This is a genomic window from Alteromonas alvinellae (assembly GCF_902705805.1).
On record NZ_CACSIH010000065.1, the window covers coordinates 1 to 43,586 of the forward strand.

Genomic DNA, 43,586 nt, shown 5'->3' on the forward strand with positions numbered 1-43,586 from the left:
ACCGCCGTCAACGCCTTGCTCGATGATCACGCTGCGTTATTTCATGTTCAAGCAATAAACTTAGCCGCTCTTCGAAGCTTTGTTCAACGTATAAATTGGGTTGCTCGTATTGCTGCAATAGCGCATCACGTATGCCGCTTAGCTTTAAATTACTTAACTGATTATTAACTTGTTGATTGATATTTTGCATAAGTCTTCCTATGGTTTGTTAATTTTTATTAATGGTAATAGTGGTTGCCACGGATATTTTTATGATCAATATCTTGTAGTAAATCACCTTGAGCTTGTGGCAAGGGTTGTTTATCCAAGCCTTTTTCTAAGATAGTCTTTACTTGTTTAACGCGAGTAACACCTGTGGTTAATGCGCGATGACAGGCGGCTTCAAGACGTTGATCACTAAACTTTTTACCTAGGCTTAATAACCCCATACAAGCACGGTAGCTTTGCTCTGGATGTTTTTTAGCTTGCATCAATTGCATAACAAACTGCTCAGTTGATGTGCCAAATTTACTCGCCCAGCGTTCGAACCGCTGTGGTGTCCATTGTTGCTGCTTTTGATGAGCGATAGGCATATGCAGATCAAGCGTGGTGTGCGCACCTTCTCGGTATGATCTGGGGTGAACAGCGACTTGTATGCCTTGATGGTAGAGTGTCACCAACTTCCCGGAGGCATGGGCTTCAAGCTTTTGTTTAATTAAGGTATGTGGCACTGAGTAGTAGTGCTTTTCAATTTCCACATGATAATCAATATGCACGCTCACCTGTTTTACTAAGGTATAGCTGTAAGGCTGTGTAGGCAGTGGTTTGAGTGCAGGTCTGTCGATAGCATCAAACTGACTGAGCCGTGAGCCAGGATGCTTTTTCATTTTACGTTGATTTAAATCGACCAGTAATGCTTGTATTTTCAGGTTCAATTGACGCAAGCTAAAGAAGGTTTCATTGCGAAGGCGCGCCATTATCCAACGTTCAACAATTTGCACACCCACTTCAGCCTTAGCCTTATCCTTTGGTTTATAGGGTCTAGCGGGCACAATGACCGTATCGTAATGTGTCGCTAGTTGTTGGTAGGTTGGATTTAAGTCAGGCTCATATCGACACGGTTTGGTGACGGCACTTTTAAGGTTGTCAGGAATTATTAGCTCAGGAACACCGCCAAGAAACTCAAAACAACGGGCGTGACTCATCACCCAATCTTCGAGTTTCTGGCTGTAAGTCGCTTCGGCATAGGTATAATTTGATGCACCCATGACCGCAACGAACACTTGTGCAGTACGACATTCGCCTGTACTTGTATCAACAATACTCATGGTTGGGCCACAGTAATCCACAAACAGTTTTTCACCTGCTTTATGATTTTGTCGCATGGAGGGTTTTTGGCATTTAAGCCATGCCTTGTACTGACGGCAGAAGTGAGTGTAACTGTAAAAACCTTCCGCGTGCCGCTCTTTGTATTCTTCCCAAAGCAGCAACAACGTCATGGTTTTAGGCCGAAGCTCTTGCTGAACTAACGACCAGTCAGGAATGGTAAAGCCCTTTAATCGAGGCTTTGTTTTGAAGAACGCTTGTTGCAGAGCGTGATCATCCCACTTCTCATCAAGCGGCCAGTAAGTAATATCTAACTCTGCTGATTTACAGGCATATTTAGACACGATTGAGGGTGAAACAGATAAGCTTGTTGCTATCTGACGATGACTGAGTTTACAGCTGTATTTTAGTCTTAAAATCTCTTTAAGTTTACGCATTGAAATAGGTGCCGTTGGCATGGTCATTCTCATCATCAAAAATGAAAAGAATAACGGTTAAAAACACCTACTGGCTAGACAAAAACGTGTACAAATTGAACGATACCATTCAAGCCGATCACTCAATACCATTTTGACCGAAAAGTGATCGGCTTAGATAGTATTAGGTGATCGCGATGCATGAGAATACGCAGACGGGAATGACTACACCGCTACCAATAATGGTAACGGTACCTGGACATTAGCTGACAATATTGTCGCATTACTCGCTGAAGGTAATTATACGGCAACGGTTACCGCTACGGACGCTGTGGGTAATTCTGACTCAGCTACAGGTTCGATTGTTATCGATACCAGTATTGATGAAAACAATAATGGCCAAACGGTGACGTTCGATAGTATTTCAAACGACTCTGGCGTGGCTGGAGACTTTATAACTAGCGATAGCACGCTTATCTTTAATGGAACGGTGGACCTTGGTGACAATACTACCCTAACTGTTACCGTTGATGGAACGTCCTATACCTTTGGCACTGACCCTGAACTTACTATTGATGGCAGCGGCAACTGGAGCCTGGATTTAACTGGCACACCGCTACCAGCAGGCACCTATGCCGTAGTGGCGACAGTGACAGATGAGGTCGGTAATTCGGCGAGCACGGCAAGTCAAAATGTCGTCGTTCAGGCCCTCGATGCTATAAACGACGGTAACGCCGTTGATATGGGTGAGCCTGTGGTGACGGTGAACCCGCCAGAGACCACCAGCAACGACTGTGGATATTGGCGACCCTGTTTCAACAACGCCTGAAACTACAGCGCCTGAGCCTGTTACTTCAGGAACAATACCGGAAGACACAATCACCCTTCCTGAAGAAGGTGATATTGTTTCGGGAGGTCCTGTCACTGAAGTTACGGTTGATGTAGTCGATATCGATCTTCCACCTGAAGATTTAATTCTACCTGCTACCGAGCCAACGTCTGCTGACGCAACTGGCGATAGCACTTCTTTAAGTGGGACTGAGACCGTTGCTGGTGATACGTCTAAAGAAAGTGGCAGCGATATTGGAACGGCTTCACCTACGGAGTCAGACGTGCTCAAGACAGCCATTGATAAACTACCGCCTACCGACATTTAACGTAGCCTAGTTTAAACCTTAAAGCCCTGATGTCATTGCATCAGGGCTTTTTTTGCTTGTGAAATGATAAACCGATAACGTCTGTCTTCTCTGTACAACCACCGAATTTAAAAGGTATAAAAGATTTCCCTCGAAGCAGCTGCACATCATTGATTAATATAAGGGTTTCGTATTTTATCGAACTACGTATAATGTAGGTGTCACGCATTAGGTCCCCATAGTTTAATGGATAAAACAAGGCCCTCCTAAGGCTTAGATGTTGGTTCGATTCCAGCTGGGGACGCCACTTTTAATGTTCTCTTTGGCAATAAAGTAAAGATGTCTATACATTTTCCCTACTAAAAATCAGTTGCCCCTCACTACTTTGGTTGTATTTTGTCTAATTTAGGTAATACTTTCCGAAACAGGAGAGCATTATGACTTTCAACTACCCTAAACAAAATGACGCTGAAGGCAATGCGCAGCCAGAAGAAGATAGCCCGTTTACTGAACAAGAATGGGACGCGATTGAAGCGCTATCTGAACCAGGCGCTATCTATTAAACGTGATTTTTTAAAACCCATCCCCACCTAACACCCCTAATGGGTGACCACATTTAATGTCACCGCTAAGCAAAACAATGTGGATCAACTCACGTTGAATAACGTATAAGTAACCTATATCACCAGTGTTGGTAAGCCGCAGTACAATTAACTTAAACAAAACATGCCACAATTAGGTAAGGACGGTTACGGATAATGTATCCACGCCAACGCTAACCAACGCATAAAATGAAGTAACCTGTATGGGGATAAAAATGAGCCAATTTAAAAACGACGATATCGATTCATTTTTTGCAGAAATGCAGGATGTTAAACCTATCGCATCAGACGATAAGGCTTTACTGCACGACCCTGAAAAGGCGCTCGCCGAAAAACAAAAGCGAGCAGCCTTGAAGTTAAGCGTTCGCGACAAACTCGCTAATCCACTGAGCATGGATGGTGTAAAGCCAGTACCGCCTGATGACTTTATACATTTCCAGCAGCCAGGCATACAAGATGGTGTGTTTAAAAAACTGCGTCTTGGTAAATATCCGTTGGAAACCAACCTAACGCTATCAGGAAAGACACTGGAGCAAAGCCGCGACCTAATTTATAGCACCATTAAATCAAGTCACGAACGTGGGGTTCGTGCCCTGCTCATAAAACATGGAACCGGTGAAAATAGTAAGCCATTTCCAGCACTCAAGAAAAGCTATGTTAATCACTGGCTAAGAGAGCTAGATGAAGTGATTGCATTTCATACCGCACAGCCTATGCATGGCGGATTTGGTGCTACTTATGTGTTGCTGAAAAAGCACCCTCAGCAAAAACTGATTAACCGAGAAAAAAATAAGAAAGGATAAAGTGAGAGACAAGTTTTGCAGGCTTCGGCTGTGCATTTCGTTCGTCTCGTTTTAAGCTTTTTTATAAAACGCAACAAGCCAAAAGTTTTTTCATAGCCCCAATGATTAACGCCCGTATCAAGTAACTTGATACGGGCGTTAGAATTTTTCTTTCAGACTACTTAACTGAAGACAGCACACTTAGCGTTGTTGGAGCTTCGGCAGACTTCGCAGATGTGCTAAAAACAGCAGTTACGAACATCAGCACTACAGCTACAGCCACTCCGGTTAAGCCAAACCCTTTTGAAGAACGATTCATTGGTCGTCTCTTATTATTAAAACCAGTAAGCAAATGCCAAATACTGGTACAACCCTAACTCAACTCCTGTAACCTAGATGCAATCCTTGCTTGCACTACAATAGATCAGTGACAAACTGATGACAAGGGCAAAAATCAGATTTTTGACACTTTGCCAAAGCTTTGACGCCTATTTATAGTATGTATATTTATTAAACAGTATTTTTCTACTGACTAAAACAGGGGTTTCCCCTGTTTTAGTCAAAATAAGCGTGTTTTATTACCCAACAAATTTACGGGCATTTCTGAAGATACGCATCCACGCACCGTCTTCTTGCCAATCGTCTGGACGCCATGAGTTTGCAACGGCTCTAAATACACGTTCAGGGTGAGGCATCATAATAGTGCTTCGCCCGTCTAGTGAAGTTAAGCCCGTAATCCCTTGTGGTGAACCGTTCGGGTTAGCCGGGTATTGCATGGTTGGCTTGCCGTAGTTGTCTACGTAACGCATCGCCACCTGCGCGCCTACTTGCGATAGCGCGTTGTCATTGGCAAATTCAGCCTGACCTTCACCGTGCGACACAGCAATAGGCATACGCGAACCTGCCATGCCATCAAGCAGCACAGACTTAGATTCCATCACTTCGACCATTGCAACACGGGCTTCAAATCGCGCCGACTGGTTGGTCACGAAATGTGGCCAGTGCTCAGTGCCAGGAATCAATGATTTAAGGTTCGATAGCATCTGACAGCCGTTACACACACCTAAGCTGAACGTGTCGTTCCGGTTAAAGAAGCTTTCAAACTGATCGCGAGCTATGCTGTTAAACAATATAGATTTTGCCCAGCCTTCACCTGCACCTAACACATCGCCGTAAGAGAAACCGCCACAAGCCGCAAGGCCCGCAAACTGTTCAAGGGTAATGCGGCCAGCCAACACGTCACTCATGTGCACATCGATAGCATCGAAGCCAGCACGAGTAAACGCCGCTGCCATTTCAAGATGCGAGTTAACGCCCTGCTCTCTTAAAATCGCCACTTTTGGCTTAACACCTTTGGCAATATAGGGAGCTGCTACGTCTTCGTTTACATCATAAGACAACGCAGCATGCAAACCTGGGTCGGCAGCATCTTGCTTTGCCGCGTGTTCTTGTTCAGCACACTCAGGGTTATCACGCAGTTTCTGCATTTCAAACGTGGTTTGTGCCCACGTCGTACGCATAGATACGCGGCTATCTGCAAGTACAGCAACGCCACCGCGACTAAACTCAATCATGTCAGTGCTATTAAGCGTACCGATATCGTGAGTCAATTCAGTTAAACCGAATTCAGTCAGTACTGCGTTAACGGCATCCATATCGCTTTCAAGCACTTGGATTACGCCACCTAGTTCTTCATTGAACAATACGGCAATGTCGTTTCCAACTAGGCTATCAAGGTTAATGCTTACACCTGTTTTACCAGCAAAGGCCATTTCAGCAACGGTGGTAAACAGGCCACCGTCTGAACGGTCGTGATAAGCACACACCAAGCCTTTTTCAATTAACGTCTGCATTGCGTCAAAGAAGGCTTTAAGGCGAGTTGCAGAGACCACATCTGCTGGGCTATCACCAAGCTGAGTATAGACTTGTGCCAGGCAGCTCGCGCCCAAGCGATTTTTACCTTCGCCCAAATCGAGTAGCAGCAAGCGGCTTGCGCCTTTGTCTGTACGTAGCTGAGGCGTTAGGGTCTTGCGAATATCTTTTACTGCGCCAAAGGCAGAGATAACGAGTGATAGCGGAGAAGTCACCGCTTTATCTTCACCGTTTTCATTCCATGCCGTTTTCATCGACATAGAGTCTTTACCCACAGGAATGGTTAGGCCTAGCTCTGGGCAAAGCTCCTCACCCACGGCTTTAACCGCTTCATATAGACCTGCATCTTCACCGGGGTGTCCGGCTGCTGCCATCCAGTTTGCAGACAGTTTAATGCGCTTAATATCGCCGATGTTTGCTGCGGCAATATTGGTTAACGCTTCACCCACAGCAAGACGCGCAGACGCGCCGTGCGATAGTAACGCAACGGGCGTACGCTCACCCATCGACATCGCTTCACCGTGGTAGGTGTCAAACGCTGTTGCAGTAACCGCCACATCTGCCACTGGCACCTGCCATGGGCCTACCATTTGATCGCGACTTACAAGGCCGGTAACCGAGCGGTCGCCAATGGTGATAAGGAAGGTTTTCTCTGCCACGGTAGGCAAAGATAAAATGCGATTTGCTGCATCACTTAAGGTAATGCCTGCCTCGTTTAGCGCTGGCGAGCTAACCTTGGTCGAGCTTACGTCGCGGTGCATTTTAGGCGGCTTGCCTAAAAGTACATCAAGAGGCATATCGATTGGTTTGTTGTCAAACTGGCTGTCGTTCAGGTTTAGGTGCTGCTCGGCAGTGGCTTCACCAACCACAGCAAACGGCGCGCGTTCGCGGGCACAAATTGCTTCGAACACTGGCAAATTTTCAGGCGCGACAGATAAAACATAGCGCTCTTGAGATTCGTTACACCATAGCTTCAGAGGTGTCATACCTGGCTCATCTGACAATACTTTTCTAAGTTCAAAGTTACCGCCGCGGCCACCGTCATTAACCAGCTCAGGCAGTGCATTTGAAAGACCACCTGCGCCCACATCGTGGATAAACTGAATAGGGTTGTTATCCCCTAGCTGCCAACATGCATCAATCACTTCCTGACAGCGACGCTCCATTTCAGGGTTGTCTCGCTGTACTGAAGCGAAGTCTAAATCTTCGTTTGACTGGCCAGATGCCATTGATGAGGCTGCACCGCCGCCAAGACCAATGTTCATTGCAGGGCCGCCAAGCACAATAAGCTTAGCGCCTACCGTAATTTCGCCTTTTTCAATATGCTCGCGACGAATATTACCTAAACCACCAGCTAACATAATAGGTTTGTGATAGCCGCGCACTTCAACACCGTTGAAGCTATTGACTTCTTGCTCAAAGGTACGGAAATAACCCAGTAGCGCAGGACGACCAAACTCGTTGTTAAACGCAGCGCCACCTAGTGGACCTTCAAGCATAATATCAAGGGCGCTTACAATACGCTGTGGCTTGCCGTATTCAAATTCCCACGGCTGCTCAGCACCAGGAATACGTAAGTTAGATACGGTAAAACCAACCAAACCCGCTTTAGGTTTTGAACCACGACCAGTAGCACCTTCATCACGGATTTCACCACCAGAGCCTGTTGCCGCACCTGGGAAAGGTGAAATTGCCGTTGGGTGGTTATGGGTTTCTACCTTCATCAAAATATCAATATTTTCATGATGGTATTCGTATTGGTGTGACTGAGGGTTCGGGAAGAAACGACCAGCTTGCCACCCTTCCATTACCGCTGCGTTGTCTTTGTAAGCTGAATACACGTGATCAGGTAACAACTCGTAGGTGTTTTTGATCATTTTAAACAGCGACTTTTCTTGGTCCTCGCCGTCAATGGTCCAGCTAGCGTTAAAAATTTTGTGACGACAGTGTTCAGAGTTTGCTTGCGCAAACATATAAAGTTCAACGTCAGTCGGGTTCCTGCCTAGCTTAGTAAAGCTGTCAAACAGGTAGTCAATCTCATCATCAGCCAATGCAAGGCCTAACGACACATTTGCATTAACTAGCGCGTCTTTGCCTTCGCCTAATACATCTACACTGGTAAAAGTATTAGCTTCGGTGTGAGCAAATAATACCGCCGCCTCTTCAGTGTTCGTAAACACTGACTCAGTCATTCTGTCGTGTAAGAAGCTAGCGATAAGTGCAAAATCATCTTCACTCACAGCATGTTCTGTTTCGATATAAAACGCGCATCCACGCTCTATGCGATTAATACTTTTTAAACTACAGTTGTGAGCGATGTCGGTGGCTTTAGAAGACCAGGGAGAGATAGTGCCGGGGCGAGGAGTAATGAGGAAGAAGGTTCCAGAAGGGGTTTGTGCTTGCCTCGCGGGGCCGTAAGTTAGCAGCTTCTCGAGTATCTCTATTTGCTGCTTAGACAAGTCACCTTGGGAATCGACTAGGTGAACATATTCGCTATATAGGTTTTTAACCCTAACGCCGGATTGACCCAGCTTTGCAATCAGTTTAGTTTGGTTAAACTCTGATAGTGCAGGAGCGCCTCGAAGGACCAACATATTGATTTACCTGGTTTGTTAGAAACAACGACCACCAATGCGACGCGTTGCCTCTTGGATTGATGAGTATTTCGGCGCGGATTATAGAGTAATTATGCGCAGTAAGTAACCTCATAACGCGCTTACATGAACTTTTTTTTAAACTTAGATGGTTTAATGACAACAAGTAAAGGTCTATGCAGTCACAAGACTATAAAAAACGATTAAAACTACAATTAATAATCATATTATCTATTGCTGTTATAAGTTGTGGTGTTCCTTCCGTACCCACTGCCCTTTCTTCATTATTGGAACGAGAATCTATTCGGGTGGGAACCGTTTATGGTGCAGGGACATTTTATAACGGCGCAGGAGGCCCACAAGGTTTTGAATATGAATTACTGGCGGGTTTTGCCGATTACCTTGGCGTAACGCTCGACCTGTATCCGTTCTACAGCTACGAAGTCATGCTGGAACAATTAGAAGAAGGTAACCTAGACATTGTCGCAACTGGCGATGCAGTGACGCCATCGCTTAAAAGCCGCTTCGCTTACGGGCCGGCCTATCAACACGTGAAACAAGAGCTGGTTTTTCAGGCAGGCACATCAAAACCAAGAGATCTGTTAGCACTCGACTCCCCTATTATTGCAGTTGCAGGAAGCAGCCAAGCACACCTACTTTCAGATTTACTTAACGGTTTTAGCGATAAAGAAACAGATAGCCAGAAAGTCTCATTAAGAACCGAAGTCGTCACTACTGAAGATTCTGACTCTGAAGAACTATTGCAGCAGGTTGCTAATGGCGACATCGCATACACAGTTGCCGATAGCAACCGCTTGGCCTTACAGCGCAGACGCTACCCTAACCTCGCCGTAGCCAAAACGCTTAATGAAGATATGCCGATGGCGTGGGCGCTCCCATTAAATCAAGACGACTCGGTGAAAGCAGCACTGATAGAATACTTTGGTACCGTACATCAGTCAGGCTGGTTTACGGTGTTAGAAGACAAATACTTTGGTCATATTCGCCAGTTTGATTACGTCGACAGTCGCGCCTTTAATTATGCCGCCGAGACAGCTCTAGCCCAATACAAACCCTTATTTCAACAGTACGCTGGTGACTTAGACTGGCGATTACTTGCGGCCATGAGCTATCAAGAAAGTCATTGGGACAGTGACGCCATTTCAAGAACTGGGGTCCGCGGACTAATGATGTTAACACTGGATACAGCAAGTGACTGGGATGTGGATGACAGAACCGACCCCGAACAAAGCATTCGCGGAGGGTCGCGTTATTTTGCCAGTTTACTCAATCGCATACCCGCGCGAATAAGCGAGCCTGATAGAACTTGGATGGCCATGGCGTCGTATAATATCGGTATGGGTCATTTAGAAGATGCGCGGGTACTTACCGAGCAACAGGGCGGTAACCCTGACTTGTGGGTAGATGTGAAACGCCGCTTGCCACAATTGAGGCAAAAGAAATATTACCGCACTACACGCTATGGCTATGCCAGAGGCGATGAAGCGTTGCAATACGTCGAAAACATTCGTCGCTATTACGACAGCTTAGTTTGGCTAGACGAACAGGGAAAAATTTAATGCTGTTCGTTTTCTCATTCTATTGAAAATTGTCATTTCGATGTCATCTTTATGCCGTACTCTTAAAGGAAGTTAGTCAGACGCTGACTTACTTTCTCTAAACAACGGTTTTTCTTAACGATAATTAGCATCCAAAGAGCTTAGGCACTTTAAGAGCGCACGCTCTCTTAGGCTTCCCCTGGATAAACGCGGGGCTCGAGCCAAAAAACAAAGCGCTTTGTATGACGGAAGAAAGTGGCCTCGGCAAGCAAGGAGTGCCCACAATATGAGAAAGGAAAGTAAATGAAAAAAAATCGATTTATGAAAAAAGGAATAAAATTGAAAAACAACAATAGACGCAGACTTATGCTTAAGCGTTGTCACCAAAAAGTACTTCAACGCCGCAAGCTATTTGTTACGAGTGATATGTTCACCCAGTTAACCCGCACACCTAGCTAAGCTAACTTTATGCTGTTTGGTTCTTTATGATTTAACCTGTAAATCATACTAACCCAAAAGGCGAACACGCTAATAAGCACGTCTTCATACAAAGCTATAAAATCAGCTTGAAGCATCACCCTCTAGCAATCGTTTCGCCTTTTTGGCTGCCTTGATCTCTTTCCTGCGCTTGCGAAAAAAACCTGACAACTTGTCAGCGCACTCATCAGCTAGTACGCCAGATACGATCTCAAGATGATGATTAAGCGCAGGATGTTGTAAGAGGTTCATTACTGAACCTGCAGCGCCAGTCTTCGCATCCTTAGCACCAAACACCACACGCTTTACTCGTGCATGCACAAGCATACCTGCACACATAGAACAAGGTTCTAACGTAACATACAAGGTAGCATCAATAAGTCGGTAATTTTGTACAAAAGATGCGGCTTCTTTAACAGCGCGCAGCTCTGCATGGGCAGACGGGTCGTTATCCGTTATCGGGGTATTGAACCCTTCACCTATAAGCTTGCCGTTTAACACCACACAGGCACCAACAGGCACTTCGCCGTGCGATTCAGCCTTATCAGCTAACGCGAGTGCATGTCTCATCCACATCTCGTCTTCTTGCGTCACGATTTCTTCCGTAGAAATTACAGCCTGCTGTTCTTGCACAGCTTCTGGTTGCAGCGCTTGCTTATTTACAAGGCCTAAGTCTGAAGATGAACAGTTGCTATTTTGGTCACTCATTCGTCAATTTTGCTACTTTACTTGGTGAATTTCATTAAAAATTATTTTGTTTTAGCTTAGGTAAACATTCTAACTTGTTAGAATGTAATGACTTTTGTCACTTGGCAACCTACTTGCAATCTCTCATTATAACACTGCTGGTGTGAAGGACTTAACTGGTTACATTTTTTACTAAAAACCATATTAGATAACCACTATAGTACTTGAAGCAATGCAGTAATTATTACCAATACGTATTTGACAAAATACTGGGTGAATTAGGCAACAAACCAAATTTTCACCTACACTCTTTTAAAGCCATTTGTGAGGGATACCACCGTGGACATGACAGCGATTGCAATAGTAGCCATTTGTGCTTGGGCGTTAGTTACCATTGTCGAAAGTGCAAAAGACAAAAGTAAAAAGAAACTTAGCAGTAAAGAGACCGAAGCCTACAAAGCCGAAATTGCAGAACTTAAGGAGCGTGTTTCAGTGCTCGAGAAGATAGTGACAGATGAGCGCTACGACCTAAAAAAGCAATTTGCAGACTTAGAAAGCGACCGCGTTGCCTAAGTTTTAATTCACATAATGCAACACTTATTCTCCGGCAAGCGCGCTACATTTAAATGCGCGCTAGCTCCCTTCTAGTAACTTGCGTTCCGCCCGCTCTACCCGACGGGGTTTACCCGCGATCACCAGTACGTCATGGGCTTTCAAAATAGCATCTTGATCTGGGTCTTTAACTTCATTTCCATCCCGCCTTAACCCTTTAATCGCCACTCGCATTCTCGAAAAATCAATATCTTTTATGGCTTTGCCAATACAGGACGCATGTTCGGACAACACCACAGCATGGATAAACTCTAACTTGTCTTCGGTGCCGTAGGTGATTTCTGTCGTTTCTCCCGGGTAAAAGCCATGCAGATGATCATAACGACCTTTCCTCTCAGCGCGAACCCGTTTCAAAATTCGCGACATCGGCACACCAGCATAGTGGAGCACCTGCGATACCAACATCAAGCTGCCTTCTTGTAACTCGGGCACGACTTGATTAGCGCCTGCATTATACAAGCTTTCTAGTTGATAATCTCGCTTAGTACGCACCATGACATCAGTAGTGTTCGTTATACTGCGTGTCTGCGTTATCACCTGCTTCGCCTTATCGACTTGATCAAAGGTAACAAGCACAAGCTTGGCGCTTTCTGCATTGGCATTAATCAATATATCTTTTTGACTCGCATCACCGAAAATAACGGGCTCTCCCGCATTTCGACTCTCGTGCACCCTGACAGGGTCCATATCTATAGCAACAAAATGAATGCCTTCCATTTTCAGCATGCGAGCTACCGACTGTCCTACGCGGCCAAACCCACAAATAATGACGTGGTTGGTTAACGGCTCTGCACTACCAAAGCTCGCATTGTCATCGAACGAGATATCCTTGTTAACAATGCGTCTTGCTATGGTGACGCTGTTATTCATAAGCCAGGGCGTTAACGCCATACTGATTACACCCATACACACAATCAGCGATGACTGCTCAGACGTTAGCACGCCGTGTGTCGTAGCAAGCGCAGCAATTACAAAACTAAACTCGCCAATCTGACAAAGTTTAACCCCAGCAGACCAGCCATCTATTGCATCGGTTTTAACTAATAGAGATGCGCCTCTTACTAAAATGACTTTAGCTATCATCAAAGCAAAAACGCCAAAAACAATCTCAAACAGGCTGTTCCACAGTACAGTGAGTTCTAACTGCATACCCACGGTAACAAAAAATAACCCCATTAAAATATCTCGAAACGGACGAATGTCGGCTTCAAGTTGATACTTGTATTGGCTTTCCCCCAACATCATACCCGCCAAGAAAGCGCCTAGCGCCATGGATAGCCCGAAGTAATAAGTTAGCCCTCCTGCCAATAGGGCAATCAATATAGTGGTCAGAACAAACAGCTCGTCAGTCCTTGTTCTTGCTACCTCTCTAAACACCCAAGGTAGTAACCACTTACCCACTGACATTAGAAACGCAATGACAAACACACCTTTAAGCAACGCCTCGCCTAAAGCTAGCGCAATACTTACCTCGCCAGTTTGTGCTAAAAGAGGAATAGCAATTAGGAAAGGAACCACCGCTAAATCTTGAAAGAGTAAGATACTCACCGCTAACTGTGTACGCCTGTTATTAAGAATACCCATTTCGGTGGCTTGCTTAATTACAATAGCGGTTGAGCTTAACGCCAGCGTACCACCAATAATGATGGACGCACTTATTGGAATACCGAGAAACAGAGGAACACAGGTAAACACTGCAGTAGTGAATAACATTTGCCCGAGTCCCACGCCAAATACTAAAGAGCGCATTGCCAACAATTTAGGTAACGAAAATTCAAGACCTAGTGAAAAGAGTAAGAACACTATGCCTACTTCAGCGAGCAGGTGCATTTCTTCTGGGTGTGCAAACACGGAAAGTAATTGTGGACCAGCGAGCACTCCGGCAAAGAGGTAAGCAAGAATTGGAGGGAGATGAATGCGTTTAAATAATGCGACGGCACATACCGATATAAACATCAGTATTACGATATTCAAAAAACTCGTTCCCACGTAACCTCCTAGAACACGTTCACTTCCATTCGTAAAAAAACTCGTCAAACAGGACGGCTTTGCGTTTTAAGCTAAAGACTAGCGCCATAATCATGTTGTTGGCATTTAGCTTGCAGTATCCCCTTTACAAATGCAGATCCGGCAAGTTTTGCCGCTGTGATCGTCATAAATATCGCGAAAATGCGATTGTGGCCACAGAAACGTCAGGGCTTTGACACTTGTTTCTTTGCATACCAACGCATTTTGTATAGGGGCACTACTGTGGATTTTTCAACGTCAGTCTACGATAGCACACAACATAACAATTTTTACCCTGCTGAGAGCACAGGTAAATCACTCTCTTTTAGTGAATTATCAGGCTTTATCACGCAGCTACTTTCTACGCTTGAACTACAAGAGCTAGGTGGCGTGTATTTTCAGCAGCTAAATACGTTACTGCCGGTTGTTGGTTTCAGCTTATCTGATTTTGACTCCCGTTGGGTGTACGGTAATGCAAAAATATCGTCAACACTGATGGATTTACCACTACAAGGTGCTAATGCCGTTAATGGCGATCAAGCTCATGTCTATTATTACATTAGTTCACCCTTATCGTTATCGCAACGGGAGAGTCTATTCCAACTGCATGATTTATTTGGAAAACAAGTAAAGCACGCTCTTTCATTGATGCGTGTGCAGCAGATGGCAACTAAAGATGTGTTAACTGGCTTGGGTAACCGTGCGGGCTTTGAGCAGTCAATGACAAGACAACTCGGTTGGGCGCATAGACACGACGACCCTTTCGCACTTTTGGTGATCGACTTAGATAACTTTAAATACGTGAATGATAATTTTGGTCATAGTGAAGGTGACAAAGTACTTGTCCATGTTGCATCACATTTAGCTAATGTTTTGCGTGATGAAGACGAAGCGTTCCGCTATGGCGGCGATGAGTTTTGTTGCTTGTTAGACTGCCAGACCCAGCAACAATTAGCGTGCGCCGCTCAACGAATACAAATGAGCATAAATAGCTCCAACTACTTGTCTCGCTTAGGAATATCAACCAGCCTTGGTGGCGCGATTTATCGCGACGGCGACACGATAAGCAGCTTGTTTGACCGTGCTGACAACGCCCTGTATCGCGTGAAAAACTCTGGCAAAAATAGCTATCACGCAGCGTAACGTCGCGATTTGAATTTATCAGGATGGCGGCAAAGCAATGCCGCTTTTGCACATTATTGCCATGGATACCATAAACAAGAGTATCTAGCCCTTTCCAAAAAAAGGCACTTTTAGTGCTACATAGATTCAGTCGAGACTAAAGGTTATTTCTATATCTGGCGCTTTGGGCTGCAGATAAACACACCGTCCTTCAACAATCAGTGCGATGGGCTCGTCGTTAATCAAGATTGCCGGCACGCCGTTTCGCTCCCACCTTGGCACGCGCCATACCTTAAACCATTCTTTCAGCAACTTAGATACGTTCGCATTTTCTGGCTTTACTTTAAGGTTGCGAGCATTGGTTTGCAGAGAAACGGTATCTTCTTCTCGCGCTTTTGGCACTGCAATTCGAATATGGCCTCTAAGCCAAGGAAGCGCGATATCTTGGTTGGGCGCTAATTCTAGGTTTTGCGGTACTTCATGAGTAGCGTTCACCACCCAATAAAGGTCTTGGTCAAACCGTATTACCCTGCCCCATTTAAAGTTTACTTCAGGGGTTGCGTCGTGCTTTGCCTTTAGCATTGCGAGAACTTGGTCTGTCTGTGCTTTTGACGGCGACAGCTCGCCTTTAGCTCGAAACCACGCGCGAATGACCATAGCCTGCCACGGTAACGACAATGCAGCAAGCTTTGGCCCGTTTAGCCTTAAATCTGAACGTTTACAATCTTCAAAATATTTTTGGGCAGAATCGCTGACTAGTGCGCTTTGTTCAGCACAAAGCTCGGCGCTGCGCCCCACGGTTTTGGTCAACTTAGGCCATCGCGCCAGCAAGTGAGGTATAATTTCGTTCCTTAAGAAGTTCCTATCAAAGCTATTTTGCTGATTAGATTCATCCTCAACCCACTGCAACATTTCCTCTTCGGCATAAGCCACAATCTCGGCTTTCTCTAGTGCTAGCATAGGGCGCATTATCAAGGTGTCACCTCGGTACTGAACTTCTCCCATACCCGCTAAGCCCTGAGGACCAGCACCGCGTTTGAGCTGGAGCAATACGGTTTCAAGCTGATCTTCGGCATGTTGTCCTAATAACAGTACACCGCCTATTTGGTCACACACTTCTAACAATGCGTTGTATCGAACCTTACGCGCTTCTGCTTCTAGGCTTTTTCTCGACCCCGTATCAACATCAACTCGATACAAATGAAATGCTACGTCTTCAAGACGACACTGTAATTCGCAGTGCTTTGCCCACTGTTCGGCATTATCACTTAAACCGTGATGTACATGTACAGCATGAATTGGGCTATCAAACTGCTCCCTATACGCAATAACGGCTTGGAGCAGAACGGTCGAATCCACACCACCGCTGTAAGCAACGACGAGTGGCGTTTGAAGTGGTAGCTCTACATCAGTGAGAGATGTCGCTATGCGGTTGACGATATGTTCGATTGTTGGGGATTGTAGAGGGGTCACAGACCGGTAATACCTTATTCTTTCAACGCTATATTTTACTGAGGTTTAACTTTGTATTTGGCTAAGCACTGGCTTTCTAATAACACACTTTCTAATAACACAAGGGGGTTGGTTACCTTTGGTAAACAACCCCCTTGTTCGTATACGACATTACATGACCGACATGAATTAAGCCGCCGCTTGCTAGTTTTTATAGCAAGCGTTTAAACTGATAGAACGCAGCTGTACATAACGGCTAAATGCACCTTTCATGATAGTTTTCTTAATGAACTTATAATGAGCTTAGCAATAACCGAACGACATCAAACGCTGGTAACGCTCTTCCATCAATTTAGTCTTATCTAGCTCTTTAAGCTGGTTAAGCTGCTGCTTAATGACCGCCTTCAAATTAGCCGCCATGCCATTATGATCGCGATGCGCACCACCTAAAGGCTCTTCAACAATACTGTTAATCAGGCCTAGCTCTTTAATCTGTGGCGCACTTACGCCCATCGCTTCAGCAGCAAGTGGGGCTTTTTCTGCGCTTTTCCACAAAATAGACGCACAACCTTCTGGTGAAATAACTGAGTACGTAGAATATTGGAGCATATTAACGCGATCGCCAACACCAATCGCTAGTGCACCACCTGAACCACCTTCACCGATTACGGTACACACGATTGGAACAGTAAGCTCAGCCATTTCGAATAAATTTTTCGCGATTGCTTCACTTTGGCCGCGCTCTTCAGCGCCAACACCTGGATACGCTCCCGGCGTATCGATAAAAGTGATGATAGGCATGTTAAAGCGCTCAGCCATCTTCATAAGACGCAAAGCTTTACGGTAGCCTTCTGGTTTAGGCATACCGAAGTTACGCTTAATTTTTTCGTTGGTGTCACGCCCTTTCTGATGACCAATAATCATCACAGGCTGATCATCAAGCATTGCTGGGCCACCAACAATCGCTTTATCGTCAGCGAACGCGCGGTCGCCAGCTAGCTCGTCGAATTCGGTAAAAATACGAGGAATGTAATCTAACGTGTAAGGACGCATTGGGTGACGTGCAAGTTGAGAAACTTGCCATGCGCCAAGATCAGAAAAGATCTTTTTAGTCAGCTCTGCGCTTTTACCGCGAAGCTTATTGATTTCTTCTTCAATACCAACGTCAAACTCGCCACCTTGATTCACCAACCTAAGCTCTTCAATTTTTGCTTCTAGTTCGGCTATTGGCTGTTCAAAGTCCAAAAACTGTATACTCATTTCATGTCCTATTCGTACTACGCTCGTCTATGCAAACGCGAGATGTCCAATCTATCGACCTCTTGCCCCTAATGGTAGAGAATTGAAACGGCTTTGTCTCCCAAACATTGTTTGAGATCGTGCAAAAGTTGGTCTTCAGGGGTAACGTACCATCTTGCACCACACGCCAAGGTTACTTCCGCGTCTGGATGGGTTACCGCTAACTGAACAGGACAACTTCCGCCGTTAAATGCCTGCAGGATAGATTGCATCTGACTCATTTTCTTCGGTTCAAGCAGCTGGGTATCAATATTAAGTGCCAGCGCTCTCGCGTTTTTCTCTCGTGCCTGAACAATGTCCATTACATCACGGGCGGTGATTGTATTGCCCCCAGAGAAATCATCAAAGCTGACCTGTCCCTTTATAAGCAATATTCTGTCAGTTTCTAACACACTTTCGAACTGTTCGTACATATCTGGGAAGAAACGTACGTCTATTCTGGCACTCTTATCATCCAGTGTCACTATGGCCCAGCGACGCCCCCGCTTGTTCGTCATTACGCGTACGCCAAGTACCAATCCTACCGCACTGGCCATTTGGTCTTTGTTGGTTGGTTTTAAATCAACTAATCGACCGTCGGTGTAGTAACGCAGTTCTTCCGCGTACTGATTGATGGGGTGGCCGGTTAAGTACAAGCCCAGCGTGTCTTTTTCACCTTCTAGCCATACTTTTTCAGGCCACTCAGGGACGTCGGCAAACGCTTGCTTCACGTCTTCTGGCTCGGTAGTCAGTAGGCCAAACATGTCTGACTGACCAAAAGACTCGGCTTTTGCATGCTGTCCAGCGGCGGCAAGGGCCTCGGGTAAGCTCGCCATAAGACTAGCGCGATGGGGGCCTAAGTTGTCCATTGCCCCCGCTAATACTAGCTTTTCTAGCACTCGCTTGTTTACCCGTTTAATGTCTATCTTGGCGCAGAAATCAAATAGATCCTTAAATGCCCCTTGGGTCTCCCGCGCTTCAATAATCGCTTCAATTGGGCCTTCACCTACCCCTTTAATCGCACCGATACCGTAAACAATGCGGCCTTCGCTATCGACGGTAAATTTGTATTTACCTGCATTTAAATCTGGCGGCAGTATTTCGATGCCCATGCGCTCACATTCATCGACAAGCGTCACGATTTTATCGGTGTTATCCATATCCGCCGACATTACCGCCGCCATGAATTCCGCAGGATAATGCACTTTCAGCCACAGGGTTTGGTAAGACACCAAGGCATAAGCGGCAGAGTGAGATTTGTTAAACCCGTAACCCGCGAACTTTTCTACCAAGTCGAAGATTTTCATCGCTAGGTCTGGGTCAATATTATTGCCCTTCGCACCTTCGGCAAACGTGCCGCGCTGCTTGGCCATTTCTTCAGGCTTTTTCTTACCCATCGCACGACGAAGCAAGTCAGCGCCACCCAGTGAGTAGCCCGCCATTTCCTGGGCTATCTGCATTACCTGTTCCTGATACAAGATAATGCCGTAGGTGGGCTCTAGAATTTCCTGCAAGCACTCGTGCTGATATTCAGCATCGGGGTAGGAAATTTCTTCACGCCCGTGCTTACGATCAATAAAGTTATCTACCATGCCTGATTGCAGCGGGCCCGGACGGAACAGGGCCACCAGTGCGATAATATCTTCGAAGCAGTCAGGTTTAAGGCGCTTAATTAGCTCCTTCATACCACGAGATTCCAGCTGGAATACCGCAGTTGTCTCGGCGTTTTGAAGGGTTCTGAAACTCTTAGGATCTTCAAGAGGAATAGCGCTGATATCGACATCAACGTTCTTCCCTTCTTTGATCATATCTATTGCCCACTGAATAATAGTCAGCGTACGAAGACCCAAGAAGTCGAATTTTACCAAGCCCGCCGTTTCAACGTCGTTTTTGTCGAACTGGGTTACGGGGTTTTTACCTTCGTCATCACAATACAAAGGCGAGAAATCAGTAATTGTGGTTGGCGCAATAACAACACCACCGGCGTGTTTACCCGCGTTTCGGGTAACCCCTTCAAGTATTCGCGCCATATCGATAAGGTCTTTCACTTCCTCATCGCTTTCATAAACTTCTGGTAGCTGTGGCTCTGCTTTAAACGCTTTTTCAAGCGTCATGCCTGGATCTGGTGGAATAAGCTTTGAGATCCTGTCTACAAAACCGTAAGGGTGACCAAGTACACGGCCTACGTCGCGTACAACCGCTTTTGCCGCCATAGTACCAAACGTAATGATCTGCGATACCGCCTGACGCCCGTAAAGCTCAGCAACGTGATCGATTACCTCGTCTCGTCTATCCATACAGAAGTCGACGTCGAAGTCGGGCATGGATACACGCTCTGGGTTCAAGAAACGTTCGAATAGCAAGTCGAATTCAAGCGGGTCTAGGTCGGTAATTTTTAGGGCATAGGCCACTAATGAGCCCGCACCAGAACCCCGCCCTGGTCCTACCGGAATTCCGTTATCCTTACTCCACTGAATGAACTCCATTACAATAAGGAAGTAGCCTGGGAAACCCATTTGGTTGATAACTTCAAGCTCAATGCGAAGTCGGTCATCGTACTCTGGACGTTTCGCTTTGCGCACTTCTTCATCGGGGAATAGAAATTCTAGACGTTCTTCCAACCCCTCTTCTGACACCTTAACCAAGAAGTCTTCGGTGGTCATGCCGCCAGTTGGAAATTGTGGCAAGAAGTATTCGTTTAACCGTACGGTAACGTTACAGCGCTTGGCAATTTCAACCGTATTTTCTATGGCTTCAGGAATGTCGCTAAATAACTCAACCATTTCCTCAGCAGTGCGCAGATATTGCTGGTCGCTGTATCGTTTAGGGCGGCGGTTATCATCAAGCGTATAGCCATCATGAATACATACACGAATTTCGTGAGCATCAAAGCCTTCACGGTCAATAAAGCACACTTCATTGGTGGCAACCACGGGTAAGCCGCGCAGCTCAGCAAGTTCCACGGCAAGGTGCAAGTAATCTTCCTCACCTTGTCTACCGGTTCTAATCAGCTCTAAATAAAAGCGGTCGGGAAAATGCGTTTGATAAAACTCAAGGGCACTGTCGAGAATTTTGGCGTTGTTTTTCATTAAACCCACACCAACGTCACCGTGCTGTGCGCCTGACAACACAATCACACCTTCGCTGTGCTCTGCCAACCATTCTTGATCAATGACCGCTCGGTGTGAGAGGTGCCCGCGAAGATAGGCCTTGGAGATAAGAATAGTAATGTTCTTATATCCCTCATTATTCATCGCAATAAGGGTTAGTCTGAAAGGTTCATCGCCAAAGACTTCATTAGTAACCCAAAAATCAGTGCCGATGATGGGCTTAATACCTAAGTTATGTGCCTCGGAATAAAACTTTACCAAGCCACACATATTCATTTGGTCGGTGATCGCCACGGCAGGCATGCCAAGCGCGGCCACTTTACCTAGAATAGGTTTAACCTTATTCAGGCCGTCCATCATCGAAAAGTCGCTGTGAACACGTAAATGAATAAATGGCGATGACATGATGTTATTTCTCTTCGAGTAGCGCTTTTACAGGTTTAAAACTTTTTCGATAGCAATCTAAGATGCCATATTCAGCGATGGCTTCAAAGTGTGCTTTTGTGGGGTAACCTTTGTGCCCGGCAAAGTTATATTGCGGGTAGGCCTCGTGGAGCGAAATCATATCGTTATCTCGCTCTACTTTGGCAATAATGGAAGCCGCTGAAATTTCTGCGTGCAGGCTATCGCCTTTCACTACCGCTTCAGACTCAAAATTCCACGCCGGAACCCGGTTGCCGTCTACGCGCACAAAGTCAGGCTTTACAGGTAAACCTTCCACTGCGCGGATCATGGCGAGCATGGTAGCGTGCAGTATATTAAGTTTGTCTATTTCTTCTGGGCTCGCTCTACCAATATTCCAGTAGAGTGCTTTTTCACGAATTTCTTGGGCAAGGGCTACGCGCTTTTTTTCACTCAGTTTTTTAGAGTCTGTAAGCCCTTCAATGGGATTTTCAGGGTCAAGAATGACCGCGGCGGTGACCACATCACCTACTAAAGGGCCGCGACCTACTTCATCAACGCCGGCAATTAACTTATGCAAACAATTCCTCCACGACAGCTTTTGCTGCTGTTTTATCAGCATTGCATTTTAGCGTATGGTGGAGGTCGGTGAAACGGGAAATCAGGGCAGAATTATCACTTTCGAAAAAGTTAAGTAACTGATTGCTCATATTCTCTGCGTTTACCTCTTCTTGGAGTAATTCAGGAATAATTGCCTCATCAGCCAATAAATTTGGCAAAGTGAAAAACGGCGCTTTGTACAAGCGCTGCATAATTTTATACGTGAACGGTGCCAGTTTGTAGGCAGCTACCATAGGGCGCTTGCACAGCATCGCTTCTAAGGTAGCCGTGCCTGATGCGAGCAAGATAACATCGCTAGCTATCATCGCATCCCGCGATGTACCTTGGGTTACCTGAATAGGTAAGCGTTCTTCTGCATTATCAGCTTCAAGTAAGAGTGCTTTTATTTGCGCAAGACGATGCTCATTTGCCGCAGGAATAAGAAATTGAATGTCGCTGCGTTTAGCATGAATAGCTTCTATGGTCTCCAGAAATACTGGAAGTAGCGTATCTACTTCGCCTCTTCGTGAGCCGGGAAGTACAGCCAATACGGAAGCATTACTATCTACACCTAATTCTTGGCGCGCCGCATTTTGGTCGGGCTCAATTGCTATAGCGTCAGCCATTGTGTGTCCCACAAAGGTATAGGGAACATGGTATTTATCGTAAACCTGCTGCTCGAAAGGAAATAAACCCAACACACGATTAGTCGCTTTCGCTATTTTATGGATGCGCTTTTCACGCCACGCCCACACAGTAGGACTCACATAGTGCATGGTTTTGATACCGCGTGCTTTAAGCGCTTTTTCTACTCTTAGATTAAAATCAGGCGCATCAATACCCACAAAAATATCTGGCGGATTTTGCTCGAAGTGAGCAAGAAGCTGCTTTTTAACTTTCAAGATGGCAGGTAGATGGGAGAGAACTTCAACAAGCCCCATAACCGACAAGGTTTCCATATCGAACAGACTATGAAAACCCACGTTTATCATATTTGGACCGCCAATACCTTCGATAACAGCATCAGGGTATTGGCGTTTTAACTCTGCAACCATTCCGGCGGCAAGGATGTCACCAGAGGGCTCTCCGGCAACCATGCCGATACGGATTGGTTTAGACATAATTAGCGAATAATGCCTCGCTTCGAGTCTTGTAAAAACTGGACCATTAATGCCACACCATCAAATTTTTCCGATGGTTCAGCAAGTTTATCCACTGCCTCGTCAATAGTATTGCCTTCACGATAAATCGCTTTATAGGCGCGCTTAATTTCAAGCACTTCTTCTTTTGAGAAACCACGGCGTTTCAAGCCTTCAGAGTTTATCCCCTGAGGAATATTCTTCTGGCCACTTACCATTACAAAAGGCGGGACGTCACGGAGAATAATACCGCCAGCCCCTAAAAATGCATGAGCGCCGATTTTGCAGAACTGGTGGATACCTGTAGCACCTCCAACAATAACGAAATCATCAATATGAACGTGACCTGCAACAGCAACGTTATTTGCAATTATGATATCGTCACCAAGTACACAGTCATGGGCAATGTGTGCATTAGCCATAAATAAACCACGAGAGCCAATAATAGTGATGCTGTTGTCTTGGATAGTGCCTCGGTGAACGGTTACCCCTTCCCTAAACTCATTATCATCACCAATAACAAGCTCAGTAGGTTCACCCGCATATTTTTTATCTTGGCAGTCTTCACCTATTGAAGAAAACTGATAAAACTTATTGTTTTTACCGATACGCGTTGGGCCGCGTACCACCACATGTGATTTCAGAATACAGCCATCGCCTATGGTGACGTTGTCGTCTACCACACAAAATGGACCTATAGTGACATTTTCACCAATTTTTGCACTTTCTGAAATTACCGCAGTAGGATGGATCACGTTACGCTATCTCTCTCATCGCACACATAAACTCTGCAACACAAGCGATGTCACCATCGACGCTTGCAGTACCTTTAAATTTCCAAATCCCTCTGCGCTCTTTTACCAGAGCAACATCAAACTCAAGCCTGTCACCTGGAACAACAGGACGCTTAAAGCGTGCATTATCAATCCCTGCATACAAGTATAACTTATCATTGTTGCCCATGGTCTTAAAACCTAAAACGCCGGCGGCCTGTGCCATCGCTTCAAGAATTAATACACCTGGGAAAATTGGCTGTTCAGGGAAGTGCCCCATGAAACACGGCTCATTGATAGTGATATTTTTATAAGCCTTTACAGACTCACCCAGAACATAGTCTGTTACACGATCAACAAGTAGGAACGGATACCGATGTGGTAGTAATTCCAATATTTCCTGAATTTCGATGGTATTAAGTGAATTGGCCAAAAACTTTCTCCTGTATACAAGCATGACCTACAACTATTTTATACCAATACAGATGATTGATTGGCATTCTGGTCAAACTCGCCGTAAAAACTAAAAACGGCGGCAACCATACGCTGTTAAGCGCAAAAAACAAATCAGACCAACACCTTTGGGGAGTTGGTCTGATAAATTTTACAACTGACTAGTGCAGTTATTAGTTAGTTTTGCTTACTTGCTGAAGAACTTGCTCAGATAAGTCGTGCTCTTCTTTTGCAAACGCAACCGCACCAGCGTTAAGCACTAGGTCATAACCTTGCTTTGCTGCAACAGAGTCAATAGCTTGCTTGATTAGTCCAAGAAGCTTGTTGCGCTCTTCGTTGCTGCGACGTTGAATGTTTTGCTGCAAAGGTTGACCTTTCTTAGCTAGCTCTTCACGTACTGACAAGATTTTTTGTTCTAGTTCTTTCTTCTCTGCATCGCTCATTGTCGCTGCGTCGCGCTGAAGACGTTCTGCGTAGAACTGACCATCACGCTGCAGTTGATTCACTTCTTCAAGCTGATCTTTAAATTCAGCCTGAATAGCGTTTTGAATTTCAGCCGCTTGAGGCATCGCTTGGAAAATACCTTGCACATCGACAACTGCAACTTTCTGCTCAGCCATTACAGATGTACTAACTAAAGCGCTACCCAACATTGCTCCTGCAACGATATGTTTAACCAACTGTTTCAAAGGGAACTCCTTTTGTGAATCTTATTATAGAGCGCGCCTAAAAACGCGCTCGCTTTAATGTCTTAGAAAGTTTGACCAATGTTGAAAGTGAAGAATCTCGCATCGTCACCATCACGTTGCTGTATCGCTTTCGAGAAGCTGAATACCATCGGTCCCATTGGTGATACCCATTGGACCGATATACCTGCCGAGCTACGATACAGGCTCCAATCAGAATAGTCCAATAGCTCACCGCGTTGTGTAGATGCTATGTCAAACTGACGGTAATAGTCATAGTCGAACTCAGTATCCCACACGTTACCCACATCCACAAACAAACTTGTACGAACTGAGTTATCCATTTCTTCTTCAACAAATGGCGTAGGAACAATAAGCTCGATACCGCCAAGTGCCATCGCGTTACCACCTAGGCTTCGCGTTGACCAAGACAGCTGCGCATCAGCTGGATCGCCTGGGAACACTTCACCATCAGGCCCAACTATAGTACCCGTATTGCCTAGGAATACACCGCGAGGACCTACCGTGTTATTCTCGAATCCTCGTAGTGAATCAGAACCACCTGCTGTAAAGTTCTCTGTAAACGGTAATATTTGCTCATTGCCGTTGATATCGCCATAACCGTTACCATAGCCAAGACGTACACGAGTTAGGAAAGACCAGCGCTGGTTACGAGATAATGGGAAGTACCACTTACCGTCAAATACCGTTTTAAAATAGTTAACATCTGAGTTTGGTGTGGTAATGCTAAATGAAGCTCGTTGAGATGAACCCGCCGTTGGGAACAAACCACGGTTTAGCGTACTTCGACTCCAGCTTATGCTTGCCAGGTAACTATCGTATTTAATCGCTGCATCTGGGTCTTCACCGTTCGTAAACTGGTTATAAAACTGCTCAGTTTGCTCGTAGTAACCACGGTTGTATAGCTCAACGTTACTATAGGTTAAGCCAAAATTAATGCGGTTGAATTCGTTTATTGGATAACCAACATTCGCACCAATTGACCAACGCTTAGAATTGTACTGGATAACGTTAAAGTCTGAGCCGTCAAACTCACTGTAACCTAAACTACCACCCAAGCTAATCCCGTCAATCGTGAAGTAAGGATCGTTATAAGTAATCTGTGCGCTGCGCTGATATGAAACTGTGCTTAGGTTAAGGCCAACTCGTTTACCTGTACCCAAGAAGTTATCTTGCTGGATACCCGCCTGTAGGCTTAACTTGGTTCTGTCACCATAGCCGATACCCGCATTAAATGAGCCAGAAGGCTGCTCTTTAACGTTATAATTAACGTCAACCTTATCTTCAGAGCCAGGAATACGTACAGTTTCATACTCTACTTCTTCCATATAAGTAAGTCGAGAAAGCTGGTTCTTGGAAGACTCTAGCAAGTTATTTGAAAGCCACGTGCCTTCCATCTGGCTGACATTTTGACGCAGAACACTATCGGCAGTTACTACGTTGCCGTTAAATTTAATGCGGTTAACATAAATACGCTTGCCCGGATCAACAGATAACGTCAACTTAACTGTTTTGTCTTCGTCATTAATTTCAGGAACGGTAGTAACCGTTGGATAAGCATATCCGAAACGACCAAGATATTTACTGATGAACTCTTCTGTATAGGTTACTTCGGCTTGGTTATATAGCTCACCTTCTGTCAGCGGAAGCACGCGCTCAATATATTCTTCATGGCCAAGTACATCACCTACTAATTCAACTTCTGAAATAGTGTACTGCTCACCTTCGGTTACATTCATAGCAATGTAGATGCCCGACTTTTCGGGTGTCATTGATACTTGGGTAGAGTCAACATTAAAACGAAGGTAACCACGGTTTAAGTAATGGTTACGCAGCGTTTCCATGTCTCCTTGCAACGTTTGCTGCTGGTAGCGAGTTTCCGACAGGAAATCCCACCAAGGCGTGTCGTATTGTAGCTCGAAAGCCTCCATCAGCTCTTCGTCTGAGAAGATTTCGTTACCTACAATATTGATTTGTTCAATTTCAGCCGCGTCGCCCTCTTCGAAAAGTAATTTCAAGTCAACCCGGTTACGCGGTAGCGGCGTTATAATAGCCGTCACGTCAGCATTATATTTACCGATGCTGTAAAAGAAGTCTTTCAGGCCATTCTCGATAGAGGTTAGTACGGTCTTATCGAGCGGCTCACCAATACGAACGCCGTTTCCGTCTAAGCTTTCCTGAAGTTGCTCATCTTTAATATCATCGTTGCCTTCAAAGATGATATTACTAATGGTAGGACGCTCAGCGACACGCACGACAAGCGTATTGCCATCACGAAGAATTTCAACATTTTCAAAGTGAGTTGAAGAGTACAACGAGCGAATAAGCTGCGTTACCCTGAATGTATTAAGCTCGTCGCCAACTTGAACGGGCAAGTAGGTTAAGGCTGCACCAAGTGCAACTCGTTGCAAACCTTCTACGCGAATGTCTTCAACGACAAATTCACTGTCTTGCGCCGCAGCATTGGCAAAGCTAGCACTGGAAAGAATGGCTCCGGCTGCTACTAACTGTTTTAACTTCATCTATTTTTCTTTTCCTGGCCGCGTTTTGTATTAGCTGTTTTGTACTTCCTGATTTGTATCAGGTTATGCGAGCGATATCGTTAAAAATTGCGATACCCATGATCATAAACAGAAGCACGCCACCTATTCTGTAACCCCATTCCTGAACCGCTTCAGGCACAGGTTTGCCTGTGATCCACTCCACGATAAAAAACATGAGGTGACCACCGTCAAGCATGGGCAAGGGTAATAAATTTATTATGCCTAAATTTACGCTTATTAAGGCAAGAAAACTCAAAAAGTACGCAAGTCCATACCCAGCACTTGTTCCCGCACCTTGAGCAATTGAGATAGGCCCACTCAAATTCTTCACAGACACGTCGCCTGTGATGAGCTTTCCTATCATTTCGACACTAAGTGTCATCAGACGCCACGTTTTATCTAGCGCTTTCCCAATAGCCTCTATAATGCCATATTGATGAGTAAACACATACCCTTCAGGCCAAGGCTCGAATGTTGGGCTCACACCTAAATACCCACTTTGCCCTTGTGGTGTATCACGGCGCGCTATCGTGGCATCTAACGTCAGTTGTTGTCCATCCCTTTGTATATCAAGTGATATATTCTCACCGGGACTTTCAACAATCACGTCAACTAGACTTTCCCACGATGACAACTTAGTTCCATTTAATGCAATAAGCTCATCACCGGGTTTTAACCCTGCTTCCTGCGCTGCACTCCCTTCACCTACAAACCCAACCGTTAACGTTGCATCTGGACGATAAGGGGTTAGTCCTAAGCTGCTTAAAGGAGACTCACTATCTGGGTCAAAGTTCCAAGAACCCAGTGTAAAAGTCAGTTCTTTTTCAACGCTTGCTGAATTTTTAACCGTAACACTGGTATTTTCAGCACCAATATTTGAGACAATTTCTAAGTTTACCGCTTCCCAATCAGGTGTATTTCTACTGCCAACTTTAATAATTTCATCACCAGGTTGCACACCAGCAATAGCTGCGATGCTTTCTGACTCAACCTGTTTAACTACTGGCTTAACCGTGTCCAGCCCCACCAAATACATTAACCACAGTGCGAAAAATGCGAAGATAAAGTTAACGCCAGGGCCAGCAGCAATAACCGCCATGCGCTGCAGAACGGGTTTGTTGTTAAACGCTTTATTTTCTAACTCGGGCGGTACGTCATCAATGCGCCCATCGAGCATGCGCACATAGCCACCCAGTGGGATCATAGCGATGACATATTCAGTGCCCGATTCACTTGTTTTACGCCAAATAGGCTTGCCAAAACCAATTGAGAAGCGCTCTACCTGTACACCACATTTTCGAGCCACATAAAAGTGCCCCCATTCATGTACAGCAACCAAAATACCTAAGGCTACAATAAATGCACCAAGGCTCCATAAAAATGCTAGCACTGGAATTTACCTCGAATAATCTCGTTAGCTTTTGCTCTTGCTAAGCTGTCTTGCTCTAGTATTTGCTGAATAGAATTCACTGACACATAGGGCATAGCATTAAGCGTGGCGTCATTCACTTTGGCAATATCGCAAAACTGAATCTTGCCTTCTAAAAAGGCTTCAACTGCCACTTCGTTTGACGCGTTCACTCGCGTTGTGGCGCATTGCCCTTCCTTACACGCATCAATAGCCAGCTTCAAATTCGGATAACGCTCAAAACACGGGGTTTGAAAACTAAAATTGGCAATGTCAGAAAAGTCGAGCGGCGTTACACCCGCCTCGATTCGCTCTGGATGCGCCAAACCATAGGCGATAGGGGTGCGCATGTCAGGGTTACCCATTTGTGCGATTACCGAACCATCAACATATTGCACCATAGAGTGAATAATACTTTGCGGATGAATGACTACATCGATATCATCCGCGCCAGCACCGAACAGCCAACAGGCTTCAATAAACTCCAACCCCTTGTTCATCATAGTTGCAGAATCGATTGTAATTTTTCTGCCCATTGACCAGTTAGGGTGTGTGCTGGCTTCATCGATGGTAATTGACGAGAAGCTATCAAGCGACCTTTCTCTAAACGGACCACCAGATCCCGTTAAGAGAATTTTACGAATGCCGGATGCCGCCAAATTACCGTATTCATAATCGTGCGGGAGGCACTGGAATATAGCATTGTGTTCGCTGTCGATAGGAAGGATTTCAGCGCCGCTTTGGTTCGCAGCCTCGATAAATAAAGCGCCAGACATGACCAAAGCTTCTTTATTCGCAAGCAAAACCCGTTTGCCCGCCTTTACCGCCGCCAGTGTAGGCAAAAGGCCGGCTGCACCAACAATTGCAGCCATTACAGCATCAACTTCAGGCGCACTTGATACTTCTTCCAGTGCCTTGGCTCCGGAGAGAATTTCTGCATCAACACCGTTCTGAGATGCTAACTCACAAGCTACTTTGTAGTTAGCGTCATCGGCAATTACCACATAGCGCGGTGCGCATTTCTGAGCCTGCTCCATAAGTAATTCAAGCTGAGAGTTACCAGTAATGGCAAATACGCGGTATTTATCTGGGTGGCGATTTATTACATCAAGTGTATTGCAACCAATGGAGCCTGTGGCCCCTAACACTGTTACTGTTTGCATTACGCCATCCAAGTTACATAGCAGAATGCGAAAACAGGGAACGCAGCCGTTAAGCTATCAATTCTGTCTAGTACACCACCGTGCCCTGGTAGAATTTTGCCACTATCTTTAATACCCGCACAGCGCTTAAGCATGCTTTCGTTTAAATCACCAAGCGCTGAAACAGCTACCGTGATACCGCCAATAGCGAGGTGGAGCCAAATACGTGAAGGCTCTACCTGATAGTGAAGGGCCGCAAAAGCAATAATAGCGAATGAAGCCGCAATACCGCCTAATAGGCCTTCTAAACTTTTACCCGGCGATACGTTTGGGCGTAGCTTATGGCGACCAAATTTCACGCCAACAAAGAAAGCCCCTATGTCTGCAGCCCAAACAATACCCAATACGTAAAAGATAAGTGATGCACCGTAAAACGGGTCTACATCGTGCAAGCTCGTGCGAAGCGCCACTACCGCTACCCACGTAGGTATTAGTGTAAGTGCGCCAAATAGGGTTCTAACGCTGCGACTGTCTTTCCAGAATTTGGAATATTTGGGATAGGCTAGCACCATAAACAGAGACGCTATCCACCATAATACGGCAACCGTTAATATGGCACGGTATAAACCATGTAACTGCCCCTGATACCAAATGGTGCTCGCATCAACAATAAGAGACAAGGCAATACATATAGCAAAGGCACCTGCCATATAAATGAGTTTTTTAGGACGTTCACATACGCCCGACATATTCGCCCATTCATAGGCGCCGATGCCCACGACACCGGCAATGGCTATTTCAAACCAGAATATGGGAAGGAAAAGAATAGCGTAAAGCGCCAGTGGCGCGAGGATTAATGCAGTTATTATTCGTTGTTTTAGCATAATTTGCCCTTGGCTATCGTTACCAGGGCAAGCCTGATAATTGCCTGTATGGTGTTAACCATCGGCTGTGACTACCTGTTCACCGGTTAAACCGAAGCGACGTTGGCGAACATTAAAATCGTCTACGGCCAATTGAAACACCTCTTCGTTGAAGTCGGGCCATAGTACGTCGGTAAAGTACAACTCTGCATAGGCACATTGCCACAGCAAGAAGTTGCTAATACGGTGTTCGCCACCTGTGCGAATAAGAAGGTCTAACTCAGGAAGGTTAGCTGTTGAAATGTGCGCATTCAGTGCGTCTTCACATATGCTTTCCACATCAAGCTCGCCGCTTTTCACTTGCGTAGCAAGCTGCTTAGCCGCGTTTACAATATCCCATCTACCGCCATAATTTGCGGCGATATTTAAGACTAAATCTTTGTTGTCTTTGGTCATGTCTTCAGCTTTGCGAATTTTTTCGACTAGCTTAGCGTCAAACGCTTCAACATCACCAATAACCTGCAAACGTACACCATTTTTGTGTAACCGTTTTGCTTCACTATTGAGGACAAGATTGAACAGCTCCATCAAGACACTGACTTCTTCCTCAGGACGCTTCCAGTTTTCACTTGAAAACGCGAATAGCGTAAGTGATTCAATGCCGTTTTGACGTGCAAAGCGCACAACAGAACGAACCGACTCTACCCCGGCTTTGTGGCCAAAGGTACGAATTTTCCCTTTCCTTTGCGCCCAACGACCATTGCCATCCATAATGATTGCAACGTGCTTCGGGCCAGCAGTCACTGCCGGCGCCTCAGCTTTCGTCGATTTGGCTGCGCTTAAACGCTTTCCAATCATAATACTTACTTATACTTCCATTAGTTCTTTTTCTTTGTCAGCAAGCATGCTGTCAACTTTCTTAATGAAATCGTTAGTAATAGATTGAATGTTCTCTTCAGCTGCACGGCTTTCATCTTCACTGATCTCTTTTTCTTTAAGAAGATCTTTGATGTCACCGTTAGCGTCGCGACGGATGTTGCGGATAGCGACACGACCACCTTCTGCTTCGTTGCGAACAACGCGAATAAGGTCTTTACGACGCTCTTCCGTTAGAGGAGGTAAAGGAATACGAATTGAACCACCTGCACTCATTGGGTTTAAACCTAGGTCAGACTGCATAATGGCCTTTTCTACCGCTTGAATGGCGCTTTTATCAAACACAGTTAACGCTAGAGTACGGCTGTCTTCTGCAACTACGTTAGCCACTTGCTTTAGCGGCGTGTCTACGCCGTAGTAAGGTACCATGATGCCATCTAGAAGGCTTGGATGCGCACGACCAGTGCGGATTTTGCTGAATTGGCCCTTTAGAGAAACTAGGCTTTTTTCCATGCGCTCTTGCGCATCTAATTCAATTTCATCAATCACGATTTGTATCCTATTGTTCTTAATTAATCGTTGTCAGCGTGGCGAATAACAGTACCTTCTTTTTCGCCCATCACAACACGTTTTAGGCAACCTGGCTTATTCATGTTGAATACGCGAATTGGCAAGCTGTGATCGCGCGCCAAAGTAAACGCTGACAAGTCCATCACTTTAAGTTCTTTTTCTAGTACTTCTTGGTAAGTCAGTTCTTCATACAGCGTAGCTTCTGGGTTTTTAACCGGATCATCACTATATACACCATCCACTTTGGTCGCTTTTAATACCGCGTCGGCTTCAATTTCGATGCCGCGTAAGCAAGCCGCTGAGTCTGTAGTGAAGAAAGGATTGCCCGTACCCGCAGAGAAGATAACAACACGGCCTGACTTAAGAAGGCTAATGGCTTCTGCCCAGTTGTAGGCATCGCACACGCCATTAAGTGGGATAGCTGACATCATACGAGCATTTACAAATGCACGATGAAGCGCGTCGCGCATGGCTAAGCCATTCATAACGGTAGCTAACATTCCCATGTGATCGCCAACAACGCGGTTCATTCCCGCTTTTGCTAAGCCTTCGCCACGGAACAAGTTACCACCACCGATAACAAGACCAACTTGAACACCAAGTTCAACCAGCTCTTTAATCTCTTGTGCCATTCTATCTAGCACTTTAGGGTCTATGCCAAAGCCTTCCGCCCCCATTAGGGCTTCACCACTAAGCTTTAACAAAATGCGTCGGTATGCTGATTTTGGTGTGATACTCATAGTTTGAATTGTCCTCGTAAACCCGTTTTGTCCTATGTCTTTCGTTAAATCACTGGTGTAAAAAACATAGGACAAAGCGCTTTCGTTTGTCAGGCAGGCGCGTACGTATTTCGCCTAGCTTCACACTTACGCATTACATTGGCAACACTAAAGATGTTCAGCTATAAAAAAGCACCTCCTAAGAGGTGCTTTGTAGTTTATCTAACTATTGCTTAATGCAAAAGATAAACACTCAATTATTTCTTAGCAGCAGCCATTTGAGCAGCTACTTCAGCAGCGAAGTCTTCAGTCTTCTTCTCGATACCTTCACCAACTTCGAAACGTACGAAGTTGATTACGTCTGCGCTGTTGTTCTTAAGAAGCTCAGCAACAGAGATTGAAGGATCTTTAACGAAAGGCTGACCAGTCAAGCTCACTTCGCCAGTGAACTTCTTCATGCGGCCTGCAACCATTTTCTCAGCGATATCAGCTGGCTTACCAGACTGGATAGCGATTTCGATTTGGATTTCTTTCTCTTTCTCAACAACTTCTGCTGGAACGTTTTCAGGCTTAACGAACTGCGGGCTTGCAGCTGCAACGTGCATTGCAACGTCTTTCGCTAGCTCTTCGTCACCGCCAGTAAGGATAGAGATAACACCAATACGGCCGCCGTGTACATACGCGCCTAGTGTATCGCCTTCAACGTTGATAACGCGACGAGGAGAGATGTTTTCGCCGATTTTAGCAACAAGTGCATCACGCGCTTCGCTAACTTTAACGCCGTTCATGTCTGCGTCGTTAAGCGCTTCGATGTCGTTGATGTTGTTAGCTGCTGCTACTTCTAGAAGCTCGTTACCAAATTTAAGGAAACCTTCGTCACGTGCTACGAAGTCAGTTTCACAGTTAAGTTCAAGCATAGTCGCGCGACCCGCTTCAACCTTAGTAAGGATTACACCTTCAGCTGCGATACGGCCTGCTTTTTTAGCCGCTTTCGCTTGGCCTGATTTACGCATGTTTTCAATGGCTAACTCAATGTCACCATCCGTTTCAACCAGGGCTTTTTTACAATCCAGCATACCTGCGCCAGTACGTTCGCGCAGTTCTTTAACTAGTGCTGCAGTCACTGCCATTTTTCAATTCCTCAGCATTAAATTTTAAATTCGTTAGGTAAAAGGGGCGATACCGCCCCTCAATACGTTTCGTATTATAGCGCTGCCATATTATCTTGATATGACAGCAAGCAGTCAGAATTACTCTGCAGCTTCTACGAAGTCGTCTTGCTCAGCTTGTACTTCAAGGTTGCTTTCGCGACCTGAATTGATAGCGTTAGCAGCAGCATCCAAGTAAAGTTGGATAGCACGGATAGCATCGTCGTTACCAGGAATGATGTAATCAACACCATCTGGGTTAGAGTTAGTATCTACAACACCAACAACAGGGATACCTAGATTACGCGCTTCAGTGATAGCAATGTGCTCGTGATCTGCGTCGATAACAAAGATTGCGTCTGGAAGACCGCCCATGTCTTTGATACCGCCAAGGCTGTTTTCAAGCTTGTCCATTTCGCGCTGAAGCATAAGTGCTTCTTTCTTAGTTAGTTTCTCAAACGTACCATCTTGGCTTTGCTGCTCAAGATCTTTAAGGCGTTTGATTGACTGACGTACTGTTTTCCAGTTAGTCAGCATACCACCTAACCAACGCTTGTTTACGTAGTACTGGTCGCACTTAAGAGCAGCATCTTTAACTGCTTCGCCAGCGGCGCGCTTAGTACCAACGAAAAGGATTTTACCTTTCTTAGACGCAACACCTGAAAGGTAGTTAAGTGCGTTGTTGAAAAGTGGAACCGTTTTTTCAAGGTTGATGATATGAACTTTGTTACGAGCGCCGAAGATGAAAGGCTTCATCTTTGGGTTCCAGTAACGAGTTTGGTGACCGAAATGCACACCGGCTTTCAGCATGTCACGCATAGAAACATTAGCCATTTTATTTTCCTCTTGGGGTTAGGCCTCCATATACCCCTTGTATCGATTCAGGCCAACCTAAGCGGAACTGAACACCCCGATACGAAGTGACGGTATATGTGTGTTTTAATAAAATAAATTTACCCTCTAAAACGGTGCCAATTACACAGAGCAATATGAGCTTTCCGTCAGGGCGCGCGCTTTATATCACAATCCCATCTAAGCCTCAAGTTTTGAGGGTAAAAAGCGACAATTTGAAGTATTTAGGTTAAAGAAAGAATGCCCCCCCTGAACAGGATCACTTTCCACCTCTGCATTTAGCAGATAAACGCCAACAATATCATCACCTTACTAAGATTGACCTGAATAGTGTTATAATGCGTAAGTAATCAAAATTCTTCATCAAACTAGTTTCAAACGATTTGAGAGGCGCTGTGACAGCTATTATCAAAACCCCAGAAGAAATCGAAAAAATGCGCGTAGCCGGCAAGTTGGCAGCAGAAGTACTCACTATGATAGGGCCTTACGTAAAAAAAGGCGTTACCACTGATGAGCTAAATACTATTTGCCACGACTACATCGTCAACGAGCAAAAAGCGGTACCCGCGCCGTTGAATTATGGCCACCCGCCTTTTCCAAAGTCTATTTGCACATCAGTGAACCACTGCATTTGTCACGGTATACCTTCTGATAAGAAACTGAAAGACGGTGACATCATTAATATCGACGTGACAGTTATTAAAGATGGCTATCATGGCGATACATCAAAAATGTTCGTGGTAGGTAAGCCTTCGATCCTTGCCGAACGCCTAATTCGCGTTACTCAAGAATGCTTGTACAAAGCAATTGAGCAGGTGAAGCCGGGCATGCGCCTTGGTGATATTGGTCACATTTGCCAAACCCACGCAGAAGCGCATAACTATTCAATAGTTCGTGAATATTGTGGTCACGGTATTGGTGCAAGCTTCCACGAAGAACCGCAAATTGTTCACTACGGTAAGCCAGGTACGGGCGATGTACTCGAACCAGGCATGTGCTTTACCATCGAGCCTATGGTGAACGCAGGTAAGCGTTATTCAAAAGTACTGCCAGATCAGTGGACTGTTGTAACTAAAGACAGAAGCTTAAGTGCTCAATGGGAGCACACTCTTTTAGTTACTGAAACTGGTGTTGAAATTCTTACGCTTCGAGAGGAAGAGACCTTAGACCGCGTTATTTCGCACGGTTAGTTCTGTTGGTATAGCACGAATAGCGTGTCGAACAACCTATTTACAGCGCAGTCACCAAACGATAGCGCTGTAACGATTTGAATAAAACGGCCGTTTAACTCACGGCCGTTTTTTATTGGCTCGTTAAATCGAACTCCCACGCTCAAATGGCGACAGTGAATCGTCCTTTCCTTTCTTATTTAACTCGCTACACACCTATAACAAAAAACCATAAATATTCACAATTCAACATAACTTATGCATAAATTTGGTACTGCGAACTACTGGTAATTCATGCTATTGTTCATAGCGTCCAAAAAGAAGTCTATCTCAAAGGTGTATTTTGACGCTGCAATCACTGATAAAGAATATCGACACCATAAATTCTGTTGATGAGATCCCTATCATCAAATTGTGCGTGGAATCCAGTTACGCGTGGATCACTGAGTCTTTCGACGCTACGCCAGTCAATCAGCTTGTTACTGGACGGGCACAATTTGTCGATGCGTTGCTTTGCCATCTTTGGCAGCTATATGGCTTAGATACCGTTGACGAATTATCGCTTTGCGCGGTAGGAGGTTATGGCCGTGGTCATTTACAACCTCACTCAGACATTGATTTACTCATTGTTAGCAGAAAAAAGCTCAAGCCCGATGTACAAGAAAAAATCGGTATGTTCATCACCCTTTTGTGGGATATCAAATTAGACGTTGGCCAATCGGTTCGCACCATAAAAGAAACGGTTAAATTAGCGAAAGACGACATAACGATAGCGACCAATTTAGTAGAAAGCCGATTACTTTGCGGCAGTGAAGCCACCTTTGATAAATTATGGGATGAAGTTAACGGTCGAAACTCATGGTCGAGCAAAGCGTTTTTCTCAGCCAAGTATGACGAGCAAAAAAAACGCCACGCCAAATTCAACGGTACCGCTTATAACCTTGAACCGAACATCAAGGAAAACCCGGGCTGTTTGCGTGATATTCAGTCTATTGGTTGGGTAGCGAAAAAGCATTTCAAAGAATACGACGGCTGGAATCTAGTAGGTCATGGCTACTTTACCGAGCAAGAGCACAGTGAATTAATTGCCTGTCGCATGCATCTTTGGAAAATGCGTTGTGCGCTGCATCTAGTTGCCGGCAGAAGCGAAAACCGTCTGCTTTTCGATTACCAACCTGACGTTGCAAAAATGATGGGCTACGGTGAAGAAGGTAAGGCTTCAGTAGAGAAAATGATGCGGGACTTTTTCCGCACCGTGGCGCGGGTGTCTGAACTGAATCAAATGCTGCTTCAGCGCTTCAAGTACGACATGCTGAACCAAAGCGTTCAGAAGAGCGTGATCATAAACGAAGATTTCGAGCTGCTCGATAACATGATATCGCCACGACACGAAACCGTTTTCTCCTCTCCCGAAGCAATCTTGGACTTTCTGCATTTGGTAGCCAACACGCCAGAAGTACAAGGCCTCAGTACGATTTGCATACGTCAGCTGCGCAACGCTCACCGCGCTTTTGAAGCAGAATACTATGTTGAGCGCCCGCTGTGCCGCGAAAAATTCATGCGCTTAATGAAACAGCCTGAGTTCTTTGATTTTGCATGGGACATCATGCATCAATACGGCATTTTACAAGCTTATCTTCCTGAATGGGATGCCATTGTAGGTATGATGCAGTTTGACTTATTCCATGCCTACACGGTTGACGAGCACACGCATCGACTAGTGAAGCATGTAAATTATTTTTTCTCGAAAGAAAACAAAGATTTTCCGCGCTGCGGCAGAATCTGCAAAAACCTCGACAAACCTGAAATACTTTACATCGCTGCTATTTTCCACGATATCGCCAAAGGTAGAAATGGCGATCATTCCACATTAGGCGCCCAAGATGTAGCAAAGTTCTGTCAGCAACACGATGTTCCCAGCGACGATGCTGAAATGATTGCATGGCTTGTAGAAAACCACCTGCTAATGTCAGTGGTAGCCCAACGCCGTGATATTTATGACCCTGACGTTATAAGCGAGTTTGCTGGCGCGGTAAGAAGCCACAATCACCTTAATTTGCTTTATACGCTCACCCTTGCCGATATTCGTGCCACCAATGACAATCTTTGGAACGACTGGAAAGCATCTTTACTTCGCGAATTATATTTAATGACGCAAAAGGCATTGGATAATGGACTACAGTGTCAAGTAACATTGAACGAGCGAGTAACTACTCACAAACACCAAGCAAGGCAAATTTTGCAAGAGCGCGCTATTGAGCCTGTTGCTATTGATGCATTGTGGGCCCGCCTGGACGACGATTACTTTGTTCGCTTTAAGCCTACGCAAATCGCGTGGCATACTGATGAAATTATTAAAGCTCAGAATGAATGGCTAACACCAGAGCACGATGGTCTGTTAGTAAAGGCAAATGATAACAGTGCGAAAGGTGGCACTGAGGTGTTTGTTTACGGCAAAGATAGAAAAGCATTGTTTGCGCAAGTCGCTTCAGTGCTAGACAGTCGCAACTGTTCAATTCACGACGCCCACGTTACCGTTACCAGAGATGGCTATGTGTTCGATAGCATGCTTATTCTTGAAAATGACGGCAGTCGTATAAGCTCAGAGTCTCGCATTGCGTCCATTGAAAATGCTATTTCTGCCCAACTTGAAAAGCCGGGGCGTTCGCACGAAAATAAGCGTAAATTGCCTCGGCAAATGAAACAACTTGACGTGCCTACTAAGGTACGCTTTTTCAATATCAACGATGAAGCCACGCTTATTGAGTTAGAAGCCCTAGACGCTCCGGGCATTTTAGCTAAAATTGGTCACGCATTCGTTGATACTAATATGACGCTTAAGCTTGCGAAAATTGCCACCATTGGCGAGCGAGCCGAAGATATTTTTATCGTCAGCAATGAGGCTGGCAAAGCATTAACCCAAGAACAACAGGTGAACCTTAAAAAGCGTATCCTGTTTAAACTCGATCAACTTGAAGATATCACAATACCATGAATGAATTGAAAGCCATCATTGAAGACGCCTTCGAAAATCGCGATAGCATTAGCCCTTCATCTGCACCTGATGAAGTGAGAGATGCAGTAGCACAAGCTATTGACCTTTTAAACACAGGTAAAGCACGCGTTGCAGAAAAAATTGCTGGCGAATGGGTAGTACATCAATGGCTTAAAAAAGCTGTTCTACTTTTCTTCCGTCTTCACAACAACGATGTAATTGAAGGCGCCGAAAGTAAGTTTTATGACAAAGTACCGCTTAAGTATACAAACTATACTGCTGAACAGTTTGCAGCCGACGGCGCGCGTATTGTTCCACCAGCAGCGGTACGTACCGGTACATTCGTAGGCAAGAACGCTGTTGTTATGCCTTCTTACGTAAACATTGGTGCGTTCGTTGACGAAGGTACTATGGTTGATACATGGGCAACGGTAGGCTCGTGTGCGCAAATTGGTAAGAATGTTCATCTTTCAGGTGGCGTGGGTATTGGCGGCGTATTAGAACCACTTCAGGCTAACCCCACCATTATTGAAGATAACTGCTTTATCGGCGCCCGTTCTGAAATCGTAGAAGGCGTGATTGTTGAAGAAGGTTCTGTTATCTCAATGGGCGTTTACATCGGTCAGAGCACTCGTATTTATGACCGCGAAACCGGTGAAGTTCACTATGGCCGTGTACCAGCAGGTTCAGTAGTAGTGGCGGGCAACCTGCCAAGCGCAGATGGTAAATACAGCCTTTACGCCGCTATCATCGTGAAGAAAGTAGATGCGAAGACCCGTGCGAAAGTCGGTATCAACGCGCTACTTCGCGGCGTAGAATAAGCAGTATTTCTGACTTTCGCGCACGGCTCGGGTTAATTTCAATTAGTCGAGCCACATGCTTTAAGACTCACAAACTAAAAGAGGCGCTCATGCGCCTCTTTCTTTTCGCAATCAGAACATTTCTAAGACTTAAGCCAACAGCTTATCTTTAATGGTGTTAACCCACTCTACTACGTCTTTTTCGGGCTCTAGGGTTTCAATCGCGTCAACCTCTAACATATCGGCAACTGCGTTACCTTGTAGTTCGGTCAGTAACGCATGAAACTGTTTACCCGCACCACAGAAACTTTCGCCATAGCTGCTATCGCCTAGCGCTGCTACCGCGAATGGCTTGCCGGTTAGCATAGGCGATTCGTCTTTCAGATCTGAAAACACAAACTCTAAGTTTGGTGGTACATCGCCCTGCCCTGTTGTAGAGGTAATGATCAAAAGTGCGTCAGCATCAGTAAAATCTGCAACCGACGGGTCGCTTTCGAGTGAGCAATCCACGCCCTGTTCAGCTAAGTTCTCTTCCACCTGCTCAGCTACGTGTTGCGCATTGCCGTAAACTGTACCCGCAATAATTTTCAATGTTGCCATTTTTACCTCTTAAACCAATGATCGTCGCCTTTGTCGACAGACGGAAATTCTTACTATTTTATCAACCTAAACGCAAAACGGCGCTAATTTTTCAAGCCATAGTCGCATTTCACTGTGCATCTGTGAATTAATCGTTACCCACTTTCCAGTGACAGGATGAGAAAAGCCCATTTGAGTACAACTTAAGGCCAAATTGTTAAAATTAAAGTGCTGCTTGGCGAATTTGTTTTGTTTGCCGTCCCCGTGGGTAGTATCGCCGATAATGGGGTGACGAATATGAACCATGTGCCGACGAAGCTGATGTTTACGACCGGTAGTAGGAGAAAGCTTAACTAGCGAATATCGTGCACTTTGGTATTTGCCCACAGGCTCAGGCACTTCGAATTTTGCCACTGACTGATACATAGTTGATGCAGGTTGTGGCGGCTGCTGCGGGCGCTTATGCTTGTCGGCTATTTTGTCGTAGCGGTATTTTAGGGCGTAATCGATATACCCTGTGTGATGCACAAAACCGCGAACTATAGCGTGATACGTTTTTACTACCTGCTTGTCCATCATCTGCTGTCCAAGCTTTGCTGCAATTTCTGAGCTAAAGCTAAACACCAGCACACCTGAAGTGGGTCTGTCTAAACGATGAGCAGGATAGACGCGCTGGCCTATTTGGTCTCTGAGTGTCTGTACTGCGAACACCGTTTCATGTCTATCAATCGGGCTTCTGTGTACTAGTAGGCCTGGCGGCTTCTCAATTGCGATGATATGTTCATCTTGGTACAACACAGGTAAATGAAGAGCGTCAACACGACCTTCCTCACCAACGCTTGCCTTTTCTATTATTTGCTCGTCTGAATGCACAGTTAATTGGCCTTTTAAATCGTTCTTCATAGTGCGTTGTGTTTGCTCACCCAATGTCTCCATTGGCAATATTATCAATAATTTGAAGCTGGGACAGAGTGCGCTGATGCGCCGATGACAGATATATTTCTGCTGCAGGCGTAATTTGCATGGGTGGTAAAGGCATTTCCTGTTTCAACAAAATGCGCATTTTGGGAATAAAAATAAAAGCCAACCAACTCTCAAACGCTAAACAGTCGACCGCAAAAGGAACCGCACTTTCCATAGCATTATTTAGGTCTTGTTCCGCAGGCTCTTCGTTTGGCCAAATACCATCCTGATACATGTCTGTTTCTAATTGTATCAATGCTTTACTTAATGCTATGTGATGAGTGCTATTCGTTTTAATCACATCCTCTCCGCAATTCAAAAACGCTTCTATTTCGAAGCGCGCAGTATATCAGGGGCTTAAGGTCAACATAAGTCTGTGTGTCTTATCGTTGAAATTCATCTGCTGTGGTACCATTACTCGTCTTTGTTGGCGGTCACTCATAGACATAGAAGTCCCCATACATAGATTTGCCCACTGACAAATTTTGATTAAAGCAGTATTTTGGAACGAGTTATGAGCGCTAACAGTATTAATTCTATCAGCGAGTTTTTGTTACATGCAGGCACTGAATACCATGTTTTTGATTTAGGTCGTCGCCTTGAGCCCACCGATAGTCAAACCTTTCTAGAAATAGAAAACGGCAGTGCTTACGCGCCCTACCCTCGTCAGCAGCATGCGTGGTTCGGCATCGTCTTTTGGAATAAAAATGCCTCTACGCAACACTATATTTGGTTTGTGAAACTGCCGCTTGATGAGCAAGGCTTAGTGGTTGCTGCAGCAAGGAATCACTTTCTAGAGATTATTGTTGATGCATTAGGTCAGTCGGTTGCTGAAGATACTGAAAACGCACAAACACTGCCTGACAATCCTTATTCGTTTGTTCCCAATCAATCGCAGCTTGCTCAATTTAACGCACTAGTTAAACGCACCCTAAGCCAACCTTTAAGTGAAGAGGCGCAAAAAGTTGAGGCCTACGTTCAAGCCCCACAACTAGTTGATTGGCAGCAAATATCCATGCAGAGCGTGGCCGACTTTGTACATAGCCTAAGCCATCACCCCAAACAAGATGTATTAGCGCAGGCAATTGAAACCAACATTTCACTCTACTCACAGGTTTTTCTTAACACATTGATGGAAATGAGCGAAAGCGTTTCTCTGCCTGAAAATCTATTAGCGGCGTATTTAATTGAGATAGATAAAAGTGACGACATCAATTTAGCGGCGCTGAGAGGCACGTCAGAAGGTAGTTTCCACCCGACCATCAACAATAAACTACTCGAACTATTAAAAAGCGAAAAATCGCAGAGACTTGATATTTTAAGCGTTATTGCAGCACGCCATTTCGAACAAATGGAACCGCTCCTGCTTAGTGCCTTTTTAGAGCAGGCAGCAAACGTTGATGAAAAAGAGGGTCATAAAGGCGCCTTATTTGCAGGGTTCTTTTCAGATTTGGTTCAAATCCCGAAGTTACGCAGACAAGTGCTAACACTCCTGCATTCCGAAGCCAACCCTCAGATTCTCAGCAATGCATTTCAACAATTGTTTGCACAAGCGAGAAAGTAAATGACGTTACTTGAGTTAGTGGTGTGGATGGTTATTGGGTTTACTGGCTACCAGTTTTGGCGCATTCGAGCCATTTCTGAGCAAACAAACACTTACCTTAAGCAATACTGCGATAAACACGGTTTACAATTGCTGAGTGTGGCGAGAGCCAAAACACGATTTTCATTCAAATATGGAAAGCCTGACTGGCACAGTGTATTCAACTTTGAGTTTTCGAGTAATGGTGAGGACCGATATACTGGGGAAGTTGAATTGATAGGTGTAAGGGTTATGCGAACAGGAGACTGTAACTAATTTTGTGTAACTGCCT

At 45.2% G+C, this 43,586-nt stretch carries 38 protein-coding genes, 1 tRNA gene and 2 pseudogenes; 15 read left to right on the forward strand and 26 right to left on the reverse strand.

All coding sequences use genetic code 11. From position 1 onward, the window contains the following. Positions 1-19: 19 nt before the first annotated feature. Both ACX5KA_RS04820 and istA read right to left on the reverse strand, forming a co-directional pair. Positions 20-190, reverse strand: a pseudogene (locus ACX5KA_RS04820) (ATP-binding protein); the annotation flags it as partial. A 28-nt stretch (positions 191-218) separates the two neighbouring features. After that, a complete protein-coding gene (istA, locus tag ACX5KA_RS04825) occupies positions 219-1,763 on the reverse strand; it encodes an IS21 family transposase (RefSeq protein ID WP_008111092.1) in 1,545 nt (514 codons plus the stop codon). Positions 1,764-1,944: 181 nt separating this feature from the next. On the opposite strand from istA, the pseudogene ACX5KA_RS04830 reads away from it, so the two are divergent. The 6 genes and pseudogenes from ACX5KA_RS04830 to smrA form a co-directional block, all read left to right on the forward strand. Continuing rightward, positions 1,945-2,085 (forward strand): annotated as a pseudogene (locus ACX5KA_RS04830) (Ig-like domain-containing protein); the annotation flags it as partial. A 15-nt stretch (positions 2,086-2,100) separates the two neighbouring features. Beyond that, entirely contained in the window at positions 2,101-2,550 is a 450-nt protein-coding gene (locus ACX5KA_RS04835; protein ID WP_458730561.1) for an Ig-like domain-containing protein, read from the forward strand. Then, positions 2,516-2,878: a hypothetical protein gene (locus tag ACX5KA_RS04840; protein WP_458730543.1), complete on the forward strand. Its 363-nt coding sequence runs from the start codon at positions 2,516-2,518 to the stop codon at positions 2,876-2,878. Before ACX5KA_RS04835 ends, ACX5KA_RS04840 begins: the two co-directional genes overlap by 35 nt. A 211-nt stretch (positions 2,879-3,089) precedes the next feature. Continuing rightward, positions 3,090-3,164, forward strand: a tRNA-Arg gene (locus tag ACX5KA_RS04845). 130 nt (positions 3,165-3,294) lie between these two features. Further along, the gene (locus ACX5KA_RS04850; protein WP_458730544.1) at positions 3,295-3,420 is read left to right on the forward strand and encodes a hypothetical protein; all 126 of its coding nucleotides are present in this window, start codon (positions 3,295-3,297) and stop codon (positions 3,418-3,420) included. A gap of 254 nt (positions 3,421-3,674) precedes the next feature. Continuing rightward, the gene (gene smrA / locus ACX5KA_RS04855; RefSeq protein WP_458730545.1) at positions 3,675-4,262 is read left to right on the forward strand and encodes a DNA endonuclease SmrA; all 588 of its coding nucleotides are present in this window, start codon (positions 3,675-3,677) and stop codon (positions 4,260-4,262) included. Between the two features lie 157 nt (positions 4,263-4,419). Here the strand turns inward: smrA and ACX5KA_RS04860 are convergent, their stop codons facing one another. Together ACX5KA_RS04860 and purL are read right to left on the reverse strand one after the other, a co-directional pair. After that, on the reverse strand, positions 4,420-4,560 hold the full coding sequence (locus ACX5KA_RS04860; RefSeq protein WP_012517588.1) for a hypothetical protein: 141 nt from the start codon (positions 4,558-4,560) through the stop codon (positions 4,420-4,422). 259 nt (positions 4,561-4,819) lie between these two features. Then, complete coding sequence (purL, locus tag ACX5KA_RS04865; RefSeq protein ID WP_458730546.1) at positions 4,820-8,707, reverse strand: phosphoribosylformylglycinamidine synthase; 3,888 nt, start codon at positions 8,705-8,707, stop codon at positions 4,820-4,822. Positions 8,708-8,883: 176 nt separating this feature from the next. On the opposite strand from purL, the gene mltF reads away from it, so the two are divergent. Both mltF and ACX5KA_RS04875 read left to right on the forward strand, forming a co-directional pair. After that, positions 8,884-10,287, forward strand: coding sequence for a membrane-bound lytic murein transglycosylase MltF (gene mltF, locus ACX5KA_RS04870; protein ID WP_458730547.1), 1,404 nt, complete (start codon positions 8,884-8,886; stop codon positions 10,285-10,287). A 282-nt stretch (positions 10,288-10,569) separates the two neighbouring features. After that, positions 10,570-10,725 (forward strand): hypothetical protein, encoded by a 156-nt coding sequence (locus tag ACX5KA_RS04875; RefSeq protein WP_014997583.1) that lies wholly within the window; start codon positions 10,570-10,572, stop codon positions 10,723-10,725. A gap of 102 nt (positions 10,726-10,827) precedes the next feature. Here ACX5KA_RS04875 and tadA read toward each other — a convergent pair whose 3' ends face one another. Then, positions 10,828-11,451: a tRNA adenosine(34) deaminase TadA gene (gene tadA, locus ACX5KA_RS04880; protein WP_342324629.1), complete on the reverse strand. Its 624-nt coding sequence runs from the start codon at positions 11,449-11,451 to the stop codon at positions 10,828-10,830. Between the two features lie 324 nt (positions 11,452-11,775). Between tadA and ACX5KA_RS04885 the strand changes: the two genes are divergently transcribed. Further along, on the forward strand, positions 11,776-12,003 hold the full coding sequence (locus ACX5KA_RS04885) for a hypothetical protein (RefSeq protein WP_052235510.1): 228 nt from the start codon (positions 11,776-11,778) through the stop codon (positions 12,001-12,003). A 60-nt stretch (positions 12,004-12,063) separates the two neighbouring features. On the opposite strand, the gene ACX5KA_RS04890 is transcribed toward ACX5KA_RS04885, so the two are convergent. Then, positions 12,064-14,031, reverse strand: a complete 1,968-nt coding sequence (locus ACX5KA_RS04890; RefSeq protein WP_458730548.1) for a cation:proton antiporter domain-containing protein — start codon at positions 14,029-14,031, stop codon at positions 12,064-12,066. A 261-nt stretch (positions 14,032-14,292) separates the two neighbouring features. Here ACX5KA_RS04890 and ACX5KA_RS04895 point away from each other — a divergent pair, with 261 nt between their 5' ends. Next, positions 14,293-15,192: a GGDEF domain-containing protein gene (locus ACX5KA_RS04895; protein WP_458730549.1), complete on the forward strand. Its 900-nt coding sequence runs from the start codon at positions 14,293-14,295 to the stop codon at positions 15,190-15,192. Positions 15,193-15,318: 126 nt separating this feature from the next. On the opposite strand, the gene tilS is transcribed toward ACX5KA_RS04895, so the two are convergent. From tilS to rpsB, 17 genes are all read right to left on the reverse strand, one after another. Continuing rightward, entirely contained in the window at positions 15,319-16,644 is a 1,326-nt protein-coding gene (gene tilS / locus ACX5KA_RS04900) for a tRNA lysidine(34) synthetase TilS (protein ID WP_458730550.1), read from the reverse strand. A 282-nt stretch (positions 16,645-16,926) separates the two neighbouring features. Beyond that, positions 16,927-17,883, reverse strand: a complete 957-nt coding sequence (gene accA / locus ACX5KA_RS04905; RefSeq protein ID WP_014948567.1) for an acetyl-CoA carboxylase carboxyl transferase subunit alpha — start codon at positions 17,881-17,883, stop codon at positions 16,927-16,929. A 68-nt stretch (positions 17,884-17,951) separates the two neighbouring features. Then, positions 17,952-21,416, reverse strand: a complete 3,465-nt coding sequence (dnaE, locus tag ACX5KA_RS04910; protein ID WP_458730551.1) for a DNA polymerase III subunit alpha — start codon at positions 21,414-21,416, stop codon at positions 17,952-17,954. A 4-nt stretch (positions 21,417-21,420) separates the two neighbouring features. Next, complete coding sequence (rnhB, locus tag ACX5KA_RS04915; RefSeq protein ID WP_014997575.1) at positions 21,421-21,993, reverse strand: ribonuclease HII; 573 nt, start codon at positions 21,991-21,993, stop codon at positions 21,421-21,423. Beyond that, a complete protein-coding gene (lpxB, locus tag ACX5KA_RS04920) occupies positions 21,986-23,134 on the reverse strand; it encodes a lipid-A-disaccharide synthase (protein WP_458730552.1) in 1,149 nt (382 codons plus the stop codon). Before lpxB ends, rnhB begins: the two co-directional genes overlap by 8 nt. Positions 23,135-23,136: 2 nt before the next feature. After that, positions 23,137-23,907: an acyl-ACP--UDP-N-acetylglucosamine O-acyltransferase gene (lpxA, locus tag ACX5KA_RS04925; RefSeq protein ID WP_039223235.1), complete on the reverse strand. Its 771-nt coding sequence runs from the start codon at positions 23,905-23,907 to the stop codon at positions 23,137-23,139. A gap of 1 nt (position 23,908) precedes the next feature. After that, the gene (gene fabZ, locus ACX5KA_RS04930) at positions 23,909-24,358 is read right to left on the reverse strand and encodes a 3-hydroxyacyl-ACP dehydratase FabZ (RefSeq protein ID WP_014948562.1); all 450 of its coding nucleotides are present in this window, start codon (positions 24,356-24,358) and stop codon (positions 23,909-23,911) included. A 193-nt stretch (positions 24,359-24,551) separates the two neighbouring features. Next, positions 24,552-25,067, reverse strand: a complete 516-nt coding sequence (locus ACX5KA_RS04935) for an OmpH family outer membrane protein (RefSeq protein WP_014948561.1) — start codon at positions 25,065-25,067, stop codon at positions 24,552-24,554. Positions 25,068-25,129: 62 nt separating this feature from the next. Continuing rightward, the gene (bamA, locus tag ACX5KA_RS04940) at positions 25,130-27,607 is read right to left on the reverse strand and encodes an outer membrane protein assembly factor BamA (protein WP_458730553.1); all 2,478 of its coding nucleotides are present in this window, start codon (positions 27,605-27,607) and stop codon (positions 25,130-25,132) included. A gap of 58 nt (positions 27,608-27,665) precedes the next feature. Beyond that, a complete protein-coding gene (gene rseP, locus ACX5KA_RS04945; protein WP_458730554.1) occupies positions 27,666-29,018 on the reverse strand; it encodes a sigma E protease regulator RseP in 1,353 nt (450 codons plus the stop codon). Beyond that, complete coding sequence (gene ispC / locus ACX5KA_RS04950; protein WP_458730555.1) at positions 29,012-30,199, reverse strand: 1-deoxy-D-xylulose-5-phosphate reductoisomerase; 1,188 nt, start codon at positions 30,197-30,199, stop codon at positions 29,012-29,014. The genes rseP and ispC overlap by 7 nt, the downstream gene beginning before the upstream one ends. Next, positions 30,199-31,062 carry a phosphatidate cytidylyltransferase gene (locus tag ACX5KA_RS04955; RefSeq protein ID WP_014948557.1) on the reverse strand — a complete coding sequence of 288 codons (864 nt, stop codon included), beginning with the start codon at positions 31,060-31,062 and terminating at the stop codon, positions 30,199-30,201. The genes ispC and ACX5KA_RS04955 overlap by 1 nt, the downstream gene beginning before the upstream one ends. A 54-nt stretch (positions 31,063-31,116) precedes the next feature. Continuing rightward, positions 31,117-31,899, reverse strand: coding sequence for a polyprenyl diphosphate synthase (uppS, locus tag ACX5KA_RS04960; RefSeq protein WP_458730556.1), 783 nt, complete (start codon positions 31,897-31,899; stop codon positions 31,117-31,119). Positions 31,900-31,908: 9 nt separating this feature from the next. Then, complete coding sequence (gene frr / locus ACX5KA_RS04965) at positions 31,909-32,466, reverse strand: ribosome recycling factor (RefSeq protein ID WP_014948555.1); 558 nt, start codon at positions 32,464-32,466, stop codon at positions 31,909-31,911. Between the two features lie 23 nt (positions 32,467-32,489). Then, positions 32,490-33,227 carry a UMP kinase gene (gene pyrH, locus ACX5KA_RS04970; RefSeq protein WP_014948554.1) on the reverse strand — a complete coding sequence of 246 codons (738 nt, stop codon included), beginning with the start codon at positions 33,225-33,227 and terminating at the stop codon, positions 32,490-32,492. A 236-nt stretch (positions 33,228-33,463) separates the two neighbouring features. Further along, the gene (gene tsf / locus ACX5KA_RS04975) at positions 33,464-34,336 is read right to left on the reverse strand and encodes a translation elongation factor Ts (RefSeq protein WP_014975850.1); all 873 of its coding nucleotides are present in this window, start codon (positions 34,334-34,336) and stop codon (positions 33,464-33,466) included. Positions 34,337-34,456: 120 nt separating this feature from the next. Further along, positions 34,457-35,188 (reverse strand): 30S ribosomal protein S2, encoded by a 732-nt coding sequence (rpsB, locus tag ACX5KA_RS04980; protein WP_039223249.1) that lies wholly within the window; start codon positions 35,186-35,188, stop codon positions 34,457-34,459. A gap of 413 nt (positions 35,189-35,601) precedes the next feature. Here rpsB and map point away from each other — a divergent pair, with 413 nt between their 5' ends. The 3 genes from map (at position 35,602) to dapD (ending at position 40,191) form a co-directional block, all read left to right on the forward strand. Then, on the forward strand, positions 35,602-36,396 hold the full coding sequence (gene map / locus ACX5KA_RS04985) for a type I methionyl aminopeptidase (protein ID WP_039223252.1): 795 nt from the start codon (positions 35,602-35,604) through the stop codon (positions 36,394-36,396). Positions 36,397-36,718: 322 nt separating this feature from the next. Continuing rightward, a complete protein-coding gene (gene glnD / locus ACX5KA_RS04990; RefSeq protein WP_039223255.1) occupies positions 36,719-39,370 on the forward strand; it encodes a [protein-PII] uridylyltransferase in 2,652 nt (883 codons plus the stop codon). Further along, positions 39,367-40,191, forward strand: coding sequence for a 2,3,4,5-tetrahydropyridine-2,6-dicarboxylate N-succinyltransferase (gene dapD, locus ACX5KA_RS04995; protein WP_014948549.1), 825 nt, complete (start codon positions 39,367-39,369; stop codon positions 40,189-40,191). The genes glnD and dapD overlap by 4 nt, the downstream gene beginning before the upstream one ends. 129 nt (positions 40,192-40,320) lie before the next feature. Here dapD and ACX5KA_RS05000 read toward each other — a convergent pair whose 3' ends face one another. The 3 genes from ACX5KA_RS05000 to ACX5KA_RS05010 all read right to left on the reverse strand — a co-directional run bounded on the left by ACX5KA_RS05000 (position 40,321) and on the right by ACX5KA_RS05010 (position 42,013). Next, positions 40,321-40,770, reverse strand: a complete 450-nt coding sequence (locus tag ACX5KA_RS05000) for a flavodoxin domain-containing protein (protein WP_039223258.1) — start codon at positions 40,768-40,770, stop codon at positions 40,321-40,323. 66 nt (positions 40,771-40,836) lie between these two features. Next, complete coding sequence (truC, locus tag ACX5KA_RS05005; RefSeq protein WP_458730557.1) at positions 40,837-41,676, reverse strand: tRNA pseudouridine(65) synthase TruC; 840 nt, start codon at positions 41,674-41,676, stop codon at positions 40,837-40,839. Further along, positions 41,669-42,013, reverse strand: coding sequence for a YqcC family protein (locus tag ACX5KA_RS05010; RefSeq protein WP_458730558.1), 345 nt, complete (start codon positions 42,011-42,013; stop codon positions 41,669-41,671). The genes truC and ACX5KA_RS05010 overlap by 8 nt, the downstream gene beginning before the upstream one ends. Positions 42,014-42,226: 213 nt before the next feature. Between ACX5KA_RS05010 and ACX5KA_RS05015 the strand changes: the two genes are divergently transcribed. Further along, positions 42,227-43,276, forward strand: a complete 1,050-nt coding sequence (locus ACX5KA_RS05015; protein ID WP_458730559.1) for a DUF3549 family protein — start codon at positions 42,227-42,229, stop codon at positions 43,274-43,276. After that, the gene (locus ACX5KA_RS05020) at positions 43,277-43,570 is read left to right on the forward strand and encodes a DUF3301 domain-containing protein (RefSeq protein ID WP_458730560.1); all 294 of its coding nucleotides are present in this window, start codon (positions 43,277-43,279) and stop codon (positions 43,568-43,570) included. It abuts the gene before it with no gap. Positions 43,571-43,586 lie beyond the last annotated feature (16 nt).

Bases quoted from the DNA above. Each gene is read 5' to 3' on its own strand.
- istA (WP_008111092.1), bottom strand. From the start codon at position 1,763: ATGCCAACGGCACCTATTTCAATGCGTAAACTTAAAGAGATTTTAAGA.
- ACX5KA_RS04850 (WP_458730544.1), top strand. From the start codon at position 3,295: ATGACTTTCAACTACCCTAAACAAAATGACGCTGAAGGCAATGCGCAG.
- smrA (WP_458730545.1), top strand. From the start codon at position 3,675: ATGAGCCAATTTAAAAACGACGATATCGATTCATTTTTTGCAGAAATG.
- ACX5KA_RS04860 (WP_012517588.1), bottom strand. From the start codon at position 4,560: ATGAATCGTTCTTCAAAAGGGTTTGGCTTAACCGGAGTGGCTGTAGCT.
- purL (WP_458730546.1), bottom strand. From the start codon at position 8,707: ATGTTGGTCCTTCGAGGCGCTCCTGCACTATCAGAGTTTAACCAAACT.
- mltF (WP_458730547.1), top strand. From the start codon at position 8,884: ATGCAGTCACAAGACTATAAAAAACGATTAAAACTACAATTAATAATC.
- ACX5KA_RS04875 (WP_014997583.1), top strand. From the start codon at position 10,570: ATGAAAAAAAATCGATTTATGAAAAAAGGAATAAAATTGAAAAACAAC.
- tadA (WP_342324629.1), bottom strand. From the start codon at position 11,451: ATGAGTGACCAAAATAGCAACTGTTCATCTTCAGACTTAGGCCTTGTA.
- ACX5KA_RS04885 (WP_052235510.1), top strand. From the start codon at position 11,776: ATGACAGCGATTGCAATAGTAGCCATTTGTGCTTGGGCGTTAGTTACC.
- accA (WP_014948567.1), bottom strand. From the start codon at position 17,883: ATGAGTATACAGTTTTTGGACTTTGAACAGCCAATAGCCGAACTAGAA.
- dnaE (WP_458730551.1), bottom strand. From the start codon at position 21,416: ATGTCATCGCCATTTATTCATTTACGTGTTCACAGCGACTTTTCGATG.
- lpxB (WP_458730552.1), bottom strand. From the start codon at position 23,134: ATGTCTAAACCAATCCGTATCGGCATGGTTGCCGGAGAGCCCTCTGGT.
- bamA (WP_458730553.1), bottom strand. From the start codon at position 27,607: ATGAAGTTAAAACAGTTAGTAGCAGCCGGAGCCATTCTTTCCAGTGCT.
- ispC (WP_458730555.1), bottom strand. From the start codon at position 30,199: ATGCAAACAGTAACAGTGTTAGGGGCCACAGGCTCCATTGGTTGCAAT.
- ACX5KA_RS04955 (WP_014948557.1), bottom strand. From the start codon at position 31,062: ATGCTAAAACAACGAATAATAACTGCATTAATCCTCGCGCCACTGGCG.
- uppS (WP_458730556.1), bottom strand. From the start codon at position 31,899: ATGATTGGAAAGCGTTTAAGCGCAGCCAAATCGACGAAAGCTGAGGCG.
- pyrH (WP_014948554.1), bottom strand. From the start codon at position 33,227: ATGAGTATCACACCAAAATCAGCATACCGACGCATTTTGTTAAAGCTT.
- tsf (WP_014975850.1), bottom strand. From the start codon at position 34,336: ATGGCAGTGACTGCAGCACTAGTTAAAGAACTGCGCGAACGTACTGGC.
- rpsB (WP_039223249.1), bottom strand. From the start codon at position 35,188: ATGGCTAATGTTTCTATGCGTGACATGCTGAAAGCCGGTGTGCATTTC.
- dapD (WP_014948549.1), top strand. From the start codon at position 39,367: ATGAATGAATTGAAAGCCATCATTGAAGACGCCTTCGAAAATCGCGAT.
- ACX5KA_RS05000 (WP_039223258.1), bottom strand. From the start codon at position 40,770: ATGGCAACATTGAAAATTATTGCGGGTACAGTTTACGGCAATGCGCAA.
- ACX5KA_RS05015 (WP_458730559.1), top strand. From the start codon at position 42,227: ATGAGCGCTAACAGTATTAATTCTATCAGCGAGTTTTTGTTACATGCA.
- ACX5KA_RS05020 (WP_458730560.1), top strand. From the start codon at position 43,277: ATGACGTTACTTGAGTTAGTGGTGTGGATGGTTATTGGGTTTACTGGC.